This window comes from Pseudomonas sp. AC083, assembly GCF_979253165.1.
Window position 1 is genome coordinate 54,789 of record NZ_CEEDDH010000014.1, and the last position, 56,406, is coordinate 111,194.

Genomic DNA, 56,406 nt, shown 5'->3' on the forward strand with positions numbered 1-56,406 from the left:
GCAGAATGAAACGCCGGTTCAGTGCGGTGAAGCCCTTGTGGGTGTTGACGGTCAGTACGGTGAAGGTGCGCACCGAGGGCGCAACCACGGAGCCTTCGTCGGTAAAACCGACCGGTTCGGGAATGCTCATGACAGAACTCCTTCTGCGGCAACTTGCCCGGGAGTCGTGGCGAGGTCTTTATCGAGGTCGAAGCGCTGCAACAGGTTGCGTGCGTCGTAGGGCGCGCGGACTTTGATGTCGTTGTCGAAGTAGCAGAACACTTCGCGGGATTTGCGCGCGCGGGGCTTCAGGCGTGGCGCTATCAGGTGGGCGTTCTCTGGCTGTTTACCGTGGTGCCAGGCGTCGATGCGCTCGGCCCAGCGCTTGAGCGCTTGTTCGGAATAACCGCTGGCGTAGAGTTCTTCGGCGCCGTGCAGGCGCAGATAGACGAAGTCGCTGGTGAGGTCTTCGCGGTACGGCCATTTGCCGGCGGTATCGGCGACGACAAGTGCGGTGTTGTGGCGCTTGAGCAGGCGCACGAACTCAGGGTCGATAAAGCTCTCGTGACGGATTTCCACAGCATGGCGCAGCGGCTTTTTGCGCCAGGCTTTGACGCTGGCGTGGCCGGGCAGATGCGAATCGTGCTGGCGGGCGAGGGCGGCTGCGGCGTGGGTATCGTGGGGCAGTTGCGCGAGAAACTGGTCGAAGCGCTCGGCATCGAACTTGAAGTTCGGCGGAAACTGCCACAGGATCGGCCCGAGTTTTTCCTTCAGCTCCAGCACGCCCGAGGCAAAGAAATTCGCCAGCGGTTTTTCGATTTCGCGCAAGCGGCGCACGTGGGTGATGAAGCGCGGCGCCTTGACGCTGAAGACGAAGTCATCAGGGGTTTCGGCGTACCACTGGGCGTAACGTTCGGGGCGTTGCAGGGCGTAGAACGATCCGTTGATTTCAATGCTGTTGACCGCGCGGGAGGCGAACTGCAATTCGCGCTTCTGCGCCAGTCCCTTCGGGTAGAAATCCCCGCGCCACGGGGCGTAGCGCCAGCCTGAAATACCGATGTGAATCGTCGCCATCCCATCCTCCCGTAGAAAGTCCTCGTGTTGCCGATGTTCTGTGATGACTGCGGCGGGGGCGGGAAAGTTTCGGTGGTGTTACGGACGGTCGCGGGTGAAGCGAAGATCAAGAGCTTACCCCCTCACCCCAACCCTCTCCCCCAAGGGGGCGAGGGGGAAGGGAGCAGATCTTCATGCCTCCTGAAATCGCGTACGACTGTGAAGGGAGCAGATCTTCATGGTCTTCAGGACTTGAGTTCGACTCAAGACGTGCAGTTGGTGATTTTGCTCATGCAACTCGGTCGGCTCCCTCTCCTGGGGGAGAGGGCTGGGGTGAGGGGGCTCTTGAACTTGCCGCGCAATTACCGATCAGTTCCTTACCAGGGTCAGCCACGGGAGATCGGAGCTTTGCGCAATTTCAGGATCGCCATTCTGCTGGGAGCGCTGCTGTGCTTCGGCGTCAACGCATCGCAAGCCGCCGCGCTACCGGGCGTTCCGGCTGCCGCCGATACGGCGGAAAAACCTGCCGAACCGGAACCGCTGGTGCAGGGTGGTTTGCTCGGGGCGATCAGTACGAGCATCGACGATGTGCAGGAAAAACTCGATCTCAACGAACACCTGGTCGATGCCTGGCGGCTGCGCGCCGACCGCGCGGCGGATGAGGTCGACAGGCTGGTCAAGCAGCCGTCGAATCGCTCCGGCTGGAGCGTGGCCGGGGATTTCCTCACGTTGTCGGGAGTGTGGCTGGGCAGTTTCGCCCTGCTGACCGTGCTCGGCAGTCTGTTGGCCAAGCGTCTGCGTGAGGGCCGCTGGTTGCGCACCCGCCAGCGCAGTCAGGATCTGCTCGGCTACGTGCTGCCGTACACCGTGCCGGCGCTGATCTGCCTGCCGCTGACGCTGTATGTCAGCCACTTTCTGCAAGCTTCGGTGGGCCGCGCGCTGGCACTGTGTCTGGCCTACGCCACCAGCAGCGGCATTTTTTCCACGTCGATGTTGTTGTGCGTGGTGGTGATGTTCAACGTCGGCCACAAGCGCGCCGCCGCGCGAATCATCCGTGAATACTGCCCGCGCCCGCTGTTCCTGATCGGCTTTCTCGCCGCCCTCAGCGATGCCCTGACCAGCCCGCAGATCGCCCGACAATTGGGCGGCAATATCACCAGCAGCATCGCCGTGTTCACCGGGCTGATCGCCTCGGTCATCTTCGGTTTGCTGGTGATTCGCCTGCGCCGGCCCGTGGCGCATCTGATCCGCAATCGCCCGCTCGCTCAGCGTTTGAAACAACCGTCGCTGCAGGAGTCGCTGCGGATATTTTCCGGGCTGTGGTACTGGCCGATCGTGCTGATGGTGCTGGTCTCGGCAGTCAGCCTGATCGGCATCGGCGAGGACAATCAGAAAGCCCTGCGCTGCGCCTTGTTCACTACCGTGCTGCTGATCGCCACGGTGTTTCTCAGCACGGTGTTGCAGCACCTGTTCAAATCACGCAAGGCCGAGGCGATCCAGCGCAGCAGTGCCTACAAGGAACGTTTTCTCAGCCTGTTGCATGCGTTGCTGCGGATCGTCATGGCGATTGTGTTCATCGATATTCTCGGGCGGATCTGGGGCGTGTCGCTGCTCGATTTCGCCCAGAGCAGCACGGTCGGCCGGGCGATCAGCAATGCCTTGAGCAGCATCGGTCTGATCTTCCTGGTGACGTGGCTGCTGTGGGTGGTGCTCGACACGGCGATTCAGGAAGCGCTGAAACCGCCGCTGAGCAAACGCGCGGCACGCCAGCCGAGCACGCGGGTGAAAACCATCCTGCCGCTGCTGCGCAATGCGATCAAAATCATCCTCGTGGTGATCTGCGCGATTACCACCATGGCCAACCTCGGCATCAACGTCGCGCCGCTACTAGCCGGTGCGGGCGTGGTCGGTCTGGCGATCGGTTTCGGTTCGCAGCAACTGGTGCAGGACGTCATCACCGGGCTGTTCATCATCATCGAAGACACCTTGTCGATTGGCGACTGGGTGGTGCTCGATTCCGGCCACGCCGGCACCGTGGAAGGTTTGACCATCCGCACCCTGCGTCTGCGTGATGGCAAGGGTTTTGTGCACTCGGTGCCGTTCGGCCAGATCAAGGCTGTGACCAACCAATCCCGCCAGTTCGCCTTCGCATTTTTCTCGGTGCAGTTCACCTACGACACCGATGTCGACAAGGCCATCGAGCTGATCCGCGAGGCCGGCGATTCGATCCGCGAAGACCCGTTCCTCAAGTACAACCTGCAAGGGCCGCTGGATGTATTTGGCGTGGACAAAATGGACCTCAACGGCGTGGTGCTGACGGCACAATTCCGCACAGTGTCCGGCGGGCAATATGCGGTGAGCCGGGCGTTCAACCAGCGCTTGAAGAAGCTTGTGGATAACACACCGAATGTGCATTTTGCGCAGACTTATCCACAGCAGGTGTTGTTGCCTAAGCGGCAGGAGGAGGGGGCGGTGGTTGCGGATGAGTTACCGCAGGAGTCACGGACCTGAAGCATGATTTTGGGGTGCAGGGCCGGCCATTCGCGAGCAGGCTCGCTCCCACAGGGGAAACGGGATTGAACTGTGGGAGCGAGCCTGCTCGCGAAGACGCCGGTGCGAACACTCTCAATGCCGGATCAGCTTGGCATGCAGTTGTCCCATGGCTATCGGATCCAGCTCTACCCAAACCTGCTGCTTGCCGGCAATCACCGCGGCCACTGGAATCCCATCGCGATACACCAGCCGATTGCTCACCAGCGCCGGCACTTTCACCCCGGGCAACAACGTCCCGGCCAGATTCAGCGGATCAACCCCACACACCGCCACCAGGCTGCCGTCCTGCGGGCGTCGGCGTACTTCGCGCAGCAAGGGAATGGCTTCGGGCAAGGCAAATTGCTCGCCAGCCAGACCACTGACAAACCGCCCGCCACGAATCTCGCCCCGCGCCTCCAGACGATGAAAGGTGCGCAGCAATTCCCGCCAGCTCGGCAGCCAGTCGGCTTCGCGTTCCAGCAAGCGCCAGAACACCACGCCGTAGCGGCGCAGCAGGGTCATGGCGACATGTTCGAGCGTCTCGGCGGTATCGGCTGACGAACCACGGCGCAGCAAAGCCCAGCGCCCTGCATCGTCCATACCGCCGATAAACGCGCCGCGTCCGCGTCGACTGCTGCGCTGCTGGCGCTTGCTTGCAGGAGTGATTAGCGCACGCAAGCCGGCGAAGCTGTCGGCGTTCACCAAACCTGCGGCGACCAGTTCCTGCAAGGCGATTTCCAGTTCGCTGCGCAGCAGGCGCGCTTCATGAATCAACTCATCGAAAAACAGCGCACCATGCTGACTCAGCGCCTCGAAGACTTTCTGTGTTTTCGGCGATAACTCACTCACTGGCGTCTGTTCCGCCAACGCACTCCACAAACCCACCTGGCTACGCGGCAGCAGCACAATCGGTGTACTGCGCAATGCCGAGCCGCTGACCTTCTGCCGCGCATTGATGCGCGTCCACACCAGTTTGCCGTTGCGGCACAGGTCGTCCAGCCAGCTCGGCGAGTAGTCCTTGAGGCGCGCCGGCAGGATGTCGCTGTCCCACGCCGAAGCTGCCGCCGGGTAGCCTTCGAACTGGCCGACAATCGCCGACAGCACCGCACTGCCCTGACCTTGGGTGGCCGGCGTCAGATGCTGCCAGTCGAACAGAAAACGCATGAAGTCCTGCAATGCCACCGGTTCGATTTCCCGGCGCAGGCGCTTGACCGTGTAGCGATGGATGCGCGCGAGCAGATGGCGTTCGCACCATTCTTCAATCGCGCTGTTCGGCGTGAACTGGCCGCGCAACACATAACCTTCACGCTCCAGTTGCGCGAGGGCCTGATTGACTTGCGCAACTGGCAGGGCGAGCGGCTCGGCAATGGCGGGCAACGGGATTGGCCCAAAGGCGCCGAGGCGGGCGCGGATCACTTCGACCAGCGCCTCATCGAATGCCCACGTGTCGTCGAAGCCGGGCAGCATCACCGCCTCAGTCAGCAACGTGGCCTGTGGATAAAGTGCTTGCAGGCAACTCAAGCGTTCGCGGGCCAGCCATAACTGATGCTCGGCGTCGATCTGCAACAGGCAGGCGCGGCCGCTGGCAATCAGCGTTTGCAGCCAGTCCGGCCAACCCGCGTTGGCGCGGGCTTCGGCGTCGCTGATGCAGGCGAGGCTCATCAGCGCTTCATGCATCTCATCCAGGGAGTTGGGCGACGGCCAGGCTTCTTCGCGCACTGCGGTGATCGCATCTGCATCGAGTGCGCCGAGATCATCGGTCGACTGCGGATCGCTCCAGCGTCGATTGATCACCGCTTGCGTGCGGCGTTCCTCCAGCGGCGCGTCGTCGAGAAACGTGTACGGCCGGGCGCTGAGAATTTCTGCCGCCAGCGGCGACGGCGCAGGCAGATCACGGGCGATCAAGCGCACCTCGCCACGCTCCATGCGCCGCAGCAGGGTCAGCCAGCCTTCGCTGTCCATCGCTTCGTGCAGGCAATCGTCGAGGGTCTGTTCCACCAACGGATGCTCGGGGACTTCGCGCTCGCCGGCGAGGTTTTCCAGGCAGGCGATCTGGTCGGGGAAGACGCTGGCGATGAGGTCTTCGCTCTTCATCCGTTGCAGTTGCGGAGCGACTTTGCGCCCGCCGGTGAAGCGCGGCAACGCCAGCGCCACCCCGGCATTCCAGCGCCAGCGCACGCCGAACAACGGCGCATCAAGCACCGCTTGAATGAGCGTGTGTTCAGCGCTGTTGCTGTGCAGGTAACGCCAGACCTCGTCGAGCTCAAAACTGTGACTGGTGGACAGCGACAGCACGATCGCGTCTTCGCTGGCGGCGGCCTGCAACTCGAAGTTGAAGGTGCGGCAGAAACGCTTGCGCAAGGCCAGGCCCCAGGCGCGGTTGATGCGGCTGCCGAACGGCGTGTGAATGATCAGTTGGGTGCCGCCGGACTCGTCGAAAAAACGCTCCATCAACAGCGTGTCCTGCGAGGGCAGGGCGCCGAGGGTTTGCCGTGCGCGCGCCAGATATTCGACCAATTGCTCGGCGCTGGCGAAGTTGAGGCCGAGTATGGTGGTCAGCCAGTCGAGCGCCGGTTGCAGATTCCCGGGGCTGGCGCTGAGCAATTCATCCAACTGCGCTTGCAGGCGCGCGACGGCCGCCGACAGTTCATCACTGCGCCCCGGCGCTTCGCCGAGCCAGAACGGAATGGTCGGCGGCATCCCCTGCGCATCCTCGACGCGCACTTTGCCGCTTTCCACCCGCAGGATGCGGTACGAGGTATTGCCGAGCTGGAACACGTCGCCGGCGATACTTTCCACGGCGAAGTCTTCGTTGACGCTGCCGATGTTCAAGCCCTGGGGTTCGAGCAGCACGCTGTAGTCGGCGTTGTCCGGAATCGTGCCGCCGCTGGTCACGGCGGTCAGTTGCGCGCCCCGCCGGCCACGCAAGGTGCGACTGACGGCGTCGCGGTGCAGGTAGGCGCTGCGGATGCCTTGGCGGCCGTTGTAACCCTCGGCGAGCATGCTCAGCAGGGCCTGATAGTGTTTTTCATCGAGGTCGCGATACGGCCAGGCTCGGCGGAACATCGCCAGCAATGCGTCCTCCGACCATTCCTGGCAACTGACCTCGGCAATGATCTGCTGCGCCAGCACGTCCAGCGGCTTTTCCGGAATGTGCAGCGTATCCAGCTCGCCCCGGCGCACGCAGTCGAGCAGGGCGGCGCACTCGATCAGGTCGTCGCGGGTGGTGGCGAACAAACGACCCTTGGGCGTGCCGCCGACCTGATGTCCGGAGCGACCGACCCGTTGCAGAAACGCAGCAATCGAACGCGGCGAACTGATCTGGCAGACCAGGTCGACTTCACCGATATCGATGCCCAGTTCCAGCGACGCGGTGGCGATCAGCACTTGCAGCTCGCCGCGCTTGAGCCGTTGTTCCGCATCGAGGCGAAACTCCTTGGCGAGACTGCCGTGGTGCGCCGCCACCGCCTGCTTGCCGAGGCGCTCGCTCAAATGGCGGCTGAGGCGCTCGGCAAGGCGTCGGGTGTTGACGAAAATCAGCGTGGTGCGGTGCTCGCGGGCGAGTTCGGCGAGGCGCTCATACACCAGTTCCCAGACATCATTGGCCATCACCGCCGACAGCGGCACCGGCGGCACTTCGATGCCCAAGTCTCGCGGTCGGGCGTGGCCTATGTCGACGATTTCGCAGGGGCGATCGTGACCGACCAGGAATTGCGCCACGGCTTCTACCGGCTTCTGCGTGGCGGACAGGCCGATGCGGGTCAGCGGTTCGGCGCAGAGTGCTTGCAAACGCTCGAGGCTCAAGGACAGATGACTGCCGCGCTTGCCAGCGGCCATCGCGTGGATCTCGTCAATGATCACCGTGCGCGTGGTGCCGAGCATCTTGCGTCCGGATTCCGAGCCAAGCAGCACGTACAGCGATTCCGGGGTGGTCACCAGAATATGCGGCGCGCTCTTGCGCATCGCGGCGCGGTCTTTTTGCGGCGTGTCGCCGGTGCGTACGGCGGTGGTGATGGTCAGCTCCGGCAGGCCCATTTCGCGCAATTGCGCAGTGATGCCGGCGAGCGGATTCTGCAGATTGATCTGAATGTCGTTGGACAGTGCCTTCAGCGGCGAGACATAGACCACCAGGGTTTCGGCGGGCAAACCATCGGGGTGTTCCAGACCTCGATGGACAAGCTCATCGAGCACGGCGAGGAACGCGGTCAGGGTTTTGCCCGAGCCAGTGGGCGCGGCGATCAGCGTCGAGCGGCGCTGGCGGATCAACGGCCACGCACGGGCCTGAGCGGTGGTGACCGCCGGGAAAGTCTTGTTGAACCAGGCGCTGACGGCGGGGTGAAAACCGGCCAGCGCACTGTTGGCGGGGAGGGGCAGATTCATGACTTAAGTTATGCGGGCGGGGGCGGGAAGATGCAAGTACCGTTCGGACGCCTTCGCGAGCAGGCTCGCTCCCACCTTGGAACCCGGTCCCCTGTGGGAGCGAGCCTGCTCGCGAAGGGGCCGGTCAGGACGCCGCAAATTCGCGGATCTACACTTTACGGATGACGGTTGCGCACTAAACCCGCAAAATGCAACGATTCCGGCAATTATCGACGACGGTTCCACGAGAACCGTCGCCAAAGCCATCGTTCCAATCAGACTGGGCCTGCTGACTCTATGCGAATGCGCCTTATGTTACTGGGCGGCGGAAATGCCCTTGGGCAGGCGCTGATTCGCCTCGGTGCGGAAGAAGACATCGGTTTCCTCGCCCCCCGCCCGCCCGAAAACGGCTGGGATGCCGCGAGCCTCACCCAACTGCTCGACGACACCCGTCCCGATGCGTTGATCAACCTCGCCTACTATTTCGACTGGTTCCAGGCCGAGAGCGTCAGCGAAAGCCGCATGAGCGGCCAGGAACGCGCCATCGAGCGTCTGGCCGAACTGTGCCAGCACCACAACATTGTCCTCGTGCAGCCGTCGAGCTATCGCGTGTTCGACGGCTCGCGGGCCACGGCCTACAGCGAGAAAGACGAACCGGTGCCGCTGGGCCTGCGCGGTCAGGCCTTGTGGCGCATCGAGCAAAGTGTGCGCGCGACCTGCCCGCAACATGTGCTGCTGCGTTTCGGCTGGCTGCTCGACGACAGTCCGGACGGCACCCTCGGACGCTTCCTCGCCCGTGCGGAACAACCCGAAGAGTTGTTGCTGGCCGATGATCGTCGCGGCAATCCGACTCCGGTCGATGACGCCGCGCGAGTGATCATCTCCGTGCTCAAGCAACTCGACTGCGCCGCGCCGCTGTGGGGCACTTACCATTACGCCGGCCACGAAGCGACCACACCGCTGGCGCTGGGCCAGGCGATTCTCACCGAAGCACGCAGCCTGCATCCGCTGGCGATCGAAGCACCGACCGCGCAGGCCCACGCCGCGCGCCCGGACGCCGCCGAAGAACCGCAACACGCGGTGCTGGCCTGCAAGAAAATTCTCCACACTTTCGGGATCAAGCCGCGCGCCTGGCGTGCCGCGCTCCCGGGTCTACTGGACAGGTTCTATCGACATGGCTGAAGGAACGGTTCTAATCACTGGCGGAGCGGGATTCATCGGCTCGCACCTGACCGACGCCTTGCTCGCCAAGGGCTATGCGGTACGCGTGCTCGACGACCTGTCGACCGGCAAGCGCAGCAACCTGCCGCTGGACAATCCCAAGGTTGAACTGGTGGTCGGCGATGTCGCTGATGCCGCTTTGGTCGCCCGCACCATGCAAGGTTGCAACGCTGTCGCGCATCTGGCAGCCGTGGCCTCGGTGCAGGCCTCGGTGGACGATCCGGTGAAAACTCACCAGAGCAATTTCATCGGTACCCTGAATGTCTGCGAAGCCATGCGCCTGGCCGGGGTCAAGCGTGTGGTGTATGCCTCCAGCGCGGCGGTGTACGGCAACAATGGCGAGGGCGAGTCGATTGATGAAGACACGCCAAAAGCACCGCTGACACCCTATGCCTCGGACAAACTGGCCGGTGAGCAGTACTTCGATTTCTACCGTCGCCAGCATGGCCTGGAACCGGCGATTTTCCGCTTCTTCAACATCTTCGGCCCTCGCCAGGATCCGTCCTCGCCGTATTCCGGGGTGATCAGCATCTTCAGCGAACGCGCGCAGAAAGGTTTACCGATCACCGTGTTTGGCGATGGCGAGCAGACTCGCGATTTCCTCTATGTCGGTGATCTGGTCGACTTGCTGGTGCAGGCGCTGGAAATGCCTGAAGTGCAGGAAGGCGCGGTCAATGTTGGCTGGAATCAGGCGATGAGCCTGAAGCAGATGCTCGAAGCGTTGAAATCGGTAATCGGTGAGTTGCCGCCCGTGAGTTACGGGCCGGCGCGTTCGGGTGATATCCGCCATTCGCGAGCGGATAACCGACGCTTGCTGCAGCGCTTCGAAATGCCGCCGCAGACGCCGATGAATGTGGGCTTGGCGCGCTTGCTCGGGCGCGGATGAAACAAGCTTCGGACATGAAAAAGGCGCCCTTCATAAGGCGCCTTTTTCACGGCCGGAATATCGCTATCCCTGTGGCGAGGGAACGTTGTCCCCCGATCGACTGCGTACGGTCTTCGTCAGGTCTGTGCCTGCCCGCCACCAAGCCTCATTCACCACCACGTGAACGTTCAGTAAAAAATCGACTTAGAACTTATAGCCCAAACCGACCATGTAGATGAACGGATCGACATCCACATTCACCCGTGCACGGGTGCCCGGCGCGACGGCGTTGTTCTCGACGGTCGCGCGGGTGTCGATATCGATGTAGCGCACCTGGGCGTTGAGCATGATGTTGTCGGTGATCATGTAGTCGGCGCCGACCTGCCAGGCCAGGCCCCAGGAGTTTTTCGCCTTGAAGTTGCTGAAACCGTTGGCGCTGGCTTCGCTGCCGACGTGTTCGTCGTAGATCCAGGTGTAGTTGATGCCACCACCCACATACGGCTGGAAGGCCGATTTCGAATCCAGCGGGTAGTAGACCACGCTGAGGGTCGGCGGCAGGTGTTTCAAGGTGCCGAGCTTGCCGTTGGCGGCGGGCAGGGCGGTGCCCTTGAGCTTGACGTCATGCTCGAACGGCGTGGCTGCCAGCAGCTCGATACCGATGTTGTTGGTGAGCATGTAGGCGAAGTTCAGACCCAGTTGGGTGTCGCTGCTCATGGTCGCCTTGCCGCCCAGATTGGTGCCGCTCAGCGGACCCTGATCGACCTTGACGCTGGAGCTGTCGGCCTTCGGGTTGACGGTGATCGCACCGGCGCGCACGAGGATGTCACCGGCTTCGTGGGCGTGGGCGAGCGGGGCTGCGAGCGCGAGGGCAAACAGCGGGGCGCTGAGCAAGGACTTGTTCATGGGGGCTCCGAAAGGACATAAAAATTCGATGTCCTAGGGTACGAAGCCGTCTGATACGGTGTTTTGACTCAGCTCAATGAAACAGTGAAGGGGCGGGGTTTTGTGGAACCTTTGAGGGCCTATTCGCGAGCAGGCTCGCTCCCACCTTGGAATGTGATCACCTGTGGGAGCGAGCCTGCTAGCGAAGACGATAGACCAGCCAATACAAAACTACCGGGAATTACTCCGGCAGCTCATACGCATAAATCTTCTCCGCCTCCATCTGATACCCGGCATCGGCCAGTTCACTGCTCGAGGCTTTCACCTGCAAAGGTCCTTCAACCCAATACGGCTGATACAGCTCATCGAGCTTCACGCCCAGTTCGCTTTTCACATGGACGATCTGGTTCGACGGCGGTGGCGGTACGTGGATGCAGGCGCCGAAATACGGCACCAGCAAAAAGTCGGTGGTGCGCCCCTCTTCGCTGACTTCCAGCGGCACGATGTAACCGGGCAGGCGAATGTTCTGCCCGTCGAGGCTCTTCACGACCGGCGCATTCGGCATATCCTGCTTGGCCGCTGGTGCGGACTCGGCAGAGAGTGCGTCGCCCATTTTCGACAGGTCGTGCAGCGGGGTCATGTTGGGTACTTCCGGCGCGGCGTCCGGCGGGATCATTTCCGACCAGGTCAGGTCTTTCGGCGCCGCCGCCCACACGGGCAGGGCGACCAGCATCAGCAGCGCAAGCAGGGCGCGGGGCATGGTGAACATCCTCATAAACGGATCGACAGGCCATCGGCCAATGATTGGCGATACGCGCGCCAGGCCGGCACGCTGCCCATCAGCAGCGCGGCCGCCAGAATGCCACCGAGCAGCGTCCATTCATACTCGCTCGGCCATGCCAGTGGCAGGTACAAACCGTAATTGGCCTGCACGTAGCCTTGCGCAGCAGCGATGCCGATGTACAGCAACGCGAGCCCGGCAATCACCCCGGTCAGCGCCAACGCAAAGGCTTCCAGCACCAGCAGACTCGCGATGTGCCAAGGGCGCGCGCCCACCGAACGCAGAATCGCCATCTCGCGGCGGCGCTCGTTGAGGCTTGTGAGAATCGCCGTGAGCATGCCGATCAGCCCGGTCAGCACAACGAACAGCGAGACCACGAACAAGGCTTTCTCGGCCGTGCTCATCAGGCTCCACAATTCCTGCAAGGCCACGCCCGGCAGGATCGCCAGCATCGGTTCGCCACGGTACTCGTTGATCTCGCGCTGCAAGGCGAAGGTGGAAATCTTGCTGTTGAGGCCGAGCATGAACGCGGTGATCGCTTGCGGGGTCAGGTCCATGTTGCGCGCCTGATCAGCGCTGATCCGCCCGTTGCCGCGCGCCGGCACACCGTTGTGCCAGTCAATGTGAATTGCCTCCATGCCGCCGAGGCTGATGTGCAGCGTGCGGTCTACCGGCGTGCCGGTACGCTGGAGGATGCCGACCACGGTGAAGGGTTTGTCGTCATGCTTGACCAGGCTGATCGCCGCCACGCCGTGGGCCAGTACCAGTTTGTCGCCGAGCTTGTAGTGCAGCGCTTCGGCGACTTCGGCACCGAGCACCACTTCGAAAGGATCGGTGGCAAACGCGCGACCGTCGGCCAGCGCCAGGTGTTGCTGGCGCCCGTACTGGTAGTGCTCGAAGTAGGCTTCGGTGGTGCCCATCACGCGATAGCCGCGATGGGAATCGCCGAGGGACATGGGGATTGCCCACTTCACTTTCGGATTGTTGGCGAAGTGTTCGAAGCTGTCCCAACGAATGTTGTTGGTAGCGTTGCCGATGCGGAACACCGAATACAACAGCAGGTTTACCGACCCCGAACGAGCACCGACGATCAGGTCAGTGCCGCTGATGGTGCTGGCGAAACTGGCCTTGGCTTCGGTGCGCACGCGCTCGACGGCGAGCAGCAGGCACACCGACAGGGCAATGGCGAAGGCGGTGAGCAATGCGGTGAAACGGCGGTTGGCCAGGCTGGCCATGGCCAGACGAAACAGATACATCTCAGACCTCGGCGGACGTGGCGGCGCGATTGAGTTGGGCCAGGGACAGATGACGGTCGAACAGCGGCGCCAGGCTCTGGTCGTGGCTGACGAACAACAGACTCGATCCGGCCTCGCGGCACTCGGCAAACAACAGACGAATGAAGCTCTCGCGGGCGTCGTAATCCAGCGCCGAGGTCGGTTCGTCGGCGATCACCAGCTCCGGTTGGCCGATCAACGCGCGGGCGGCAGCGACCCGTTGTTGCTGGCCGATGGACAGCGAGTCGGCGCGGCGGCTGAGGATGCTTTCGTCTTTCAGACCCAAGTGCGCGAGCAACGTGGCGGCGGCTTGATCGACGCTGCCGTGGCGCTGTTTCGCCCGTTGCGCACGCAGTTTCGAGAAATGGCACGGCAACTCAACGTTCTCGCGCACCGAGAGAAACGGCAGCAGGTTGAATTGCTGGAAAATGTAGCCGGTGTGATCGACACGAAACGTATCGCGCTTGCCGGCAGACAGTTCGGTCAGCTCCTGGCCGAGCAGGCGAATGCTGCCGCGACCGGGCTTCTGCACTCCGCCGAGCAGGCCGAGCAGAGTGGTCTTGCCGCTGCCGCTGGGGCCTTTGAGAAACAGGGTTTCGCCGGCTTCCAGACGAAACGCCGGGATGTCCAGCAGCGGCGGGTGACCGGGCCAGTTGAAGCCAAGGTCGGAAAGTTCGATGAGTGCTTGGGTCATGGCACCGATTTCATGGTTGGAGACGGACCCCTGTAGGAGCTGCCGAAGGCTGCGATCTTTTGATCTTGATCTGCACAATCAAAAGATCGCAGCCTTCGGCAGCTCCTACAGGGGATCTTCATTCGCTTCAGAATTTCAGCGCAGCCGATTTTGCCGTCACTTCGGTACCTTGCTGGCCGGTCGCGCTGATCAGTTGTACCTGAATCTTCTGCGTCGCCGGGAAGGTCTTGAAGATGTTCGTCAGGTTCAGCGTGTTCAGTGCCCCCGGTGTGGCGCAGCTGAATTGGTAATGCGCATGGATTTCGCTGTGGTCGTGGTGATGCTCGTGACCGTCCTTGTCCGCTTCATCTTCGTCGTGATCGTCGGCGTCCGGTTTGTCGCCGAACAGCGGGCTTTCCAGTTCCTGACTGACCACCTTGCAGCCGGCCGCAGCGGGCAGGCTGAACAGAGCCAATGGTTTTTCCAGTTGCGCCCGAGCGGCAGCGACTTTGGCCTTGTCGGCATCCGACGTGGCGGCGTGTTCAAAACCGACCAGATTCATCGCCGGGCTTTCCAGCTCCAGCTCCAGGGTCTGACCATCGAGCGCGGCGTTCAGGCGACCCACACCATGTTCGTGAGCGCCGAGGCTGCCGTGCTCATGATCATGATCGTGCTCATCAACCGCATGGGCAGCGGCCAGCGGCAACAGGGCAAACGGCAAAGCGAGCAACAGACGACGCATGACGGACTCCGAGAAAAATGAAAAGTTTGTTATGTAATCTTATAACGAAAGTCCGCAGAGTGTGCCCGTGCGCTTGAGATTGCGCAAGACATGGCTAAGCACCGCCCGGGATGAGTTCGCGGGCGGTGCTGGGATTGGATGTCATGCTTGCAGAATCAGAAGCCTGCGCCGGGATAGTCGAACCAATAGTGTCCCGAAAGAACATCGTTGATCAGATTTGCGTCGAGCACGCTCGGCGCATCGCGACTGAAACGCTGTCGCCAAGCCGGAAGCCACCAGTAGTTGATGGCTGTTCCGCGCGGAAATACCACCAGAGTCAGCACCTCCTTATCCATTTTGCCCTGCGTGTAGAGTTGATGACTGCGATCCATCAGGGCCATGTACTGGTCGATTGGCAGTCTGAACATAAGTGCCATGGTGAAGATTTTTTCACTCTGACTGAACGCCGGACTCTGCAGTACCCGCAATGCTTCGCAAGTGTGTGAATTCGGTTGACTCGCTATGCTCTGGCCTTCGGGGGTTGAAAGTATGTCGAAACGATCATCCATGTCTCGCCAGTCGGTCCGGTTATTGCGCTCAAAGTAATCACGAATAACAAGGGTCAGTGGACCTGCAGTTTCCCCGTCAGCGGGACAAGCCGAAAGATCGGCAGGCAACCAGATGCGCCATGCCACGATGAGCAAAAACGGAATTATGAGGAGGAGCGAATAAGGGCGTTTCATTGTGGCGTGCTGTGTTTATAGCGTCGGAAAATAGTGAAGTCATGGTCGCTGGGATTTGCATTACCGGTCGCATGGCGAAAACCTGCGTCGTTAACTTCAACTTTTTCCCACCCTGCAGAAATGCATACGCCCTTCGTTAGAACGAAGCCGACATGGCCGCTGGCGTCGGAATAATTCATTGCGTAAGCGCCGACGTCCCCGGGCAACGGCGTGCGCTCGACTTTCCAGCTATTGAGCAATCGTTGTCCATTCGCCCATTCACCCGCAAGCGGAGGACTAACCTTGGAGAAATATGGCAGGTATTTCGATTTGCCATGTTCAATCAACGCCACGTTGACCCCAATTGCGGTCAGCACGTCGTAGACGAACAGATTGCATTTATTTGTGTTTGGTGGAAATTCCACGCTCTGCCTGAGAGTAGGGTGTGGCAGCGACTTTTTGCTTTTATTCCCTGCCCACTGTGTTGATCCCCGGTGTGACAGCGCCTCCATCAGTATCCTGCGCGGCATGTCCTGAATGACGACTTTCACCGTTCGGGTTTCATTTGTACGTTTCACACCATATTCGACTTCGTAGAACGCGTCGTTCGAGACAGCGCCGCTGGTCGTTAGCGGGACTTTTACCCACGGTGATATCGCTACGATCGAAAGAGACTTCCCTGGATTCAACGTAGCAGTGTGCATACCTTTTTTTGTACCGGAGTTCCCCACAATCTGAACCGTCACTTCGTGGGTGTCTCGGGTTTTGATCGACGGTAGTTCCTTGCCCGCGAGCGTTATAGCGATCTGGCCGTTTTTGGATATCAATGAATAAATGCGAGGCCTGTCATCGTTTTGAACGATGTTGTCATCTACGACCTGACCGTCGATAAGCAGCTGAAATTTTACGCCTGGCGGTGGCTGCATCAGAAAGTCTTTAAAGATGAGTTTGATTTCCGATTTCATGACAAATCCTGTGTCAGGGGCTCTTCATAGGCATAGAAAGTCCATTCGGAATCTTCCCCTACCAACAGGGTGTCGTAATCCGAAGCGTTTTTTACCGGGTGTTCGCAGCCTTCGCCTGTGAGGTTGCAAGTGCTGTCTTGTAAAACGGCAACCTTCGCCTTGTCCTTGATTTTGTAAGCCCAACCTGGCTTTTCCGTGTCATCAAGGCGTTCGATGATGACCTGCAAGTAGCGATAAGAGGTCAGGGCAGCAATCGGTGGCCCCATGTCAATTGGAGCGGGCCGGCCAATTCCTGCGAAACCACTGTGTTGCTGAGTGAGCAGCTTATTGGTCATGGGCGGACAACCGCAGGCGACGTAGTCACCCTCTAGCGCAGCTGGTCCGGCAGGTAAAATCAGCGTTCTTTCACCCACTGCTACGATGGGGCCTTTGCCAGGCCCACAGACCGGACAACTGGCGAGTTGTCCAATGGAAGCGATTATTCTTCCTTCGATATTGAGGTTCTCATTTCCTTCAAGTATCACGCCACCTGTAGAGGTCGGGCCTCCTTTAGAGGCCAGTTTTCGTCCTGAAGACATTGGGAATCCTTCCCGCAAAAAGAGATTAATTTAGCCGATTAACCGGGAATTACCAGATGTGTTTGGCGCCCTTTACTTGGCGTTGCACAAGTCCCGTGGGAGCATGCAGGTCAGAAAAGTGCAGGAGCGAACTTGATGTTGCGGATACGCGGAACGGTCGGCGAGGTGCCGGTGGATTTGACGGTGGAGCTGGATGACAGCGATTGGGCGAGGCTCGGTTCGGCGCTAAGCGGGCAGGCGCCGATTGCGCAGTCTGAGGCAGTGGCGTCGGCCCCGGCGGCGAAGCCGGTGAATCAGGATGATGCGCTGTGGCAGGTGGCCAAAGACGTGTTGCGCAACGCCGGGCAACTTAGCGGGCCGGATCTGCTCGATCAGTTGGAGGCGCTCACCGGCAGTGCGGCAGCGGGCAAGCGTTTGCTCGTGCGTTTGCGCCACAGTGCCGATGTGAAAGTGGCGAGCGGCGGGGATACGCCGCTCTATAGCTGGATCGGGTGAGGCCTTAATACAGCGCCGCAAACACTTTGCGACGGTAAGCCGTCACCAACGGATGATCATTGCCCAGCAGCTCGAACACCTGCAGCAAGGTCTTGTGCGGCAAGCCTTCGCCGTAGCTGCGGTTGCGGATGAACAATTTGAGCAAGGCGTCCAGCGCCGCTTCGTATTGCTGGCGCGCCAGTTGCTGGATCGCCAGTTGGTACACCGCTTCATCGTCCTGTGGATTTTGCGCCAGGCGGCTTTTCAGATCGGCGGCGTCCGGCAGGTCGCGGGCGAGGCCGAGGAACTGGATCTGCGCCTTGGCCCCGGCGAGTGCGGCTTTGTGCTCATCGCTCTTGACCGCGTCGAGCACGGTTTGCGCTTCGCCCAGCTCACCGCGCTCGGTCAGGCAGCGTGCGTAAAGGATCAGCGCTTTGGCGTTGGTATTGTCTTCATTGAGAATGGTCACCAGCACCGCTTCCGCCTCGGCGAAGTGGCCTTCGTCGAACATCGCCTGAGCCTGTTCGAACGGGTCGGCAGCGGCCGGTGGCGGCATCTGCACATGCGGTTCCAGCAGCGCGCGCACGGCGGATTCCGGTTGTGCCCCGGCAAAGCCGTCGACCGGCTGACCGTCCTTGAACAGCACCACGGTCGGCAGGCTGCGAATGCCGAAGCGGGCGACGATGTCCTGCTCGATGTCGCAGTTGACCTTGGCCAGCAGCAACTCGCCCTGATAGCTCTCGGCAATGCCCTGCAGCATCGGCATCAACGCCTTGCACGGCGCACACCATTCGGCCCAGAAATCCACCAGCACCGGTTTGTTGAAGGAGGCTTCGATCACCGACTGGTCGAAATCGGCAGTCGTGGCGTCGAAGATGTACGGCGTTTGCTGACTCATGGGGGATCTCGTCGAAGAAGCTTGGAATGGGGCAACTATACGGCTTGGTGGGGGGGGCCGGAAGCGGGGCGGGTTTTGAGATATGTGTCGCCTGGAAGGACGCTATCGCGGGCAAGCCCGCTCCCACAGTGTTTTGGGTATTACACAAAATCTGCGGACGACTTCAGACCCTGTGGGAGCGGGCTTGCCCGCGATGCTTTTAGCTAGCGCCGCGCATGGTAGAGGCTGACATGTCTGAATTCCTCAGGCTCGGCCAGATCCGGCAAGGTCATCGCCTCGAGCACTTCAATTCGCTCATACAACGGATGACGAAAATCCCGCACCCGTGAATCCGCCACCAGCGCTTCGCGTCCGCGACTGAGAAACGCGTCGAGCAACGGCAGATTGGCGCGGTCATACAACACGTCGGCGACCAGAATCAGATCGAAGCGATCGGCCTCGGCAAAGAAATCCGTCGAGTAGCTCATCTGCACATCGTTGAGCTCGGCGTTCGCCTTGCACGCGGCGATCGCCAACGGATCGAGATCGCAGGCCACCACTTCCAGCGCCCCGGCCTTCACCGCCGCGATGCCGGCGATCCCGGAACCGGCGCCGAAATCCAGCACGCGCTTGCCGCGCACCCAGTCGGGAAACTGTGCCAGATAACGCGCCACAGCCAAGCCGCTGGCCCAGCAAAAACTCCAATAGGGCGGTTCATGCAGGATGCGCTGGGTTTCTTCCTGGCTGAATTCGCGGGCCATGTTGTCGCCATCGATCAACCACAGCTGCAAATCAGTGCCCGGCAACGCACAGGCTTTCAGTCTGGCGTCGCCGAGCAATTCCCCCAAGGCCTGTTGCAGGTCGAGCGGTGCTGTCATGGCGCTTTGACGAATTGCAGCTGGCCCAAAGCCTGAGTGGTCGGTTGAGTGATGGTCTGCGACGGCAGGTGCAGGATCAGTTGTCCGGACTGGCTGGCGCGACCGCGCAGCTCAACCCGTGCGCCGGCCGGAAATGCCTCGGGGTTGAAGCGCAGATGAAACGGCAGGATCTGGTTGTTGCCGATCAGGCTGGAACTGGCGAGCAATTGTTGCGGGCGATCCTTTTCATCAATCACCAGCAGCGCCAATTCGACTTCGGCGCCGGTTGGCACGCCTTGCAGGGTGCCGCTCAATTCGCGCTGATGCGCTGGCAGCGGGCCGAGTTCGGCGGCCTCTTTGGCTTTTTTCTGCGCCTGTTGCGGCGCGGGGCCCGGCGTCGGCGGTTGCGGCTTGGGTGCGTCGCTGCCACAGGCCACCAGCAGGCTGAAAAGACTGAGCAGAACAAGCGGACGTAACGGCATTGGAGGCTCCGGCAGAATGAATTCCATGGATCAGACGATCATGCCGTTCTGTATACCGCAAAGCCTATGGCTTGTCTTGCCACGGGGATGCGCTACCATGGCCCTCCCATTTTTTGTTGCCAGCCACCATGCACTGTCCCTTCTGCGGTGCCAACGACACCAAGGTCATCGACTCGCGTCTGGTCGCCGAGGGCGAACAGGTGCGCCGCCGGCGTGAATGCCTGGCCTGCGGCGAACGTTTCACGACGTTCGAGACGGCCGAACTGGTGTTGCCGCGCCTGATCAAAACCGACGGCAGCCGCCAACCGTTCGACGAAGAAAAACTCCGCGCCGGCATGCAGCGCGCGCTGGAGAAACGTCCGGTCAGCGTCGAGCGCCTCGAATCCTCTCTGGTCCATATCAAGCACAAGCTGCGCGCCACCGGCGAACGCGAGGTCAAATCCCTCGTGGTCGGCGAACTGGTGATGGCCGAGCTGCAAAAGCTTGATGAAGTCGCTTATATCCGTTTTGCCTCGGTGTACAAGCGCTTCCAAGACCTCAATGAATTCCGCGAAGAGATCGACCGCCTCGCCCGCGAACCGGTGAAAGAATGACCACCGCCGCCGAGCAGGCGATCCTCGACGCCCATTTCATGGCCCGCGCGCTGGAACTGGCGCGCAAAGGCCACTACACCACCCATCCCAATCCGCGAGTCGGTTGCGTGGTGGTGCGTGACGGCCAGATTGTCGGCGAAGGCTGGCATGAGCGCGCTGGCGAACCCCATGCCGAAGTCCACGCCCTGCGCGCCGCCGGCGAGCAGGCCCGGGGCGCGACGGCGTATGTGACCCTCGAACCTTGCAGCCATCACGGACGCACGCCGCCGTGCGCCGACGCCTTGGTGACCGCTGGCGTTGCCCGGGTCGTAGCGGCGATGCGTGATCCCAATCCGCAAGTCGCCGGGCGCGGTTTGCAGCGCTTGGCTGATGCCGGTATCGCCACTGAAAGCGGGGTGCTGGAAGCAGAGGCACGCAAGCTCAATCAAGGTTTTCTGAAACGCATGGAACATGGCTTGCCATTCGTGCGGGTCAAGCTGGCCATGAGTCTCGACGGTCGCACAGCGATGGAAAGCGGCGAGAGCCAGTGGATCACCGGCCCGGCGGCGCGTTCTGCGGTACAGCGTTTGCGCGCTGAGGCGGCGGTGGTGCTGACCGGCGCCGACACGGTGCTGGCCGATGGCGCACGCTTGACCGTGCGCGCGGACGAACTCGGTCTGGACAGTGAGCAAACCGCGCTGGCCATGAGTCGCCCGCCATTGCGCGTGTTGATCGATGGCCGCCTGCGGGTGCCGCTGGATGCGCCGTTCTTCAAGGCCGGGCCGGCGCTGGTCGCCACCTGTGTCGCGGTCGAGGAGCAATACGCCAATGGCCCGGAATGCCTGATCGTGCCGGGTGCCGACGGCCAGGTCGATCTGCATCAATTGCTCATCGAACTGGCTCATCGTGGCACCAACGAGGTGCTGGTCGAGGCCGGTCCGCGTCTGGCCGGCGCCTTTGCGCAACTGGGGCTGGTCGACGAATTCGTGATCTTCATTGCCGGCAAGTTCCTCGGCTCCACGGCGCGTCCGCTGCTCGACTGGCCGCTGGCGCAGATGAAAGATGCACCGGAACTGAAAATCACTGAAATCCGCGCGGTGGGCGATGACTGGCGAGTCACTGCGATCCCTGTCCCTTCGGCCCGCGTATAATTCTCGGCCATCGCGTTAGCGCTGGCCTCGTTCTCAAGGAGAACCCCATGTTCACCGGCATCATCGAATCCATCGGCAGTATCCGCGCACTGACCCCAAAGGGCGGTGATGTGCGGGTGCACGTCGCAACCGGCAAGCTCGATCTGAGCGACGTCAAACTCGGCGACAGCATCGCGGTCAACGGCGTTTGCCTGACCGCCGTCGAGTTGCCGGGCGACGGCTTTGCCGCCGACGTCAGCCGCGAAACCCTCGATTGCACCGCCATGAATGACCTGAAAAGCGGCAGCCCAGTCAATCTGGAAAAAGCCCTGACCCCGACCACTCGCCTCGGCGGGCATCTGGTCAGCGGTCATGTCGATGGTGTTGGCGAAGTGGTATCGCGTAGCGACAATGCCCGCGCCGTGGAATTTCGCATCCGCGCGCCGAAGGAACTGGCCAAGTACATCGCCCACAAAGGCTCGATCACCGTCGACGGCACCAGCCTGACCGTGAACGAAGTCGATGGCGCCGAATTCATGCTGACGATCATTCCGCACACCCTCAGCGAAACCATCATGGCTTCATACAAGCCGGGCCGCCGGGTGAATCTGGAAGTCGACCTGCTGGCGCGTTATCTGGAGCGTCTGCTGCTGGGCGACAAGGCCGCCGAGAAGACCGCCGGCAGCACCATCACCGAAAGCTTTCTGGCCCAAAACGGCTACCTCAAATAATTCAAAAGAAGGGGGTGCCTTGTGGCGCTCAATAGCATCGAAGAACTGGTTGAAGACATCCGCCAAGGCAAGATGGTCATCCTCATGGATGACGAAGACCGCGAGAACGAAGGCGACCTGATCATGGCCGCCGAATGCTGCCAGGCCGAACACATCAACTTCATGGCCAAGCACGCCCGTGGCCTGATCTGCATGCCGATGAGTCGCGAGCGCTGCGAACTGTTGAAGCTGCCGCTGATGGCGCCGCGCAACGGTTCCGGTTTCGGCACCAAGTTCACCGTTTCGATCGAAGCTGCCGAAGGCGTGACCACCGGCATCTCCGCCGCTGACCGCGCGCGCACCGTGCAAGCGGCTGCCGCCAAAGACGCCAAGGCTGAAGATATCGTCAGTCCGGGCCACATCTTCCCGCTGATGGCGCAGGCTGGCGGCACCCTCGCTCGCGCCGGCCACACCGAAGCCGCTTGCGACCTCGCGCGCATGGCCGGTTTCGAGCCGAGCGGGGTGATCTGCGAAGTGATGAACGACGACGGCACCATGTCCCGTCGTGCTGAACTCGAAGCATTCGCCGCTGAACACAACATCAAGATCGGCACCATCGCCGACCTGATCCACTACCGGATGATCCACGAACGTACCGTTCAGCGGATTGCCGAGCAGCCGCTGGACAGCGAACTGGGCCAATTCAACCTGGTGACCTATCGTGATTCGGTGGAAGGCGACGTGCACATGGCCCTGACGCTGGGCACTGTCTGCGCTGAAGAACCGACGCTGGTTCGCGTGCACAACATGGACCCGCTGCGCGATCTGCTGATGGTCAAGCAACCGGGCCGCTGGAGCCTGCGCGCCGCCATGGCTGCGGTCGCCGAGGCCGGCAGCGGTGTGGTGCTGCTGCTCGGTCACCCGCTCGATGGCGACGTGCTGCTGGCGCATATCCGTGAAACCGGTGAGCAGGCAACGCCGAAAAAACCGACCACCTACAGCATTGTCGGGGCCGGTTCGCAGATCCTGCGTGACCTCGGCGTGCGCAAAATGCGCTTGATGTCGGCACCAATGAAGTTCAATGCGATATCCGGTTTCGATCTGGAAGTTGTAGAATACGTGCCCTCCGAATAATGACCGGCTGTTTCCGGACTCTGATTCGCGGCAAATAATCACTGAGGGGCGCGTAGCAGACGCGTCCCGGCTCTTTAAGAGAACTGACGAATGACCCTGAAGACCATCGAAGGTACCTTCATCGCCCCCAAAGGCCGCTACGCTCTGGTAGTGGGCCGCTTCAACAGCTTCGTGGTTGAAAGCCTGGTCAGCGGTGCCGTTGATGCCCTGGTTCGCCACGGCGTGAGCGAAAGCGACATCACCATCATCCGCGCACCGGGCGCCTTCGAAATCCCGCTGGTTGCGCAGAAAGTCGCCCAGAAAGGCGAGTTCGCAGCGATCATCGCCCTTGGCGCGGTCATTCGTGGCGGTACTCCGCACTTCGAATACGTGGCTGGCGAGTGCACCAAAGGCCTGGCCCAGGTCTCCATGGAATTCGGCGTACCGGTTGCGTTCGGCGTGCTGACCGTCGATTCCATCGAGCAAGCCATCGAACGTTCCGGCACCAAGGCCGGTAACAAAGGTGCCGAAGCTGCCTTGTCCGCTCTGGAAATGGTCAGCCTGCTGGCGCAGTTGGAGGCCAAGTGATTAGCGACGAAAGCGATCGTTTCAACCCGCGCGATCCGAAACCTGCGGATGCCGGCAAGCCGTCGAAGAGCGCCAAGCGTCGCGAAGCCCGTCAGCTCGCGACTCAAGCGCTGTACCAGTGGCACATGGCCCGGCAATCGTTGAACGAGATCGAAGCGCAGTTTCGCGTTGATAACGATTTCACCGATGTCGACGGTGCCTACTTCCGGGAGATCCTTCACGGGGTTCCGCAGTTCAAGACCGAAATCGACACTGCCCTGACGCCTTGCCTGGATCTGGCGATCGAAGAGCTGGACCCGGTTGAACTGGCGGTTCTGCGCCTGTCGACCTGGGAACTGCTCAAGCGCGTCGACGTGCCATACCGCGTTGTGATCAACGAAGGTATCGAGCTGGCCAAAGTGTTTGGTTCGACCGACGGCCACAAGTTCGTCAACGGCGTGCTCGACAAGCTGGCCCCGCGCCTGCGTGAAGCTGAAGTGAAGGCGTTCAAGCGCTGATCGGCGCTTGAATACTTTTTCTCGGCCATGGGCGAGTTTGAGCTGATCCGCAATTTCTTCGCCGCCGCGCCTTGTGCGCAGGGCGGCGAAGGCGTTGCTCTGGGGATCGGCGACGACTGCGCCTTGCTGGCGGTTCCCGCTGGGGAACAGCTGGCGGTTTCTACCGATACGCTGGTGGCCGGTGTGCATTTCGCCGACCCCTGCGATCCGTTTCTGCTCGGTCAGCGCTCGCTGGCCGTCGCGGTCAGTGACCTGGCCGCCATGGGCGCTGCGCCCGTTGCCTTCACCCTTGCCCTGACCTTACCGACGGTAACTGCCGATTGGCTGCAAGCCTATGCCCGGGGTTTGAACCGCATGGCGCAAAGCTGCGGCGTCGCCCTGGTCGGCGGCGACACCACGCGCGGGCCGTTGAGCCTGACGGTCACCGTGTTCGGCCGCGTACCCGCTGGCCAGGCCTTGACCCGCAGCGGTGCGCAGGCCGGTGATCTGCTCTGCGTCGGCGGCGAACTGGGCAATGCGGCCGGCGCCTTGCCGCTGGTATTGGCTCAACGTGATGCCGAAGCGCATACCGCCCAGCCGCTGCTCGAGCATTACTGGTCGCCACAGCCGCAACTGGCCCTCGGTCAGGCGCTGCGCGGCAAGGCTACGGCGGCGCTGGACATCTCCGATGGCCTGCTCGCCGATTGCGGGCATATCGCGCTGGCGTCGAAGGTGCGACTTGAGATTGAACGCGAGCGTGTACCGTTGTCGGATGCTTTAGTCGCGTTTCTCGGTCAGCGCGGTGCCGAGCGCGCGGCATTGAGCGGTGGTGATGATTACGTACTGGCCTTCACCTTGCCGTCCGCCGAGCTGCCGGCACTGTTGGCCGACGGCTGGCCGATCCATGTGATCGGGCGAGTGCTGCCGGGCCAAGGCGTGCTGCTGCTGGACCGCGACGGGCACGACATCACTCCGCAGATTCGCGGCTACCAACATTTTCAGGAGACACCGTGACAGATCACCCGAAACAGGTCCCTGCCGAATTCGTGCCTCCTTCGGTCTGGCGCAATCCGTGGCATTTCCTCGCGTTCGGCTTCGGCTCCGGCACCTTGCCAAAAGCGCCGGGCACGTGGGGCTCGCTGGTGGCGCTGCCGTTCATTCCGCTGTGGCAGATGCTGCCCGACTGGGGCTACTGGCTGATGCTTGGCATCACCATGCTGTTCGGCTTCTGGCTGTGCGGCAAAGTCGCTGACGATTTGCGCGTGCACGACCACGAAGGCATTGTCTGGGACGAAATGGTCGGCATGTGGATCACCCTGTGGCTGGTGCCGGAAGGCTGGTACTGGTTGCTCGCAGGTTTTCTGGTGTTCCGCTTCTTCGATATTCTCAAGCCGTGGCCGATCCGCTGGATCGACAAGCATGTGCATGGCGGCGTCGGCATCATGCTCGACGACGTGCTGGCCGGTGTGTTCGCCTGGCTGGCGATGCAAGGGCTGGTCTGGGTATTCGCCTGATTCGACTCACGTGAGGAAACACGCAATGCTGCGACGCGGGTTGGCGCTGCTGCTTCTGGCTCTGCTGGGCACGTTCGCCCATGCGCAGGCCGCCGCGCCTGTGCCTGGGGTGATCCATCTGGCCAGCGAAGACTGGGAGGATTACACCGCCGCCGATGGTCACGGTCTGGCCTGGGACGTGTTGCGCAAAGTGTTCGAGCCGGCCGGGGTCAAGCTGGACATCCGCACGGTGCCGTATACCCGTTCGATCGGGCTGGTGCAGTTGAAGGAAGTCGACGCGCTGGTCGGCTCCTACCGCGACGAAGCCGAGCACGTGCTGTACCCGCAATCGAAGTTCGATTCTGATCACATCTACGCGCTGGGCCTGGCGAGCAGCCCGCCGCCGACCCAGGCGACCTTGGGCAAATATCGTCTGGCCTGGGTGCGCGGCTACCGCTACGAGAACTACTTGCCGAACATCCAGCGTTTCAACCAGATCGAACGACGTACCGGCATTCTGCTGATGCTCAAGCAGGGCCGGGCGGATTACTACATCGATGCGCTGACCGAGATTGAAGCGGTCGTGCGCGATGCTGCGGATCCAGCGCAGTATCGCTATTCGCATCTGGCTGAGTTGCCGCTGTTTCTCGGTTTCGCCGATACCCCACAGGCTCGCGCGTTGATGGCGCTGTATGACCGGCGCATGGCGGAGCTGGTCAAGAGCGGAGAGTTGAAGCCGGTCTTCGAGAAGTGGCAGCAGCCGTATCCGTTTGATCCAAAATGATCACAATGTCCTGTGGGAGAGCATGGCAGCTGTCATCAAACTTTTTGATGGTTATGCCCGATAATTCAGCCTAAGCGTCCACAGGAACCTGCTGTTACAATGCCCGCCTGCGAATTTTCAGTCTTCTAGATCAGGAGCACATCGGTGCCTGTCGTCTTCGTCGCCGCTTCCAAGCTGCCCACGCCTTTTGCGCAATTCACCATGCACGGCTTTCTCGATGAGAGCACCGGGCGTGAGCACGTCGTGCTGAGCCTCGGTGAAATTGCCGATGGCGCCCCGGTACTCGGTCGCCTGCATTCCGAATGCCTGACCGGCGATGCCTTGTTCAGCCAGCGTTGCGACTGCGGCTCGCAACTGGAAGCCGCGTTGCAGGCGATTGCCCGCGAAGGCCGTGGCGTGCTGCTGTATCTGCGTCAGGAAGGGCGCGGCATCGGTCTGCTGAACAAGATCCGCGCCTATGAATTGCAAGACGGCGGCGCCGACACCGTGGAAGCCAACGAGCGTCTGGGCTTTGCCGCCGATCAGCGCGACTACGCCATGTGCCTGCCAATGCTTGAGCATCTGGGCGTGAAATCCCTGCGCTTGATGACCAACAACCCGCGCAAGGTCAAAGCGCTGACCGACATGGGCATCGTCGTCGCCGAGCGCGTGCCGCTGCACACCGGGCACAATCCGCACAACAAACTCTACCTGGCGACCAAGGCCAGCAAGCTCGACCACATGATGGGCAACGAACATCAGGGCGAGGTCGACCGCGCGTGACCCGTGGCCAGGTGCGGCGGCGGTTGGCGGTGGCCTGGTGGCAATACCTGGCGCTGGCGCTGTTGCCGCTGTTCGTGCTTAACGCGCTGTTCGGTAAAGGCCAGGGCCTGTTGCCAGTGCTGGCAATGCCTTTGTTCATCGCCGGCGTCGCCTCGATGTTTGTCAGCCTCAAGTATTTCGCCCGCTACAAACACGCGTTGATCGCCACGCAAAAAGCCCTCGATACCGCCGAAGAACCCGCCGCCTGGATTGCCCTTGCGGCGCGTCGGCGTACGGCGTTGCTGGTGGCGTCTTTGCCGGCCTGGATCGGCGCACTGGCGGTGTTCGTCGGCCTCGAAGCCGTGCCGTTGATGCTGCTGGCGCTGTCCACCGCCGTGCTGTTCTACCTCTATCGTATTCCGCGTCAACTCGGTTGATGCCTCGCCTGTGGCTGGCGGTTGTGCTGCTCGTTGTGAGCAGCCCGGTGCTGGCTGCATTGCGGGTGGTCAGCCTCGCCCCCTCGCTGTCTGAAATCGTCGTTGAACTGGACTCTGCCGACCTGTTGGTCGGCGTACTGGATGCGGGCGAGCGGCCGGCGGCGATAGCGGATGTTCCATCAGTGGGCCGCTACGGCCAGCTCGACATGGAGCGCTTGCTCAGCCTGAAACCGGATTTGCTGCTGCTCTGGCCCGGCAGTGTTGGCGCGGGGCAGCGTGATCAGCTCAAGCACCTGAACATTCCGACCTTCGTCGCCGAACCGCACACGTTGGCGCAACTGGCGACGCAAATTGAAGCGATCAGCAAACAGCTCGGGCGTCCTGAACGCGGGGCGAAACGGGCGGCCGAATTGCGCAAACAACTGGATGACCTTCGTCAGCGTTATCGTCGTGATGTGCCGCTGCGGGTGTTTTATCAAGTCTGGGACAAACCGCTATACACCGTGGGTGGCGGGCAGATCATCAGCGATGCGCTTGAGGTGTGCGGCGCGCGCAATGTCTTCGCCGAGCTGAATCTGCCGGCACCGCAGGTGAGTATCGAGGCGGTATTGCAGCGTGATCCGGAAGTGATTGTCGCCGGTGATCAGGCGCAGCTAGGGGCGTGGAAAACCTGGCCGCAGGTGGCGGCGGTCAGGCAGGGGAGACTGCTATTGGTCACTGACAAAGGCCTTGAGCGACCGAGCGGGCAGATGATCAGCGCCACCGCCAAGCTTTGCCAATCGATCGCGCCCGACCGTTGAAACCGTGGTGCTTGTATTGGCGAGCAAGCTCGCTCCCACATTTGATCGGGTTTTAACCAAGAATCTGGGTGCAAGAGAGATCAACTGTGGGAGCGAGCTTGCTCGCGAAGAGGTCGGATGATACAGCGCTGATCTCAGCTCAGAGTTCAGGGGTCCACGTCACCCCGAACATCCACGCCCGACCTTCCTCACGATAGCCATACTGCGCACCGTCATAGCTGTAATTCGCCCGGCTGTAACCCTTGTCCAGCAGGTTATCCACCTTCAGATCCAGCTTGATCTCACGGTTCAGCGCCCAACTGCTGCGCAGCCCGAGCGTGCCGTAGCCACCCAGCGACTGGGTGTTGTTCAAGTCGTCGTAACTGCCGCTGACCAATTGCCAACTGGCGCCGAGTCCCAAGCGATCAAACTGCCGATCCACATCCCAACTGGCCGTGCGCCGCGCCCGTCGCGCCAGCGTATGCCCGGTATCGCGATCACGTGGATCAATGATCGCTACGCCAAGATTGCTCTGCCAGCCAAACAGCTCGTGCTTCAGTGCCGCTTCAAAGCCATTGATCCGCGCTGACGCAACGTTCTGTGGGCGTGAGTTGCTGCCGAAGATGATCGCGTCTTCCAGGTCGGTGCGGTAAATCGAGGCTTCCAGCCGCGCGCTGTCGCTCAATTGGCTGCGCCATTGCAGTTCGTAGCTTTTCGAGGTTTCCGGTTTCAGGTCGGGATTGCTGAAATCCGGGTAGTACAGGTCGTTGAAGGTCGGCGCACGGAACCCTTCGCTGTAGCTCAGCAGCACGTCGTTGTCCGGGTTCAGCGGCAGGGTGAAAGTGCCGCTCCAGGTGTTCTGGTTGCCGAACTGCTGGTTGTCGTCGTGGCGCAGGCCGATCTCGGTGGAAAAACTGTCGGCCTGATAGCGATGCTGGATGAACGCGGCGCGATTCCAGCGGCTGTCCTCGTCAAACGCAGTGCTGCTGTTGACCCGGTCTTCGTACCAGTCGCCGCCCAGAATCAGGCTGTTGCGCGCGTCCAGCGTCAGGTCGTTCTGCCAGTTCACCGAGTCGCGATAGGTGTTGAACACCGTGCGCTCGTCACTGAGCTTGTCGAAGGTCTTTTCGCGGTTTTCGCTGTGGCCGAGTTCGATGCGGGTTTTCCAGGTTTCGTTGACCCGCGCATCGACATAACTGCTGATGCTGCTGACATTGAAATCACTGTATGGCTGCTGTTGCACCGACTCGAAAGTGTCCATGTCGAAGCGGCCGAACGGGTTGTCGAATTCGCTCCTGCCACGGTTATCCAGCAGATTGGCGCCGACTTCGACGTCATCGGTCAGCGCGTGGCTGAGGCTCAGGCTCAGGGATTTGTTGCGGTAGGCGTCATGGTCGCTGTCGCTTGGATACGACTCGTGGGTACGGTCGATCCCGGCCGTTTCGTCGAGGCTGGCGCCGAGGTTGAAGCGGGTTTTCTCGTCGCCGCCGGACAAGCCGAGGCTGCGTTCCCATGTCTGCTGACTGCCAAAGCCCAGATGCAGGCGTGGCTGCAAGCCTTGCTCGGTGCCGCGCCGGGTGAAGATCTGGATCACCCCGCCAATCGCGTCGCTGCCGTAAATCACCGAGCGCGAACCGCGCAGCACTTCGACGCGCTCGATCTGCTCGATGTTCAGATGCTGCAGGTTGCTGTCGCCGGAAGTCGAGTTACCGATGCGCTGGCCATCGACCAGCACCAGGCTCTGCGCCGATTGCGTGCCGCGAATGTAGATCCCCGGGAGACTGCCGCGCCCGCCGGTCTGCGCCACCTGCACGCCAGGCACGTGCCGCAGCAGATCGGGCACGTCGCTTGGTTGCAGGCGATGAATGTCTTCGCGGGTAAACACGGTGTTGGCGGCGCTGCTGTCGTTGCGCGCCTCGACCTGACGATTGGCGCTGATCAACGTGTCCGGCAGCTTCAGCGCCTGATCGCGTTCGAATGTATCGGCAAGGGCGCTGGCGGTTGGCAGCAGGAGGAAGGGCAGGGCGAGGCGCGAGAGGTTCATGGACAGTCCAACGGGAGTTTCAGGTGTACACAAATCAAATGTGGGAGCGAGCCTGCTCGCGAAGGCGGTGTATCAGTCAGTTCGTCTTTGACTGACAGTCCGCTTTCGCGAGCAGGCTCGCTCCCACAAGGGTATTGCGTTTATTGGGCGAGCAATGCCAGGCGCTGGCGAATCGACGCTTCGATCCCGGCCTCATCCAGCCCGCACTCGGCAAGCATCTGCGCCGGTTTTGCATGCTCGACGTAAATGTCCGGCAAGCCCAGATGCAGCATCGACTTGAGGATGTTCTCGCGGGCGAGGAATTCGCTGACCGCGCCGCCGGCGCCGCCCATGATCGCGTTCTCTTCGATGGTCACCAGTAACTCGTGGTTGCCGGCGATCTCGCGCACCAGCGCTTCATCCAGCGGTTTGACGAAACGCATGTCGACCACGGTGGCGTCGAGTTTCTCGGCGACTTTCAAGGCTTCGCTCAGTTGCACGCCGAACACCAGCATGGCGACCTTGCTGCCCTGACGACGCACGATGCCCTTGCCGATTTCGATCGCTTCGAGATCTTTTTCGATGACTGCGTTCGGGCCGCTGCCGCGTGGGTAACGCACCGCCGCCGGGCCGTTGTAGAGGTGGCCGGTGGTGAGCATCTTGCGCAGTTCGTTTTCATCGCTCGGGGTCATGATGACCATGCCCGGGATGCAGCGCAGGTACGACAGGTCGTAGCTGCCAGCGTGGGTCGGGCCGTCTTCGCCGACCAGGCCGGCACGGTCGATGGCGAACAGCACGTCGAGGTTCTGCACGGCGACGTCGTGTACCAGTTGGTCGTAACCGCGTTGCAGGAACGTCGAGTAGATCGCCACCACCGGTTTCGCGCCTTCGCAGGCCATGCCGGCAGCGAAAGTGACCGCGTGCTGCTCGGCAATCGCCACGTCGAAATAACGCTCGGGGAAGCGCTCGCTGAACGCCACCAGATCCGAGCCTTCCTTCATCGCCGGGGTAATTCCGACCAGACGAGCGTCAGCCGCCGCCATGTCACACAGCCACTCGCCAAACACCGCCGAATACTTCGGCCCGCTGACGGCTTTCGGCGCAGCGGCGGGGGCGTCCAGTGGTTCGAGTTTGGTGATGGCGTGGTAACCGATCGGGTCGACTTCCGCCGGTGCGAAGCCCTTGCCTTTCTTGGTGACAATGTGCAGAAACTGCGGACCTTTGAGATCGCGCATGTTGCGCAGCGTGGCGATCAGGGTTGGCAGATCGTGGCCATCGATCGGGCCGATGTAGTTCCATCCCAGTTCTTCGAACAGGGTGCCTGGGACCAGCATGCCTTTGGCATATTCTTCGGTGCGACGGGCGATTTCCCAGGCGCCGGGCAGGCGCGACAGAACTTTTTTGCTGCCCTCGCGCATGCTCGCGTAGGTGCGGCTGGAAAGGATCTTTGCCAGATAATTCGAGAGCCCGCCGACGTTGCGCGAGATCGACATGTCGTTGTCGTTGAGGATCACCAGCATGTTGGCGTTGACTTCAGGCGCATGGTTAAGCGCCTCGAAAGCCATGCCGGCGGTCAGCGCGCCGTCGCCGATCACGGCGATGGCCTTGCGATCGCTGTCCTGCAGGCGGGCAGCAATGGCCATGCCCAGCGCAGCGCTGATCGAGGTGCTGGAGTGGCCGACGCCGAAGGTGTCGTACTCGCTCTCGGAGCGGCGCGGGAATGCGGCAATGCCGTCCTTCTGACGCAGGCTGGCCATGCGCTCGCGGCGACCGGTGAGGATCTTGTGCGGATACGCCTGATGCCCGACGTCCCACAGCAGACGGTCGTCCGGGGTGTCGAAGACGTAATGCAGCGCGATGGTCAGCTCGATCACGCCCAGGCCGGCACCGAAATGCCCACCGGTCTGGCCGACCGTGTAGAGCAATTCCAGGCGCAACTCATCGGCCAGGGTTTCCAGCTCGGCTTCGCCTAACCGGCGCAGGCCGTCCGGCGTGTTCGCGCGGTCGAGCAGGGGCGTGGTCGGGCGCTTGCGGGGAATCTCATGAAACGTCGTGGGCATCAGGCGAATCGTTATAGGTATAAAAGATGCGGCAGTTTACCTGATGCATCGCCCCCTGCCCACGCGTTGGTCTTTTTTGGCCGATACGCCGTCAGTTGCGCCGCTCGACGATATACCGGGCCAGCTCGCGCAACGGCTCGGCGGCCGCGTCAAACGGTCGCAGCGTCTGCAAGGCCTGATCGCGCAGTTCCAGAGCATAGGCCTTGGCGGCGTCGAGGCCGAGCAGGGCCGGGTAGGTCGGCTTGTCCCGGGCAATGTCGGCGCCCTGGCGTTTGCCGAGGGTCGCGGTATCGCTTTCCACGTCGAGGATGTCGTCCTGCACCTGAAAGGCCAGACCGATGGCCTGTGCATAAGTCTGCAGGGCCTGTAGCTGATCGGGTTGGGCGCGGCCGCTGGCCAAGGCGCCTAGCCTGACGCTGACTTCAATCAGCGCGCCGGTCTTGTGCCGGTGCATTTGTTCGAGGGCTGTTTGATCGAGCTTGAGACCGACCGAACCCAGATCGATGGCCTGACCACCGACCATGCCCGCCGGACCGGCTGCATGGGCCAGCGCTGTGACCATCTGCAGACGGATTTCGCTGCTGCAATCGCTCAGGCGCGGGTCGAGCAGGGCGCTGAAGGCCAGGCTCTGCAAGCCGTCACCGGCGAGGATCGCGCAGGCTTCGTCGAATTTCTTGTGGGTCGTCGGCTGGCCGCGACGCAGATCGTCATCGTCCATCGCCGGCAAATCGTCATGCACCAGCGAGTAGGCGTGGATCAGTTCGACCGCACAGGCCGCGCCGCTGGCCTGTTCAGCCTTTGCGCCGAGGGCTTCGCATGCGGCGTAAGCCAGCAACGGGCGCACGCGCTTGCCGCCGTTCATCACGCTGTAGCGCATCGCTTCGTAGAGCCGCGCCAGTTCCGGCAGCGGCGCGTTGAACAGCGTCTCCAGCGCCGCGTTGACCCGGGCCTGACTGCTCGCCGAATACGCCGCGATCATTCTGGCTCATCCGCGTCGAAGGGTTCCTCGGCGAGCTCGCCATCGCGCTCCAGCAGTACCTGCACTTTCTGCTCGGCCTGGGCCAGCGCCGCCTGGCAGTCACGGGTCAGGCCGATGCCCTGCTCGAAAGCGGTCAGCGAGTCTTCCAGCGACAATTCACCGTTCTCCAGACGCTCGACCAGTGTTTGCAGGTCGGCGAGGGATTGTTCGAAATCCAGTGCAGCTTTTTTGCGGGCCATGGCGGCAATTTCCGGTAGACGTTAAACCGGCGCGACACTAGCAGATAGGGGGGGTATGGGCAAATGAGGCGCCCCACCCAAAGCCGCGCACATGACCCCGTGGCGAGGGGATTTATCCCCGCTGGGTTGCGTAGCAACCCTAAAACCAGACAACCGATACTCCCAGGAAAATCGAAGTCGCCGGTTTTACGACTGCTGCGCAGCCGAGCGGGGATAAACCCCCTCGTCACAAAGTTAATGTGAAGTTTCGGGGCTGAGGCTTATTCGGCTCATTTTATGAGCCGAATAACTTCGCTATTCGGCTCACACCCTCTCGAAAGCGAGATTCCTACAGCAATCACACATGTATCCGATTGTTAAAAAACTGCCGAATCGCTAATCTTCGCCGCTTCTACGGCCCCGACAATTGCGGGGCATTCAGACGAAACGCAGTTCACCGCTGTGAAGTACCGAGGATCGGGTGCAAGGTTTCGTTCAAGGCATGGCAGGAGGCGTCACATGCGTTCATTTCTTTTGCTGCTGATCGGCCTCGCCTGCGCGCCTGCGCTGTGGGCCGCGCCGACTGCGCAATTGTCCGAGCCAGTCGGCGGCTGGCGTTATCACGGCTTGCTCGATCGTTCGGAAAATCCGCAGGTCGCCTACCCGACGCCGCCGATCGATCGCGGCATTCAGCGCAATCGCACGATGATCCAGGGCCAGCTCAAAGCCCTCGGGCACATGCGTCCGCCGCACAGCCTCGCCGTCAACGGCAATCCATTGAATCTGTACACCGATGATCAGGGGCGTTTTGCCCGGCCTTACGCCTTCGGCGCCGGCTCCAACAGCGTTGAAGTGATCAGCGCCGAGGGCCAGTCGCTCAAGCGCGTGCAATTTTATGAAGCAAATAATCTGCGCACGCCGGCGAAGATTCGTCTTGTCTTGGGATGGGACGACCCGAAAGCCGAGCTGGATCTGCATATTGTCACCCCCGACGGTCAGCATGCCTTTTGGGCACGGCCGGCGCTGAGCAATGGCGGCGGCCTCGACCCGGATGGTGTCGACGGCCCCGGCCCGGAAATGTTCACCATGACCGCGCCGCTGCACGGCACGTATCTGGTCTACGTCAACTATTGGGGCAACTACGGCGATGGTGGCTATAACTTCGAGGAAACCAGTAATCAGAACGAGGTGATCACCTCGCAGATCACCCTGGTGCTCAACGAAAACACCGTCGACGAAAAACGCGAAACCTTCATCGTGCCCCTGCGGGCGATCGGTGATCTGTTGCTGGTCAAGACTTTCAACTATTAAGCATCCCGCCACGGATGAACTCGGATGTTGTGAACATGAGCGATAACACTGTGACTCCAGCTGCCGCGACACCGGCGGCCAAACCTTCGCGGCGCTGGCCGCTGGTCGTGCTCGGCCTGTGCCTGGTGGCCGGTGTGGCGGGCGGTTTCGGCTGGCTGTTGCTCAAGCCCAAAGCGCCGCCGGCGACACTTGCCAGTGACAAGCTCGGCCTCGGTCGTCCGGACGCCTTGCTCGAAACCCGTTCACTGAGCCAGTTGCCCAAGGACCTGCTGACGGTGCCGTTCCTCAAGGCCACGCTCACCGAGGATTTCGTCTTCTATTACGAAACTCACGCCGACCGCCTCGGCCTGATTGGCAGCCTGCGGCGGATCATCTACGAGCATGACCTGAAGTTGCAGGACAGCCTGATCGAGCAGCTTTTCGATCAACCGGCGGATGTGGCGCTGTGGCGTGGCGCCGATGGCCGCTTGAAGGATTTCCTGCTGGTGATGGATCGCGGCGGGTTGGCCAAGCTGCTCGAGCCATTGGCGAAAGTGGCGCTGGACGACACCCAGCTCAGCATCTTCGGCACTCTCAAAGTCGACGGCGATGACGTGCCGCTGTATCAACTCAGCTACAACGCCAGCAAATCACTGTTGTTCGCGTCGCGCGGCGACAAACTGGTGGTGTTGTCCAATCCAGCCAAGTACTACGACCCCGAGAGCGGCGTCTCGGAAGAGTCGGGCCGCGTTTCCGCGCAAGCGCTGGCGGCGTTGCTCAACGGTGAAAAACTCTTCCCCGAAGCGTTCGGCTTGCCAGCGAAAAGTCCGGAAACCAAGCAGCGCCTGTCGGTCAATTCCAGCGTGCTCGCCATGGGCTATCAGCGCTTCATCCCGAATTTCGCCGGGCTGCGTTTCGACATGGACGACAAGGGCTGGCACAGCTATCTGGCCATGGATGAACTGGAAAACCAGCCGGACTTCGATTTCAAACCGGTCTGGCAGGCGATGCCGTTGGGGGCGAGCGCTTGCGTGACCCTGCCGGTGGCGGCCGAGCCGCAGAAACCGATCCTGATCAAACTCGGCGCTGAAGAAGCGGTGGCGCAGACCCTCACCGAACACGTCGCTGGCGCGGCTGGCCTGTGCTGGTACGCCGATTCGCGGCTGTACACGCCATTGCTGGTCGCCAGCCTCAAAGACGAAGACAGCAGCAAGCTTGACGGTGATCTGGGCAAATTGTTCGGCTCGATGGTCGGCGCGTTCGAAGCCAATGTCGCCGAAAGCGTATTCCCGGTGATCGACAAGCAGGAAGGCCAGAGCCACGTCTGGCAGCGTCAGGTCAGTTCCAGTTTCGGTCCGTACGCGGCGAAGACCGCTGAAAACCCGGAGGCGATTTCCGGCAAGGCGTTCATGAAAGTCAGCCTCGCCCGTCACGGCTCGACGCTGCTGTTCTCCCTCGACGACAAACTCGTCGACAAAGCCCTCGGCACCCTCGACAAGCGCTTCCCGCCGATGGCCGACGTTTTGCCAAAAGACGTACTGATGCCGATCTACTTCGGCCCGGACGCGATGGCGCAACTGATGCAGCGCGAAACCCTCGACAGCCTGCCGCAGGACATGGAACCGGTGTTTTATAACGCTGCGCAAACCTACCTGATGCCGAAACTGCGCACCCTTGGCGGTTACGGCAAATATGCCCTGACCCTGCCCGAAGGCAGCGAGCCTGACGGCCACTGGCAATGGCTGCCGCTGGAATGGAAAGCGCTGTGAGCGCACTGATCCGCAGCCTCGGCTTGCTTGCGTTGCTGCTGAGCGCAGGCGCCCGTGCGGTTGAAGCGCCAGCGCTCGACCCGGCGCAATCCCAAGTGTTTCGCGCCTGGTTTGTGCGTATTGCTCAAGAGCAATTAAGCCAAGGTCCGAGCCCGCGCTGGTATCAGCAGGACTGCGCCGGCCTGGTGCGCTTTGCCGCCAACGAAGCGCTGAAAGTCCACGACGACAAATGGCTGCGCAGCAATGGCCTGTCCAATCGCTATCTGCCGCCGGAACTGGCGCTGAGCGACGAGCAACGCAAGCTCGCGCAACAGTGGCAGCAGGGCGGCGGCAAGGTCGGGCCGTACGTCAACGCGATCAAACTGATTCAGTTCAACAGCCATCTGGTCGGCCGCGATGTGTCGCAGGCGCGGCCCGGTGACCTGATGTTTTTCGATCAGGGCGACGACCAGCACCTGATGATCTGGATGGGCCGCTACATCGCCTATCACACCGGCACCACCACCCCCACTGACAACGGCATGCGTTCGGCAAGCCTGCAGCAACTCATGACATGGAAGGACACCCGATGGATACCCGACGCAGCCAACCCCAACTTCATCGGCGTCTATCGACTGAACTTTCTTTCCCAATGACCGGTGCCCGCATGTTGCGTATCTGTTCGCGAATTTCCTTGCTGTTGGCGTTGCTGCTGCCGTTTTCCTGCGTCAATGCCGAAGACTCGGTGGAGCCGAGCAATTACACGCCGGTGGCCGGGGAGAGTTTCTTCCTGCTCGCCGACAGCAGTTTTGCCAGCGACGAGCCGGCGATGGTCCGCCTCGAAGCCCCGGGTCGTGACTACCGGCGCTTTCGCATGGAGCCGTACGGCGGCGCCGACATTCGCGTATACCGCATCGACAAGCCGCTGGATTTCCTCAAGCGCCAGAAGAACCTGCATCGCGTCGTCAGCGACGGCCAGTTCAAGGGCGAAGGTCTGTCCAACACCCTCGCGTATCTGTGGGACAACTGGTATCGCAAATCCCGCCGGGTGATGCAGCGTGCGTTCTCCTACGAGTCGCGCAAGCAGGTCACCGAAGAAGTGCCGGAGCTGAAAATGGGCGAGGCCATGGCCGCGCCGACGCCGTACGACGCGCAGCCGCAATTCGCGCTGATCCCGGGTCTGCCGGTGGTCAGCCAGTTCCGTTATCCGCTGTGGCAGGCCAAGCCTATCCAACCGCCGGCCGGGGTCAATCTGGCCGGCTCGTCCAGTGACTTCGTCAGCGTCGCGCCGGGCAACGTTTACATCCCGTTGGGTAACCTGAAACCGGGGCTGTATCTGGTCGAAGCGCTGATCGGCAAGTACCGCGCGACCACCATGGTGTTCGTCTCCAACACCGTCGCGGTGACCAAGATTGCCGGTGATGAACTGCTGGTCTGGGCCGCGCGCAAGCACGAAGGCAGTTCGGTGCCAAAGGTCAACGTGCTGTGGACCGATGGCCTCGGCGTGATGAGCAGCGGTGCTACCGATGCCGACGGTCTGCTGCGCCTGAAACACGTCAGCCCGGAGCGCTCGTTCGTCATCGGCGAGGACGAAGAGGGCGGCGTGTTCGTCTCGGAAAACTTCTACTACGACAGCGAAATCTACGACACCAAACTGTATGCCTTCACCGATCGGCCGCTGTATCGCCCGGGCGATTGGGTGTCGTTGAAAATCGTCGGTCGCGAGTTCAAGAATGCCCGGGATTCGGTTCTGCCGGGCGCGGCGGATGTCAGTGTCAGCGTGCTTGATGCCACGGGGACCGAACTGCAGACCCTCGATCTGAAGCTTGATTCGAAAGCAGGTACCCAGGGCCGTTTCCAGTTGCCGGATAACGCCGTGGCCGGTGGTTACGAGATCCGTTTCAACTACAAGGAGCAGGCTTACAGCAGTGCTTTCCGTGTGGCTGAATACATCAAGCCGCACTTCGAAATCTCGCTCAATCTGGCCAAGCAGGATTACCGTACCGGTGAGCCGGTGAAAGGCAGTCTGGTGCTGCTCTACCCGGACGGCAAACCGGTGGCCAATGCCAAATTGAGCCTGAGCCTGCGCGCCCAGCAACTGTCGATGGTCGACAACGAGCTGCAATACCTCGGGCAATTCCCGGTAGAGCTGACCAGCACCGAACTGACCACCGACAGCAAGGGCAACGCGACCCTCGACCTACCAGCCGCCGACAAGCCAAGCCGCTACATGCTCACCGTGTTTGCCAGCGACGGCGCGGCTTATCGGGTCAAGACCACCAAGGAAATCCTCATCGACCGTGGCGCGGCGAGCTTCCGCCTGAGCGCGCCGCAACGCTTCAGTGCAGTCGGTGACAAGGTTGCGTTCAGCTACGCCAACGAGGGCGGCACCGAACAAAGCAAAGCCGTAACGCCGAGCAGCTACGCTTGGGTGCGCCTGGAAGATCAGAGCACCGGCGAAGGCAAACTCGCCACAACGAATAAAGGCTTCAGCCTCGCCTTCGAACGTCCGGGCACCTACAACCTGACGCTGAAGGATCAACACGGTCGCGTCCTCGGCGCCACCGGCCATTCGGTCACCGGCGACGGTGTGAAAGCGGTGCCGGGCACAGTGGAAATCGTCCTCGACAAACCCGAGTACAAGGCGGGCGAAGAAGCGCTGGCGCTGATCACCTTCCCTGAGCCGGTCAGCGATGCATTGCTGTCGCTGGAGCGCGACAAGGTCGAGGCCACTGCGCTGCTGGCCAAGGGCGCTGACTGGTTGAAGCTGGAAAAACTCAGCGACACCCAATACCGCGCGCGCATTGCGGTGAAGGACAACTTCGCGCCGAACCTGACCTTCTCCGTGCTCTACACCAAGGGCGGTCAGTACAGTTTCCAGAACGCCGGGATCAAAGTGGTCGCGCCGCAAATCGACGTGGCGATCAGCACCGACAAAGCGGTGTATCTGCCGGGCGATACGGTCACGGTCGACCTGACCACGCAGTTCGCCGGCAAAGCGGTTCCGGCGCATCTGACGGTCAGCGTGGTCGACGAAATGGTCTACGCGCTGCAGCCGGAAGTCGCGCCGACCATCGACCAGTTCTTCTACCACCCACGGCGCAACAACGTACGCACCAGTGCCAGCCTGTCGTTCATCAGCTATGACGTGGCATTGCCGGGTAGCCCCGGCGCTCCCGGCAAGGCCAATCGCAGCGAACGCGGCGTGAAAGTGCTTGAGCGTCCGCGCCGTGAAGACGTCGACACCGCTGCATGGCAGCCGGAGTTGTTGACCGGCGCCGACGGCAAAACCCGCTTCACCTTCAAGATGCCGGACTCGCTGACCCGCTGGCGCATCACCGCGCGGGCGATTGCCGATGACGGTCAGGTCGGGCAGAAGAAGCAGTTTGTCCGTTCGGAAAAACCGCTGTACCTGAAGTGGAGCGGGCCGAGCAGATTCCGCAAGGGCGATCAGCCGCAACTGGGCGTGTTCGCTTTCAGTCAGGCAGAGAAACCGGTCAAGGCTGAACTGGTGACTCACTATGCCGGTACCGAACAACGTCTGCCGGTGACTTTGAACAGCGGCATCAATTACCTGGCACTGCCGGCGTTCGCTTTGGCCTCTGGCGAGTGGACGGCGGAGCTGGTGCAGGATGGCAAAGTCGCCGATGCCCTGGCTGTGCGCTTGAGTGCCACCGGTGAAGGCTGGCAGGTCACCCAGACACAAAGCCTCGAAGTGGTCAGCGGCGATACACCCTTGAGTTTGCCGGCGGATGCCACGGATATCCGCCTGCGTTTGGATGACAGTCCGCAAGCGCTGTTCCGTTCCGCTCTCGATGATCTGCTGAGCTACCCGTACGGCGGCGTCGAGCAGACCGCCAGTCGCTTGCTGCCGTTGAGCATCGCCTATCCATCGCTGGCGTCGAACCCGCAGATTCGCGATCGCTTGCGCCTGATCATGCAGAACAGTCGTCTGCGCCTGGTGCAAATGGCCGGGCCGTCGGCGAGCTTCACCTGGTGGGGCTACGACGGCGAGCCGGATGCATTTCTCACCGCCTATGCCTACTACGCCGACTGGAACGCCAGCCGCGTACTCGACCTGACCCTGCCGCCGGAGCACTGGCAGCGCGTACTCGAGGTGTACGCCAAGCAAGCGCCGAATACGCCATTGCTGCAACGGGCGCTGATTCTGTCGTTCGCCAAACAGATGCAGCTGCCAGTGAACACGCTGCTCAGCGGTTTGATAGACGATCTGGCCAAGGCCGGTGAAGGCGCTGCCGAAACCTTGCTCGACGACGGCCAGGACAGTCTGGTGATGAACGACCCGGATTCGGCGCTCGGTCTGGCGGCGGCGCGGGTACTCACTGCATCGTTGGCCTCGCAGGCGAAAGTTGCTTTGCCGGAGGCGTTCAATCGGCAACTGGGCGCAGCGCAACAACGTCTGGCGGTCAGCTCGCAGCCCTTCGTTGAAGCACTGAACCTGTCGCTGCAACCGTTTGATCAGGCTCGTGCGACAGCGCTGCTGCAACGTCTGTTGCCGCAGCAATCGACACTGGAACGTGCACTGGCGCTGACCTGGCTGCAACGCAGCATCGCTCAGGCTTCGCCGACCATCGCGCTGATGCCGGGTGAAGGCTGGAAGAAAAACTACGGCGCCAGCGGCGAAATGTACTGGACATGGCAAGGTGCGACGCCGCTGCCGAATGTGCTGAGCGTGTCCGGCACGCAAGAGCGGCCGCTGCGTGCAGCGCTGAGCTTCCAGACGCAACAGCCGCAGGTCGATCCGATCGCCGTGAGCGTCACTCGGCGTCTGTCGCGGCTGGTGCCGGGCGACGAAGCGTTTACCTTCAAACTCGAGCCGGTCGGTACAAAACCGTTGTCCAGCGACAGCCTGTACCTGGACGAGGTGATCCTCACCAGCAAAGCGCCGAAACCGCTGCGCTACGGCATGCTTGAAGTGCCGCTGCCACCGGGTGCGGATGTCGAGCGCACGACGTGGGGCATCAGGTTGCAGGGCAAGGACGGCACCGAACCGACCGCGCTGGAGAAGGCGCGTTTCGAACCGGGTCAGTTGGCTTACGCGGTGCCGGTCGATGCATTGAGCGGTGAGTTGCGCCTGCGTCATCTGGTGCGCTTCTCGCAGAAGGGCCAGTTCAACCTGCCACCGGTACGCTTCAAGCAGGTGTATGCGTCGCAGCATCAGGCCCAGGAGGCGAAAGCCGCCCTCGGTCAGGTCACGGTCAACTGACATGCCCCGGCCGCTGTTGTGGCTGCTGATGTGTGTCATGCCTGCGCTGGCGACAGCGCAGGACGAACCGTTGCGCGTGGCCTATAAGGGCGAGTTGTTGTCGTTGAGTCAGACGCAACTGATCAAGCGCGAACCGTTGCCAGCGTCGCTGGATGCGCCGCTGGGCAGTCTGTGGAAGTTGTTCGTCTACGCGTGGCTGGTGGATACCGGTGCACGGGAACCGGCGTATGAATGTCGCGGGCAGTCCAAAGAAGAAGTTTATTGCTGCTCGGCGGGCGGCAGGATCGAGCGGGATCAGGCACTGGTGAAGTCTTGCGGTCTGTATTTCGAACCGGCGCGGTTGGGCATTGCAGCGACGGATTGGCGAGCATATTGGCAGGCGCGGCAGGCGCCGTCGTGGTTGCTGGATTTGCCAGCCGTGCAACCGGCAACAAGGGTTTCGGTTGCCGAGTTATTGAGCGTTCTGGCGTTGCTGCCAGCGCAGGATCAGATGCGTCGCGTGTTGCTCGATGTCGTGCTGAACGCGGCGGACGGCAATGTCGTCGGCGAGTTGGGCGGGCGTTTGCGGGTGAAAACCTGGAGCTGGCTCGGCGACCAGGATGCGCAATCGCGACAAGGCGGATTCGCTGGCTGGACCACCGATGGCGCGCCGATCTGGGCGGGCGGGCGCGGCACCAGTCAGATGGTCCTGCGTCATTACGGCCAAGCGCTGGCCAGCGTGTTGCCGACGACGTGGCCAGCGGACGCGGGGCGTTGTGTGGAAGTCGGACTGTTCTCGAAATACCCGGTTTCGAAAGTTCTGGGCGGGGATCGTGTTGCCAAGTCCGGGCCATTGCGCGGCGACTACCGCGTCGAATTCGCCAACGGCAACGCGCTGGACATCCACAGCGATGGCGAGCTTTTTCTGCTCAACGACAAACTCGTCGCAAGACTTGATCGCGAAGAATATGTCGCTCGCGTTCTCGAACGCGAAGCCAAACCGCAACCCGCCGAAGCCGCCAAGGCGCTGGCCGTAGCGATCCGCACTTATCTGCTGCAAAACGCCACGCGCAACGGCGATTGCCTGAGCATCGACGACAGCAGCAATCGCCAGCGCGTCGCCCCGCGTCCAGCCTCGGCCGAGTCACGCAACATCGCGGCGTGGACGGCGGACCTGGTAATGGCTGGCAGCACCGTCACCTATCACTCCGACCAGCCCGGCCCGGACAAACTCGCCTGGCAGCAAGCCGTCGAGCAAGCGAACGCCGGCCAGCGCTACGACGCGATTCTGCTGCACGCCTATCCACGCGCCAGCCTCAGCCGCTGGGACAACCCGGTCGCCTCCTGCGAAGCATTGCCCGCCGCGCAAGACTGGCTGCAGAAGCAGCGGCGCGGCTGGCGTCCGAGGCTTGAAAGCGAAACCGGCTACAACGAAGTCAGCACTTTCGCCGTATGCAAACTCGCCTTCGGCCGGCCCTTCGTCGACCGTGAGCGTCAGCGCATTTATGTGCGCGGCGTGCTGACCCTGCAGGATCGCCTCGATCTGACCCACGAATATCTGCACCTGGCCTTCGAAGCACACCCCAACGGCCAGGATGAAACCTACATCGAAGGGCTCGCCCGTCACCTTTTGCTGGAATAGACCATGACACTCCGTTATCCACAGGTCTTGCTGCTGCTCTGTGCCCTCAACGTACTGCCGCAAGCGTTCGCTGCCGATGGCGTCAAACTCGACACCCCGGTCGGCGGCTGGCGCAGCGGCGCACCGCAAGGCGAGGGCGAGAGCTTTCGCCAGACCGTCAACTACCCGGCCTCGTCGGTCAACACACCGCTTGGCCAGGCCAATACCGCCAGAATCAGCGGCCAGATCAAAGCCGTGCCGAAGAACAACGAACCCGGCCGCCTGATCGTCAACGGCGTCAGCATGCCGCTGAAAATCGACCCCGCCGGCGGCTTCGATCGCCCGTTCTCCTTCCCCAACGGCAGCAACAGCGTCGAAGTGCGCAGCGCCGACGGCCAGCGACGCCACCGCACGCAATTCCTCAACGCCCGCGGCGGCGCCACCCCGGCCAAACTGCGCGTCCTGCTGGCCTGGGACAGTGACGGCACCGACCTCGACCTGCACCTCGTCACCCCCGACGGCGCCCACATCTGGTACGGCAACCGCGTCGCACCCAACGGCGCCGCCCTCGACGTCGACGTCACCACTGGCTACGGCCCGGAAATCGCCGCCATGCCCGCGCCGATCAAAGGGCAGTATCTGGTCTATGTGAATTATTACGGCGGCGGATATCGCGGAGATGACGAAGGTGGGGATGAAGCGGTGCAGGCGCTGACCACGGCGCAGGTGACGGTCATCACAGAAGAAGGCACGCCGAGCGAGAAGATGGAGACGTTTGTAGTGCCGATGCGGACGGCGGGGGAGTTAACGTTGGTGAAGTCGTTCAGTTATCCGTGAGGGGCATTTGTCCAACAGGTTGTTGGACAAATTCAGCAACTGTAGCTGGGCGCTCGAACAGCCTACAGATCAGCCAGACTGACCTGCATTCGCTGAGGAGCGGCGAGGCGCTCGTGAACGATGGCGGCAAGTTCGTCATCTTCTTCACTGGCCAACTTATCTTCGGCAGGCGGCTCGCCTCGTTCGGCGGCGCGCTCCAGCGCTTCCTCAATGGGGCATGAGATTCTGGGCATTATGTTCCCTGCGATATTTGGCGGGACGGTAACCAGTGCATTGGGCGCTATACAAGCGGGAAATGCGGTTTCAGCAATGGATATGGTTTGTTGCAGGCATTAAAAAGCCGGCTTGTGGCCGGCTTCTCGGGGACTGGCTTGGTTTATTTTTGGTAAACCGCGCCAGCCTTCAAAACGTACATCCGGATCTGCGTCCGGCTGTGGGACTTGGTCAGACGTTGGTCTGCCTCGTCGGGCGTCATCCGAGCCGCAGGGCGGGTCGATGCGCGAATGTGGGGCGCAGGATACTGAGTTTTGCTTTGGATTCCCAGCCTCAAGTGCGGTTTAGAGCGACTGAAGCAGTACAAATCCTGGATTTGTACCGGTTATCAGGGCCTCTTCGCGGGCAAGCTCGCTCCCACAGATTCGAGTGAAATGTCATAGAAACGGCACCACCGGCCGGCGCTTGCCCAGTGTCGACCACCAGAATACCCAGCCAAGAATGTGAATCCGCTGCTCTTCGATCTGCGCCGGCCGGAAAACCTCGTCGGGGTATTCGGCGCTGTTGTGGCTGCGCATGCGCAAGCCGTTGCCGGGCATGCGGTGCAGGTATTTGATGCGCAGCATGCCGTCGTGCTCTACGGCGTAGATTTCGCCGTCGACGACCTGGGTCAGGCCGCGGTCGATGGCGACGATGGAACCGTCTTCGATGCGATCGGCCATGCTGTTGCCGATCATGTGCGCGCAGATGGCGTTGGCGTGCTGGATGTCGAGTTGATCGAGGTGGGCGCGGGGCAGGCGCAGGGATTGGTCGGGGTCGAGGATGACGTGGGTTTTACCGTCGCCGTTGGCGATCGGGGTTTCCTTGAAAAATGCCAGGTCAATGTCGCTGGGATTGATGACGGTGTAGACGCCGCAGATGGACTGGGCATCGAACGTGTCGCCGTTGCTGGCGGGTGGGTGCAGGCGCGCGACCTCCTTGACGCCTTCCCCGGTTTTCAGCCATTCACTATTGACCGACAACAGGCGTGAGACTTCTTCCATGCGATACGCCGGGACGCCCCGGGTGTACCAGTTATGAACGTTTTGGGCTTCCGTGCCCCAGAACCTTGCGAAATCCGTGGTGCTGATGTTCGCTGCTTCCAGGAGTGCCTTGAATCGTGGACCGCTAGTGTTCTTTCTCATAAACACGGAGTCTACGGCCGGACTAGAGCGGTTTGAATAAACCGGGCGTTCAAAAAAAGCCTGTATTTTGCGACGGGATGTAAGGCGTACTTGTGGGAAATTAAACAGATTAAAACTGCATGTAGGAATTTAAACGCGCTGTTTAGCTGAAGCGTGCAGACACAAAAAACCCCGGATGTCCGGGGTTTTTTTCAAGCGTCACGCAAAGCGCAATGGCTTAGCCCTTGTAGGCGGCAACCGACTTGGTGATCGCTTCGCGGGCGGCGTCTGCGCCGGCCCAGCCTTCGATCTTGACCCACTTGCCCTTCTCGAGATCCTTGTAGTTCGCGAAGAAGTGCTCGATCTGCTGGATCAGCAGGGGTGGCAGATCGGTGTATTCCTTCACGTCGACGTACAGCTGCGACAGCTTGTCGTGTGGCACGGCGATGACTTTGGCATCGCCGCCGCCGTCGTCGGTCATGTTCAGGATGCCGACCGGACGCGCGCGGATTACCGAGCCTGGCGCTACCGGGTAAGGGGTCACGACCAGCACGTCGAGGGGATCACCGTCGTCAGCCAGGGTGTTCGGGATGTAACCGTAGTTGGCCGGGTAGAACATTGGGGTGGCCATGAAACGGTCAACGAACAGGCAATCACTGTCTTTGTCGATTTCGTATTTGATCGGCGCGTGGTTGGCCGGGATCTCGATCGCGACGTAGATGTCGTTCGGCAGGTCTTTGCCAGCCGGAATCTTGCTGTAGCTCATTGGGCGTTGCCCCCGTAGTTGACCAAAAACACTTGGCCGGATTGACCAAAAAGTGGCGGCGATTATAGGCACATTCCTACGCCGACGCCACGTACCAGAAGTCGTGCAGAGCTTAGTCGTGCGCCTGATAGACCGGGTCTGTGGCCTGAAGTTGCCGCAGTCTGCCCAACGGATCCTGCCGGTAGAAAAGCTGCAGTTGCAAGTAGACCTGTGGATAAGCCTCGTGGAGCAGATCCGGGGCGCTGAAGAAGTATTCGCTGGTGACGGCGAAGAACTCCGCCGGGTTCTCGGCGGCGTAGGGATCAATGGCGGTTTCGGCGTCGGGATCGTGGTCGAGCTGGCGGTTGAGGTCGTCGTAGGCGGCCTGCATCACTTCGGCCCAGTCGCTGACGCGCATGTCGGCGTGCAGTGGCGGCAGGCCGTTGGCGTCGCCGTTGAGCATATCCAGCTTGTGCGCCAGTTCGTGGATCACCAGGTTGTAGCCTTCCCAGCCACCGCTGGCCTGTACGCCGGGCCAGGCGAGAATCACCGGCCCCTGCTGCCAGGCTTCACCGCTGTGTTCGCCGTCCCACTCATGCTCGACGCCGCTGGCATCGCGATGACGTTGCGGGCTGAGGAAGTCATCCGGGTACAGCACGATCTCGTGGAAACCCTGGTACCAATTCAGATCACCGAGATGCAGCAACGGCAACTGCGCTTGGGCGGCGAGCAGCAAGCGCTGTTCCTGATGCAGTTCGACGCCGGGCAGGGCGGTCAGGTGTTTGTCGTCGAGAAACAGCACGCAGGCTTCGCGCAGCCACTGGTCTTCAGTCGCGCTGATGCCATCGAGGAAGGAGAGTTGATGGCGCACCCGTTGCCACAGGTCGTCGGCAATCGGGTGCCTGGCCAGGAGGCGCCGGCGTCGCCAGGCGCTCAGTGACCACATCGGATCAGTGGGATTGCACTTTGGTGCCGCCGAACCGGCTGCGCACCACGCCGATGATCATCGGCACCAGCGACAGCAGGATGATTGCCACCACCAGCAGCGAGAGGTTTTTCTTGATGAACGGCACGTTGCCGAAGAAGTAACCCAGAGTGACCAGACCGCCGACCCAGAGGATGGTGCCGAGCACGCTGAAGCCGAAGAAACGCGGGTACGGCATCCGCGCCACGCCCGCGACGAACGGCGCGAAGGTGCGGATGATCGGCAGGAAACGCGCCATGGTCACGGTCTTGCCGCCGTGCTTGTCGTAGAAGTCGTGGGTTTTCTGCAGGTAGTCGCGACGGAAGATTTTCGAGTTCGGGTTGCTGAACAGCTTCTCCCCGGCCGTGCGTCCGATCACGTAGTTGGTACTGTCGCCCATGATCGCCGCCAGCATCAGCAGGCCTCCGAGCAGCACCGGATCCATGCCGCCGCCGGCCGCCACTGCGCCAGCGATGAACAGCAGCGAGTCACCCGGCAGGAACGGCATCACCACCAGCCCGGTTTCACAGAAGATCACCAGAAACAGGATGGCGTAGATCCATGGCCCATAGTTGTTCACCAGCAAATCGAGATACACATCGAGATGCAGGATAAGGTCGAGCGGGTTGAAATCCATGGGGGCACCTGTATGACGGCCCGACTCGGCAGGCCTGTGCGGATGACTTCGTGTAAGCCTACAGCGGGGTGTAGTTTTTCTTACAAGCCGGAAAGATCGGGATTATACGGTCTGACCGCTGAAAAGCGCGTCGGTTTTGTAGCGGGGAGTGTCGCGAAGTGAGCAATTGTCAGGGAAGGGGCGGCCGTGGCGAGGGAGCGAACTCCCTCATCACCGAAGCCGCTGGAGTCAGAGCTCGTCGCTGATTGGCAGTACGTAGTTCTTGAACTCGGTGTCTTCCTTGAAGCCGATTGATTCGTAGGTTTTCTGCGCCACTTCGTTGTTTGCGCTGGTCGATACGCGCATGCGCACGGCCTGGGTTTCCTTGGCCATTTTCTTCGCAGTGCGGATCAGGTTGTCGGCGACCAGTTGCCGGCGCGCATCTTCGGCAACGTAGATATCGTTGAGAATCCACACGCGTTTGAGCGACAGCGACGAAAAGCTCGGATAGAGCTGGCAGAAGCCCATGAGTTTCTTGTCGTCATCGTCGGCCAGGGCCAGATAGATCACCGACTCTTTGCGGCGCAGGCGTTTTTCGAGGAACGCGCGGGAGGAATCCGGGTAAGGCAGGGAGCCGTAGAACTCGCGATATTTGACGAACAAAGGAGTCAGCAAATCCAGATGTTCGAGGGTCGCTTGAATAATCCGCATGATAGGTCTCGTCTTCAAGTGGCTGTCTTCAACTGCTCTGACGGCGATGGGAAACCCGGGCGGCCGTGCGTCGATCCTGCCTGAAAGCAGCGCAGAAAGGCAATGCGGAAACGGTTCAGGCTGGCGGTGGATCGAGCAGGAAGTTGCCTTTCATGTCGACAGCGTCGTCCGTCTCCAATGTGTGCAGCTGAGCTTCATCCTTCAGATTGACCCCCGACAGCTGCCGCCGACAGGCCTCGCGCATCAGATACAGCAAGCGATGCGCCGCCATGCCGTAGCTCAGGCCTTCAAGCCGAACATTGGAAATGCAGTTGCGATACGCGTCGGTCAGGCCGACCTTTGGCGCGTAGGTGAAATACAGCCCGAGGCTGTCCGGCGAACTCAGGCCCGGGCGCTCGCCGATCAGCATTACCACCATTTTCGCCCCGAGCAACTGGCCGATCTCGTCACCGATGGCGACGCGACCCTGCTCGACCAGCACCACCGGCGCCACGGACCAGCCGTCGCCGCTCATCTGCTCTTCCAGGCGCGTCAGGAACGGCAGGGTGTGGCGATGCACCGCCAGTGCCGACAGGCCATCAGCGACGACCATCACCAGATCGACCCCGCCCGGGTGTTGGCTGGCGTAGTCGCGCAAGGTCTGCGCCGATTCATCGCTGAGCTTGCGCCCCAGGTCCGGGCGTTGCAGATAGGTGTGTCGGTCCGGCGCGGCGCTTTGCAGTGCCAGGGTTTCCCGCCCGCGCTCGCTCAGTTGTGCGCTGATTTCGCTGTGATCGAAGGCCAGGTGCACGGCATCGCGGGCCTGGGCGTGGGCAAACTGAAAATCCAGCTGCGCCCGCGTCGGCAGACTGGTGCCGGTGCGGCCCAGGGCAATGCGTGCCGGGGTCAGGCGGCGCAGTTCCAGCCATGGGTTTTGCGGATCGACCGGTGGTTTTTCCATAAGACTCATCCCAAGTGCGCCAAGGCCTGGCGGAAGGCCGGCGGCAGGTTGTTGCCGAAGCGAACCTTGCCGTCCGCCTGGGTGAAGATGCCCATGTTGGCCAGCCACTGCTCGAACTCTGGCGCCGGTTTCAGGCCCAGGGTCTGGCGGGCGTACAAGGCGTCGTGAAACGAAGTGGTCTGGTAATTGAGCATGATGTCGTCCGAGCCGGGGATGCCCATGATGAAGTTGATCCCGGCGACGCCGAGCAACGTCAGCAGGGTGTCCATATCGTCCTGATCGGCTTCGGCGTGGTTGGTGTAGCAGATGTCGCAGCCCATCGGCACACCGAGCAGCTTGCCGCAGAAGTGGTCTTCGAGGCCGGCGCGGATGATCTGCTTGCCGTTGTAGAGGTACTCCGGGCCGATAAATCCTACGACGGTGTTCACCAGGAACGGCTTGAAATGTCGCGCCACGGCGTAGGCCCTTGTCTCGCAAGTCTGTTGATCGACGCCGTGGTGGGCGTTGGCCGACAGCGCGCTGCCCTGACCGGTTTCGAAATACATCAGGTTCTGCCCGAGGGTGCCGCGCTTGAGGCTGAGCCCGGCGTCGTAACCTTCCTGCAGCACGTTGAGGTTGATGCCGAAACTGGCATTGGCAGCCTCAGTGCCGGCAATCGACTGGAACACCAGATCCAGCGGCACGCCACGGTTGATCGCCTCGATCGAAGTGGTGACGTGGGTCAGCACGCAGGCCTGGGTAGGGATGTCATAGCGCTGGATGATCGCGTCGAGCATTTCCAGCATCGCGCAGATCGAAGCGATGCTGTCGGTGGCCGGGTTGACCCCGATCATTGCGTCGCCGTTGCCGTAGAGCAGGCCGTCGAGAATGCTCGCGGCAATGCCGGACGGCTCGTCGGTCGGGTGGTTGGGTTGCAGGCGGGTCGACAGGCGCCCGCGTAAACCGAGGGTGCCGCGAAATTGGGTGACCACGCGGATTTTCTGCGCGACCAGCACCAGATCCTGCACGCGCATGATCTTCGACACGGCGGCGACCATTTCCGGGGTCAAACCGGGGGCGAGGGCGCGCAGGCTGGTTTCGTCCGCCGCATCACTGAGCAGCCAGTCACGAAAGCCGCCAACGGTGAGGTGGCTGACCACGGCGAAGGCTTGCTTGTCGTGGGTGTCGATGATCAGCCGGGTGACTTCATCGGCTTCGTAGGGAATCAGCGCTTCTTGCAGGAAGTGGGTGAGCGAGATGTCCGCCAGGGCCATTTGCGCGGCCACCCGTTCGCCGTCGTTGAGCGCGGCGATCTCGGCCAGAAAATCCCCCGAGCGGGCGGGGCTGGCCTTGGCCATGACGTCTTTGAGGCTGTCGAAGCGGTAAGTCTGCGCGCCGACCGTGTGAGCAAAACTGGCCATTCAGCGTTCTCCGTGACGGCGCAGAATGCCTCTGCGCCGTGGTTTTCGACAATCAGTGCAAGGCTTGTTCAGCTTTTTGAATCGCCGCGAATTCTTCTTCCGGCGTGCCCGCTACCAAGTGATGCCGACTGTAGAAAGCAAAGTAAGCAATTAACACTCCATAGATGATCGCGGCGCCGATCACCACCCGTGGATCGACGAGGAAGCCCGCCACCACGGCGATGCACGCCAATACCAGCGCCACACCCGAGGTGAAAATGCCACCCGGCGTGCGGTACGGCCGGTCCATTTTGGGGCGCCGGATGCGCAGGGTGATGTGCGCGGCCATCATCAGCACATAGGAAATGGTAGCGCCGAACACCGCGACCAGAATCAGCAAGTCGCCCTGACCGGTCAGCGACAGCCCGAAACCGATGATGCCGGGGATCACCAAGGCCAGCACCGGCGCCTTGCTCTTGTTGGTCTGCGACAGTTTGCGCGGCAGGTAACCGGCCCGCGACAGCGCGAAGATCTGCCGCGAGTAGGCGTAGATGATCGAGAAGAAACTGGCAATCAGTCCAGCCAGACCGACAAGGTTGACGAAGCTGCCCATCCACGTCGAGCCGCCGTAGGCTTTGCTCAGTGCTTCAACCAGTGGATTACCCGAGGTCAGCAGCGAATTCGCTCCAGCGCCGCCGGGGCCGACGATCAGAATCAGCAGGGCGAACATCAGCAGCACCAGCATCGCCCCGATCAGCCCGCGCGGCAGGTCGCGCTTGGGGTTTTTGGTTTCTTCAGCGGCCAGCGGCACGCCTTCGACGGCAAGGAAAAACCAGATCGCATAGGGAATCGCCGCCCACACGCCGACGTAGCCGAACGGCAGAAACGGACTGGCGCCGACCGCAGTGGTCACCGGGATGTCGAGCAGATTGGCGACGTCGAAGTGCGGCACCATCGCCACCAAAAACACCCCCAGCGCCAGCGCGGCGACGGCGGTAATGATGAACATCAGCTTGAGCGCTTCGCCGACCCCGAAAATGTGGATGGCGATGAAGATGATGTAGAACGCCAGGTAGATCATCCAGCCGCCAATACCGAACAGCGACTCGCAGTAGGCGCCGATGAACACCGCGATGGCAGCGGGGGCGATGGCGTACTCGATGAGGATCGCGGTGCCGGTGAGAAACCCGCCCCACGGTCCGAAAGCACTGCGGGCGAAACCGTAGCCGCCGCCAGCGGTGGGAATCATCGAGGACAATTCGGCTAGGGAAAAGCACATGCACAGGTACATGGTCGCCATCAGCAGCGTGGCGAGAAACATGCCGCCCCAGCCACCCTGGGCGAGGCCGAAATTCCAGCCGGCGTAGTCGCCGGAAATCACATAAGCGACGCCGAGGCCGACCAGCAAGACCCAGCCGGCGGCGCCTTTTTTCAGTTCGCGTTGTTGGAAATAATCGGTGCCGACTTTTTCGAAGTCGACGGAGGAGCCGGTCGCCGGAGCGCCGGCCGGGGATTCGCTTGGCATAGGGTTCACCATTTTTATTGTTTTATTGGCCCGGCTACAGCCAGGAACCTGATCGTTCCCACGCTCTGCGTGGGAATGCAGCCCGGGACGCTCCGCGTTCCTTCGAAACCGAACGCGGAGCGTCCGTTGAGGCATTCCTTTGCTGCGCGTGGGAACGATCAGCATCGCAGGATCAGAAGAATCCCAACGGATTGATGTCGTAGCTCACCAGCAGGTTCTTGGTCTGCTGGTAATGGTCGAGCATCATTTTGTGGGTTTCACGCCCGACGCCGGACTTTTTGTAACCGCCGAACGCGGCGTGCGCCGGGTACAGGTGATAGCAGTTGGTCCACACGCGACCGGCCTTGATCGCCCGGCCCATGCGGTAGGCGCGGTTGATGTCGCGGGTCCACAGGCCGGCGCCGAGGCCGAACTCGGTGTCGTTGGCAATCGCCAGGGCTTCGGCTTCGTCCTTGAAAGTGGTGATGCTCACCACCGGGCCGAAGATTTCTTCCTGGAACACGCGCATCTTGTTGGTGCCCTTGAGCAGGGTCGGCTGGATGTAATAACCGGTGGCCAGGCTGCCCTCGAGTTTTTCCACCTTGCCGCCGGTCAGCAGTTCCGCGCCTTCGCCCTTGGCGATTTCCAGGTACGAGAGGATCTTGTCGAATTGCTGTTCCGATGCCTGGGCGCCGACCATGGTGTCGGTGTCCAGCGGGTCGCCGCGTTTGATCTGGCTGACTTTCTTCATCACGGCCTGCATGAATTCGTCATAGATCGATTCCTGCACCAGTGCGCGGGAAGGGCAGGTGCACACTTCGCCCTGGTTGAAGAACGCCAGCACCAGACCTTCAGCGGCTTTCTCGATGAAGCTCGGCTCAGCCTGCATGATGTCTTCGAAGAAGATGTTCGGCGACTTGCCGCCCAGTTCCACGGTCGATGGAATGATGTTTTCCGCTGCGCATTTCATGATGTGCGAGCCGACCGGGGTCGAGCCGGTGAAGGCAATTTTGGCGATGCGCTTGCTGGTTGCCAGTGCTTCGCCTGCCTCTTTACCGAAGCCTTGCACGACGTTGAGCACGCCCGGCGGCAGCAGGTCGCCGATCAGCTCCATCAGCACGCAGATGCCCAGCGGGGTTTGCTCGGCAGGCTTGAGCACCACGCAGTTACCGGCGGCCAGCGCTGGCGCGAGTTTCCACGCGGCCATCAGCAGCGGGAAGTTCCACGGAATGATCTGGCCGACCACGCCCAGCGGTTCATGAATGTGGTAGGCCACGGTGTTGCCGTCGATTTCCGCAGCGCTGCCTTCCTGAGCGCGCAGGCAACCGGCGAAATAACGGAAATGGTCAGCGGCGAGCGGGATGTCGGCGTTGAGGGTTTCACGGATGGCTTTGCCGTTGTCCCAGGTTTCGGTGATCGCCAGCAGTTCGAGGTTTTCTTCGATGCGGTCGGCGATTTTCAGCAGGATCAGTGAGCGCGCCTGCACCGAAGTGGCGCCCCACGCATCGGCGGCGGCGTGGGCAGCATCCAGCGCCTTGTCGATGTCTTCGGCGGTGGAGCGGGGGAATTCGGCAATTGGCTGGCCATTGACTGGCGAGGTATTGGTGAAGTACTGACCTTTGACCGGCGCGACGAACTCGCCGCCGATGTAGTTGCCGTACTTGCTCTTGAACGAGACTTTAGCGCCTTCAGTACCGGGGTGGGCGTAACGCATGATGATGTTCTCCTTGGCTTTGTACTTATTAGAGAAACGCGCAAGTGCGCTTGCTATAAGCGTAGAGCAAGGCTCGGGCCACTGCCGTGCAGGTCAGGCAAATCAAGGGCTTGGCCGGTTTGTCTCGGACGAATGGAGTGGCGCCGTGACGGTTTCGATACAGCACGGGTGACAGTTTGTACCGCTTGCGGCACAGCCCGTGACCGGGCGGTCTTGCCAGCATTGCAATGCGCGGGTGGCTGAGGGATCCTCAGCCAACAGCAATCCGTGTAGGAGCTGCCGCAGGCTGCGATCCTTTGATTTTGTTTTTCAAGATCAAGATCAAAAGATCGCAGCCTGCGGCAGCTCCTACACGGGATTGCGTAGACCTCTCGGGGAGAACAATAAGAAATGCACGACAACCATTTGAGTCGCCATGCCCGTCAGGTTCTCACCGTCACCCAGGGCAAACCGCACCTGCACGGCCCCGGCGCCGATCCATCGATCGCCCGTTCGTGGCTGCGTTGCCTTGAGGACTATCACCTCGATCCTTCTGTGACCATGGCGCCGACCGTGCTCGAGCATGGCCGAGTACTGGAAAGTCGCGAACGTCTGCAACAAGTGCTGCAAATCGCCGGCACCGAGATGAGCAGCCTGCATCAGCAACTGTCCGGTGCCGGCCATGCGGTGCTGCTGACTGACGCGCGCGGTGTGATCCTCAATTGCGTCACCGCGCCGGCCGAACGGAAGATTTTCGAGCGCGCCGGGCTCTGGCTCGGCGCCGACTGGAGCGAAGCCTGCGAAGGCACCAACGGCATCGGCACCTGCCTGGTGGAGCGTCAGGCGCTGACCATTCACCAGGACGAACACTTTCGCGGCCGCCACACCGGGCTGACCTGCTCGGCGAGCCCGGTGTTCGACCCCCATGGTGAGTTGTTGGCGGTACTCGATGTGTCTTCGGCGCGGCCTGACGTCTCGCGGCAGAGCCAGTTCCACACCATGGCGCTGGTCAATCTGTCGGCGAAGATGATCGAGAGCTGCTACTTCCTGCGCTGTTTCGACAACCAATGGTTGCTGCGTTTTCATCTGCAAGCCGAGTCTGTAGGCCTGTTCAGCGAAGGGCTGCTGGCGTTTGACGGCGAGGGGCGGATCAGCGCAGTCAACCAGAGCGCGCTGAACCTGCTCGGGCATATTCGCGGCGGTTTGCTCGGTAAACCGGTGGAGGCGTTTTTCGATTGTTCGCTGGATGACCTGCTCGGGCGGGCTAGCGCCAACGCCAGTGCCAGTTGGCCGCTGCGCACCCGCGATGGTCGACATCTGTTCGCGGTATTGCGCGGCGAATCGCGCAAGCCGACGCCGATCATGCCAGCGCCAATCGCCGCGCCCGCACCACGCCTGTCCGGCATCTGTCTCGGCGACGAAGCCTTGCAGGTCGAATTCCGCAAAGCCCTGCGCGTGTTCGAGCGCGACGTGCCGCTCTTGATCAACGGCGAAACCGGCTCGGGCAAGGAGGCGTTCGCCAAGGCTGTGCACCAGGCCAGCCAGCGCTGCGGCAATGCCTTCGTCGCTCTCAATTGCGCGGCCATTCCGGAAAGCCTGATCGAGAGCGAACTGTTCGGCTATCGCGGCGGCAGCTTCACCGGCGCGCGCAAGGACGGCATGCGCGGCAAGCTGCAACAGGCCGATGGCGGCACCTTGTTCCTCGACGAAATCGGCGATATGCCACTGGCGTTGCAGACGCGCTTGCTGCGTGTGCTGGAAGATCGGCAAGTGGTGCCGATTGGCGGCGAGCCGCAAGCGGTAGACGTGCGCATCATCAGTGCGACGCACCGCAATTTGCTCGAACGAGTCGAGGACGGCAGTTTCCGTGAAGACCTGTATTACCGCTTGAACGGGCTGGACGTGGCGTTGCCGGCGTTGCGTGAGCGCAGTGATAAATCGCAGTTGCTGGACTTTCTCCTGGCCGAGGAGGCAGGGGACGAAACAATTCTGATCGACGAACCGGCGCGGCAAGCGTTGTTGGCATTCAACTGGCCGGGCAATGTGCGGCAGTTGCGCAATGTCCTGCGCACGCTGGCGGCGTTGTGTGATGGCGGGCGGGTCGGCGTTGAGGATTTGCCGGTGATGATTCGGCAGGCGCGGCCGGCGGTGGTGGCGGCGCAGATTGTCGCGCAGCCATTGGACGACGCCGAGCGTGTCGCATTGCTCAATGCGCTTGAGCAGACGCGCTGGCATATGACCCATACCGCTGAACAGTTGGGCGTCAGCCGCAATACGCTGTACAGAAAGCTTCGCAAGCACGGCATCGCCCGCTCTGCCTGACCGACCTGATCGTTCCCACGCTCCGCGTGGTAACGCCTGCCCGGACGCTCCGCGTC

51 protein-coding genes (1 of these 51 cut by a window edge) are annotated in these 56,406 nt (G+C 61.7%); 23 read left to right on the forward strand and 28 right to left on the reverse strand.

The genetic code is table 11. From position 1 onward, the window contains the following. Together AC0IXA_RS19505 and AC0IXA_RS19510 are read right to left on the reverse strand one after the other, a co-directional pair. A protein-coding gene (locus tag AC0IXA_RS19505) for an endonuclease/exonuclease/phosphatase family protein (protein WP_341639282.1) crosses the window boundary here: on the reverse strand, window positions 1-130 show its 5' portion. The gene continues 668 nt to the left of window position 1, outside the view; only the first 130 of its 798 coding nucleotides appear in the window; it begins with the start codon at window positions 128-130; its stop codon lies off the left edge, out of view. Beyond that, window positions 127-1,053: a DUF72 domain-containing protein gene (locus AC0IXA_RS19510; protein WP_471814350.1), complete on the reverse strand. Its 927-nt coding sequence runs from the start codon at window positions 1,051-1,053 to the stop codon at window positions 127-129. The genes AC0IXA_RS19505 and AC0IXA_RS19510 overlap by 4 nt, the downstream gene beginning before the upstream one ends. A gap of 387 nt (window positions 1,054-1,440) precedes the next feature. Between AC0IXA_RS19510 and AC0IXA_RS19515 the strand changes: the two genes are divergently transcribed. Continuing rightward, complete coding sequence (locus AC0IXA_RS19515; RefSeq protein WP_471814351.1) at window positions 1,441-3,543, forward strand: mechanosensitive ion channel domain-containing protein; 2,103 nt, start codon at window positions 1,441-1,443, stop codon at window positions 3,541-3,543. 114 nt (window positions 3,544-3,657) lie between these two features. Here AC0IXA_RS19515 and AC0IXA_RS19520 read toward each other — a convergent pair whose 3' ends face one another. Then, a complete protein-coding gene (locus tag AC0IXA_RS19520; RefSeq protein ID WP_471814352.1) occupies window positions 3,658-7,944 on the reverse strand; it encodes a DEAD/DEAH box helicase in 4,287 nt (1,428 codons plus the stop codon). A 276-nt stretch (window positions 7,945-8,220) separates the two neighbouring features. Here AC0IXA_RS19520 and AC0IXA_RS19525 point away from each other — a divergent pair, with 276 nt between their 5' ends. Both AC0IXA_RS19525 and AC0IXA_RS19530 read left to right on the forward strand, forming a co-directional pair. Beyond that, the gene (locus tag AC0IXA_RS19525) at window positions 8,221-9,105 is read left to right on the forward strand and encodes a sugar nucleotide-binding protein (RefSeq protein WP_038860943.1); all 885 of its coding nucleotides are present in this window, start codon (window positions 8,221-8,223) and stop codon (window positions 9,103-9,105) included. Beyond that, window positions 9,098-10,030 carry an NAD-dependent epimerase/dehydratase family protein gene (locus AC0IXA_RS19530; RefSeq protein WP_341639278.1) on the forward strand — a complete coding sequence of 311 codons (933 nt, stop codon included), beginning with the start codon at window positions 9,098-9,100 and terminating at the stop codon, window positions 10,028-10,030. The genes AC0IXA_RS19525 and AC0IXA_RS19530 overlap by 8 nt, the downstream gene beginning before the upstream one ends. A gap of 183 nt (window positions 10,031-10,213) precedes the next feature. On the opposite strand, the gene AC0IXA_RS19535 is transcribed toward AC0IXA_RS19530, so the two are convergent. The 8 genes from AC0IXA_RS19535 to AC0IXA_RS19570 form a co-directional block, all read right to left on the reverse strand. Further along, window positions 10,214-10,912 carry an OmpW/AlkL family protein gene (locus AC0IXA_RS19535; protein WP_024014503.1) on the reverse strand — a complete coding sequence of 233 codons (699 nt, stop codon included), beginning with the start codon at window positions 10,910-10,912 and terminating at the stop codon, window positions 10,214-10,216. 220 nt (window positions 10,913-11,132) lie between these two features. Further along, entirely contained in the window at window positions 11,133-11,651 is a 519-nt protein-coding gene (locus AC0IXA_RS19540; RefSeq protein WP_024014502.1) for a DUF3299 domain-containing protein, read from the reverse strand. 11 nt (window positions 11,652-11,662) lie between these two features. Beyond that, window positions 11,663-12,928 (reverse strand): ABC transporter permease, encoded by a 1,266-nt coding sequence (locus AC0IXA_RS19545; protein WP_071173729.1) that lies wholly within the window; start codon window positions 12,926-12,928, stop codon window positions 11,663-11,665. A gap of 1 nt (window position 12,929) precedes the next feature. After that, on the reverse strand, window positions 12,930-13,640 hold the full coding sequence (locus AC0IXA_RS19550; protein WP_471814353.1) for an ABC transporter ATP-binding protein: 711 nt from the start codon (window positions 13,638-13,640) through the stop codon (window positions 12,930-12,932). 127 nt (window positions 13,641-13,767) lie between these two features. Next, window positions 13,768-14,361 carry a DUF2796 domain-containing protein gene (locus AC0IXA_RS19555; protein ID WP_133339259.1) on the reverse strand — a complete coding sequence of 198 codons (594 nt, stop codon included), beginning with the start codon at window positions 14,359-14,361 and terminating at the stop codon, window positions 13,768-13,770. 155 nt (window positions 14,362-14,516) lie between these two features. Continuing rightward, complete coding sequence (locus AC0IXA_RS19560) at window positions 14,517-15,083, reverse strand: hypothetical protein (protein WP_038860944.1); 567 nt, start codon at window positions 15,081-15,083, stop codon at window positions 14,517-14,519. Beyond that, window positions 15,080-16,027, reverse strand: coding sequence for a CHAP domain-containing protein (locus AC0IXA_RS19565; RefSeq protein ID WP_056790741.1), 948 nt, complete (start codon window positions 16,025-16,027; stop codon window positions 15,080-15,082). Before AC0IXA_RS19565 ends, AC0IXA_RS19560 begins: the two co-directional genes overlap by 4 nt. Then, complete coding sequence (locus tag AC0IXA_RS19570) at window positions 16,024-16,605, reverse strand: PAAR domain-containing protein (protein WP_225914395.1); 582 nt, start codon at window positions 16,603-16,605, stop codon at window positions 16,024-16,026. Before AC0IXA_RS19570 ends, AC0IXA_RS19565 begins: the two co-directional genes overlap by 4 nt. Window positions 16,606-16,740: 135 nt before the next feature. On the opposite strand from AC0IXA_RS19570, the gene AC0IXA_RS19575 reads away from it, so the two are divergent. Next, complete coding sequence (locus AC0IXA_RS19575; RefSeq protein ID WP_130902600.1) at window positions 16,741-17,100, forward strand: hypothetical protein; 360 nt, start codon at window positions 16,741-16,743, stop codon at window positions 17,098-17,100. Between the two features lie 4 nt (window positions 17,101-17,104). Here the strand turns inward: AC0IXA_RS19575 and trxA are convergent, their stop codons facing one another. From trxA to AC0IXA_RS19590, 3 genes are all read right to left on the reverse strand, one after another. After that, complete coding sequence (trxA, locus tag AC0IXA_RS19580) at window positions 17,105-17,977, reverse strand: thioredoxin (protein ID WP_016772977.1); 873 nt, start codon at window positions 17,975-17,977, stop codon at window positions 17,105-17,107. A 203-nt stretch (window positions 17,978-18,180) separates the two neighbouring features. Further along, window positions 18,181-18,834, reverse strand: coding sequence for a class I SAM-dependent methyltransferase (locus AC0IXA_RS19585; RefSeq protein ID WP_471814354.1), 654 nt, complete (start codon window positions 18,832-18,834; stop codon window positions 18,181-18,183). Beyond that, window positions 18,831-19,295, reverse strand: a complete 465-nt coding sequence (locus AC0IXA_RS19590) for a YbaY family lipoprotein (RefSeq protein WP_071173724.1) — start codon at window positions 19,293-19,295, stop codon at window positions 18,831-18,833. Before AC0IXA_RS19590 ends, AC0IXA_RS19585 begins: the two co-directional genes overlap by 4 nt. A gap of 128 nt (window positions 19,296-19,423) precedes the next feature. On the opposite strand from AC0IXA_RS19590, the gene nrdR reads away from it, so the two are divergent. The 12 genes from nrdR (at window position 19,424) to AC0IXA_RS19650 (ending at window position 28,139) form a co-directional block, all read left to right on the forward strand. Further along, complete coding sequence (gene nrdR / locus AC0IXA_RS19595; protein WP_007910946.1) at window positions 19,424-19,888, forward strand: transcriptional regulator NrdR; 465 nt, start codon at window positions 19,424-19,426, stop codon at window positions 19,886-19,888. Further along, window positions 19,885-21,018 carry a bifunctional diaminohydroxyphosphoribosylaminopyrimidine deaminase/5-amino-6-(5-phosphoribosylamino)uracil reductase RibD gene (gene ribD / locus AC0IXA_RS19600; protein WP_341639274.1) on the forward strand — a complete coding sequence of 378 codons (1,134 nt, stop codon included), beginning with the start codon at window positions 19,885-19,887 and terminating at the stop codon, window positions 21,016-21,018. The genes nrdR and ribD overlap by 4 nt, the downstream gene beginning before the upstream one ends. A 47-nt stretch (window positions 21,019-21,065) precedes the next feature. Further along, complete coding sequence (locus AC0IXA_RS19605; protein ID WP_016772981.1) at window positions 21,066-21,728, forward strand: riboflavin synthase; 663 nt, start codon at window positions 21,066-21,068, stop codon at window positions 21,726-21,728. Window positions 21,729-21,749: 21 nt separating this feature from the next. Continuing rightward, a complete protein-coding gene (gene ribBA / locus AC0IXA_RS19610) occupies window positions 21,750-22,841 on the forward strand; it encodes a bifunctional 3,4-dihydroxy-2-butanone-4-phosphate synthase/GTP cyclohydrolase II (RefSeq protein ID WP_024014490.1) in 1,092 nt (363 codons plus the stop codon). 90 nt (window positions 22,842-22,931) lie between these two features. Beyond that, window positions 22,932-23,408: a 6,7-dimethyl-8-ribityllumazine synthase gene (gene ribH, locus AC0IXA_RS19615; protein ID WP_003228649.1), complete on the forward strand. Its 477-nt coding sequence runs from the start codon at window positions 22,932-22,934 to the stop codon at window positions 23,406-23,408. Further along, window positions 23,405-23,905 (forward strand): transcription antitermination factor NusB, encoded by a 501-nt coding sequence (nusB, locus tag AC0IXA_RS19620; protein WP_024014489.1) that lies wholly within the window; start codon window positions 23,405-23,407, stop codon window positions 23,903-23,905. Before ribH ends, nusB begins: the two co-directional genes overlap by 4 nt. A 27-nt stretch (window positions 23,906-23,932) precedes the next feature. Beyond that, a complete protein-coding gene (thiL, locus tag AC0IXA_RS19625; protein ID WP_471814355.1) occupies window positions 23,933-24,898 on the forward strand; it encodes a thiamine-phosphate kinase in 966 nt (321 codons plus the stop codon). Continuing rightward, on the forward strand, window positions 24,895-25,398 hold the full coding sequence (locus tag AC0IXA_RS19630) for a phosphatidylglycerophosphatase A family protein (RefSeq protein ID WP_039761886.1): 504 nt from the start codon (window positions 24,895-24,897) through the stop codon (window positions 25,396-25,398). Before thiL ends, AC0IXA_RS19630 begins: the two co-directional genes overlap by 4 nt. Before the next feature lie 25 nt (window positions 25,399-25,423). Further along, a complete protein-coding gene (locus tag AC0IXA_RS19635) occupies window positions 25,424-26,161 on the forward strand; it encodes a substrate-binding periplasmic protein (RefSeq protein ID WP_024014486.1) in 738 nt (245 codons plus the stop codon). Between the two features lie 144 nt (window positions 26,162-26,305). Next, window positions 26,306-26,923 (forward strand): GTP cyclohydrolase II, encoded by a 618-nt coding sequence (gene ribA, locus AC0IXA_RS19640; RefSeq protein ID WP_024014485.1) that lies wholly within the window; start codon window positions 26,306-26,308, stop codon window positions 26,921-26,923. Next, window positions 26,920-27,339: an MFS transporter gene (locus AC0IXA_RS19645; protein WP_281875857.1), complete on the forward strand. Its 420-nt coding sequence runs from the start codon at window positions 26,920-26,922 to the stop codon at window positions 27,337-27,339. Before ribA ends, AC0IXA_RS19645 begins: the two co-directional genes overlap by 4 nt. Continuing rightward, window positions 27,339-28,139 carry a cobalamin-binding protein gene (locus AC0IXA_RS19650; RefSeq protein ID WP_471814356.1) on the forward strand — a complete coding sequence of 267 codons (801 nt, stop codon included), beginning with the start codon at window positions 27,339-27,341 and terminating at the stop codon, window positions 28,137-28,139. Before AC0IXA_RS19645 ends, AC0IXA_RS19650 begins: the two co-directional genes overlap by 1 nt. A gap of 139 nt (window positions 28,140-28,278) precedes the next feature. Here the strand turns inward: AC0IXA_RS19650 and AC0IXA_RS19655 are convergent, their stop codons facing one another. From AC0IXA_RS19655 to AC0IXA_RS19670, 4 genes are all read right to left on the reverse strand, one after another. After that, complete coding sequence (locus AC0IXA_RS19655) at window positions 28,279-30,162, reverse strand: TonB-dependent receptor domain-containing protein (protein WP_471814357.1); 1,884 nt, start codon at window positions 30,160-30,162, stop codon at window positions 28,279-28,281. 140 nt (window positions 30,163-30,302) lie between these two features. Beyond that, window positions 30,303-32,201 (reverse strand): 1-deoxy-D-xylulose-5-phosphate synthase, encoded by a 1,899-nt coding sequence (dxs, locus tag AC0IXA_RS19660; RefSeq protein WP_073475710.1) that lies wholly within the window; start codon window positions 32,199-32,201, stop codon window positions 30,303-30,305. A 91-nt stretch (window positions 32,202-32,292) separates the two neighbouring features. After that, window positions 32,293-33,180 carry a (2E,6E)-farnesyl diphosphate synthase gene (ispA, locus tag AC0IXA_RS19665; protein ID WP_110602938.1) on the reverse strand — a complete coding sequence of 296 codons (888 nt, stop codon included), beginning with the start codon at window positions 33,178-33,180 and terminating at the stop codon, window positions 32,293-32,295. Beyond that, window positions 33,177-33,419, reverse strand: coding sequence for an exodeoxyribonuclease VII small subunit (locus AC0IXA_RS19670; RefSeq protein ID WP_016772991.1), 243 nt, complete (start codon window positions 33,417-33,419; stop codon window positions 33,177-33,179). Before AC0IXA_RS19670 ends, ispA begins: the two co-directional genes overlap by 4 nt. Before the next feature lie 498 nt (window positions 33,420-33,917). On the opposite strand from AC0IXA_RS19670, the gene AC0IXA_RS19675 reads away from it, so the two are divergent. Genes AC0IXA_RS19675 through AC0IXA_RS19700 form a run of 6 tightly spaced genes read left to right on the forward strand, consistent with a single transcriptional unit; the run spans window position 33,918 to window position 44,100 of the window. Then, window positions 33,918-34,709, forward strand: a complete 792-nt coding sequence (locus tag AC0IXA_RS19675; RefSeq protein WP_024014479.1) for a YfaP family protein — start codon at window positions 33,918-33,920, stop codon at window positions 34,707-34,709. Window positions 34,710-34,744: 35 nt separating this feature from the next. Then, a complete protein-coding gene (locus AC0IXA_RS19680; RefSeq protein WP_471814358.1) occupies window positions 34,745-36,457 on the forward strand; it encodes a DUF2138 domain-containing protein in 1,713 nt (570 codons plus the stop codon). Continuing rightward, on the forward strand, window positions 36,442-37,092 hold the full coding sequence (locus tag AC0IXA_RS19685; RefSeq protein WP_038860946.1) for a DUF1175 domain-containing protein: 651 nt from the start codon (window positions 36,442-36,444) through the stop codon (window positions 37,090-37,092). Before AC0IXA_RS19680 ends, AC0IXA_RS19685 begins: the two co-directional genes overlap by 16 nt. Beyond that, the gene (locus tag AC0IXA_RS19690; RefSeq protein ID WP_471814359.1) at window positions 37,089-41,663 is read left to right on the forward strand and encodes an alpha-2-macroglobulin family protein; all 4,575 of its coding nucleotides are present in this window, start codon (window positions 37,089-37,091) and stop codon (window positions 41,661-41,663) included. Before AC0IXA_RS19685 ends, AC0IXA_RS19690 begins: the two co-directional genes overlap by 4 nt. A gap of 1 nt (window position 41,664) precedes the next feature. Then, a complete protein-coding gene (locus tag AC0IXA_RS19695; protein ID WP_471814360.1) occupies window positions 41,665-43,284 on the forward strand; it encodes a DUF2300 domain-containing protein in 1,620 nt (539 codons plus the stop codon). A 3-nt stretch (window positions 43,285-43,287) separates the two neighbouring features. Beyond that, the gene (locus AC0IXA_RS19700) at window positions 43,288-44,100 is read left to right on the forward strand and encodes a YfaP family protein (protein ID WP_471814361.1); all 813 of its coding nucleotides are present in this window, start codon (window positions 43,288-43,290) and stop codon (window positions 44,098-44,100) included. A 62-nt stretch (window positions 44,101-44,162) separates the two neighbouring features. On the opposite strand, the gene AC0IXA_RS19705 is transcribed toward AC0IXA_RS19700, so the two are convergent. The 10 genes from AC0IXA_RS19705 to exaC form a co-directional block, all read right to left on the reverse strand. Continuing rightward, window positions 44,163-44,333, reverse strand: coding sequence for a hypothetical protein (locus AC0IXA_RS19705; RefSeq protein ID WP_212617228.1), 171 nt, complete (start codon window positions 44,331-44,333; stop codon window positions 44,163-44,165). A 417-nt stretch (window positions 44,334-44,750) separates the two neighbouring features. Further along, window positions 44,751-45,497 (reverse strand): S24 family peptidase, encoded by a 747-nt coding sequence (locus tag AC0IXA_RS19710; RefSeq protein ID WP_073475694.1) that lies wholly within the window; start codon window positions 45,495-45,497, stop codon window positions 44,751-44,753. Window positions 45,498-45,714: 217 nt separating this feature from the next. After that, window positions 45,715-46,242: an inorganic diphosphatase gene (ppa, locus tag AC0IXA_RS19715; RefSeq protein ID WP_003205933.1), complete on the reverse strand. Its 528-nt coding sequence runs from the start codon at window positions 46,240-46,242 to the stop codon at window positions 45,715-45,717. A gap of 112 nt (window positions 46,243-46,354) precedes the next feature. After that, the gene (locus tag AC0IXA_RS19720) at window positions 46,355-47,167 is read right to left on the reverse strand and encodes a M90 family metallopeptidase (protein ID WP_471814362.1); all 813 of its coding nucleotides are present in this window, start codon (window positions 47,165-47,167) and stop codon (window positions 46,355-46,357) included. 4 nt (window positions 47,168-47,171) lie between these two features. Continuing rightward, entirely contained in the window at window positions 47,172-47,822 is a 651-nt protein-coding gene (locus tag AC0IXA_RS19725; protein ID WP_016773001.1) for a DedA family protein, read from the reverse strand. A gap of 228 nt (window positions 47,823-48,050) precedes the next feature. Beyond that, complete coding sequence (locus AC0IXA_RS19730) at window positions 48,051-48,512, reverse strand: GNAT family N-acetyltransferase (RefSeq protein ID WP_016773002.1); 462 nt, start codon at window positions 48,510-48,512, stop codon at window positions 48,051-48,053. Window positions 48,513-48,627: 115 nt separating this feature from the next. Beyond that, window positions 48,628-49,452 carry an ethanolamine ammonia-lyase subunit EutC gene (gene eutC, locus AC0IXA_RS19735; protein ID WP_341639262.1) on the reverse strand — a complete coding sequence of 275 codons (825 nt, stop codon included), beginning with the start codon at window positions 49,450-49,452 and terminating at the stop codon, window positions 48,628-48,630. 5 nt (window positions 49,453-49,457) lie between these two features. Beyond that, a complete protein-coding gene (locus AC0IXA_RS19740) occupies window positions 49,458-50,852 on the reverse strand; it encodes an ethanolamine ammonia-lyase subunit EutB (RefSeq protein WP_217852841.1) in 1,395 nt (464 codons plus the stop codon). Window positions 50,853-50,904: 52 nt separating this feature from the next. Further along, window positions 50,905-52,356, reverse strand: a complete 1,452-nt coding sequence (gene eat / locus AC0IXA_RS19745) for an ethanolamine permease (protein WP_024014466.1) — start codon at window positions 52,354-52,356, stop codon at window positions 50,905-50,907. 172 nt (window positions 52,357-52,528) lie between these two features. Then, window positions 52,529-54,049, reverse strand: coding sequence for an acetaldehyde dehydrogenase ExaC (gene exaC / locus AC0IXA_RS19750; protein ID WP_123448265.1), 1,521 nt, complete (start codon window positions 54,047-54,049; stop codon window positions 52,529-52,531). Between the two features lie 390 nt (window positions 54,050-54,439). On the opposite strand from exaC, the gene AC0IXA_RS19755 reads away from it, so the two are divergent. Further along, complete coding sequence (locus tag AC0IXA_RS19755; protein ID WP_471814363.1) at window positions 54,440-56,350, forward strand: sigma-54-dependent Fis family transcriptional regulator; 1,911 nt, start codon at window positions 54,440-54,442, stop codon at window positions 56,348-56,350. The last annotated feature ends 56 nt before the right edge of the window (window positions 56,351-56,406 follow it).

What these genes read in the sequence shown, in the direction of transcription:
- AC0IXA_RS19510 (WP_471814350.1), bottom strand. Translation starts at nt 1,053, where the DNA reads ATGGCGACGATTCACATCGGTATTTCAGGCTGGCGCTACGCCCCGTGG.
- AC0IXA_RS19520 (WP_471814352.1), bottom strand. Translation starts at nt 7,944, where the DNA reads ATGAATCTGCCCCTCCCCGCCAACAGTGCGCTGGCCGGTTTTCACCCC.
- AC0IXA_RS19525 (WP_038860943.1), top strand. Translation starts at nt 8,221, where the DNA reads ATGCGAATGCGCCTTATGTTACTGGGCGGCGGAAATGCCCTTGGGCAG.
- AC0IXA_RS19530 (WP_341639278.1), top strand. Translation starts at nt 9,098, where the DNA reads ATGGCTGAAGGAACGGTTCTAATCACTGGCGGAGCGGGATTCATCGGC.
- AC0IXA_RS19535 (WP_024014503.1), bottom strand. Translation starts at nt 10,912, where the DNA reads ATGAACAAGTCCTTGCTCAGCGCCCCGCTGTTTGCCCTCGCGCTCGCA.
- AC0IXA_RS19540 (WP_024014502.1), bottom strand. Translation starts at nt 11,651, where the DNA reads ATGCCCCGCGCCCTGCTTGCGCTGCTGATGCTGGTCGCCCTGCCCGTG.
- AC0IXA_RS19545 (WP_071173729.1), bottom strand. Translation starts at nt 12,928, where the DNA reads ATGTATCTGTTTCGTCTGGCCATGGCCAGCCTGGCCAACCGCCGTTTC.
- AC0IXA_RS19550 (WP_471814353.1), bottom strand. Translation starts at nt 13,640, where the DNA reads ATGACCCAAGCACTCATCGAACTTTCCGACCTTGGCTTCAACTGGCCC.
- AC0IXA_RS19555 (WP_133339259.1), bottom strand. Translation starts at nt 14,361, where the DNA reads ATGCGTCGTCTGTTGCTCGCTTTGCCGTTTGCCCTGTTGCCGCTGGCC.
- AC0IXA_RS19560 (WP_038860944.1), bottom strand. Translation starts at nt 15,083, where the DNA reads ATGAAACGCCCTTATTCGCTCCTCCTCATAATTCCGTTTTTGCTCATC.
- AC0IXA_RS19565 (WP_056790741.1), bottom strand. Translation starts at nt 16,027, where the DNA reads ATGAAATCGGAAATCAAACTCATCTTTAAAGACTTTCTGATGCAGCCA.
- AC0IXA_RS19570 (WP_225914395.1), bottom strand. Translation starts at nt 16,605, where the DNA reads ATGTCTTCAGGACGAAAACTGGCCTCTAAAGGAGGCCCGACCTCTACA.
- AC0IXA_RS19575 (WP_130902600.1), top strand. Translation starts at nt 16,741, where the DNA reads ATGTTGCGGATACGCGGAACGGTCGGCGAGGTGCCGGTGGATTTGACG.
- trxA (WP_016772977.1), bottom strand. Translation starts at nt 17,977, where the DNA reads ATGAGTCAGCAAACGCCGTACATCTTCGACGCCACGACTGCCGATTTC.
- AC0IXA_RS19585 (WP_471814354.1), bottom strand. Translation starts at nt 18,834, where the DNA reads ATGACAGCACCGCTCGACCTGCAACAGGCCTTGGGGGAATTGCTCGGC.
- AC0IXA_RS19590 (WP_071173724.1), bottom strand. Translation starts at nt 19,295, where the DNA reads ATGCCGTTACGTCCGCTTGTTCTGCTCAGTCTTTTCAGCCTGCTGGTG.
- nrdR (WP_007910946.1), top strand. Translation starts at nt 19,424, where the DNA reads ATGCACTGTCCCTTCTGCGGTGCCAACGACACCAAGGTCATCGACTCG.
- ribD (WP_341639274.1), top strand. Translation starts at nt 19,885, where the DNA reads ATGACCACCGCCGCCGAGCAGGCGATCCTCGACGCCCATTTCATGGCC.
- AC0IXA_RS19605 (WP_016772981.1), top strand. Translation starts at nt 21,066, where the DNA reads ATGTTCACCGGCATCATCGAATCCATCGGCAGTATCCGCGCACTGACC.
- ribH (WP_003228649.1), top strand. Translation starts at nt 22,932, where the DNA reads ATGACCCTGAAGACCATCGAAGGTACCTTCATCGCCCCCAAAGGCCGC.
- thiL (WP_471814355.1), top strand. Translation starts at nt 23,933, where the DNA reads ATGGGCGAGTTTGAGCTGATCCGCAATTTCTTCGCCGCCGCGCCTTGT.
- AC0IXA_RS19635 (WP_024014486.1), top strand. Translation starts at nt 25,424, where the DNA reads ATGCTGCGACGCGGGTTGGCGCTGCTGCTTCTGGCTCTGCTGGGCACG.
- AC0IXA_RS19650 (WP_471814356.1), top strand. Translation starts at nt 27,339, where the DNA reads ATGCCTCGCCTGTGGCTGGCGGTTGTGCTGCTCGTTGTGAGCAGCCCG.
- AC0IXA_RS19655 (WP_471814357.1), bottom strand. Translation starts at nt 30,162, where the DNA reads ATGAACCTCTCGCGCCTCGCCCTGCCCTTCCTCCTGCTGCCAACCGCC.
- dxs (WP_073475710.1), bottom strand. Translation starts at nt 32,201, where the DNA reads ATGCCCACGACGTTTCATGAGATTCCCCGCAAGCGCCCGACCACGCCC.
- ispA (WP_110602938.1), bottom strand. Translation starts at nt 33,180, where the DNA reads ATGATCGCGGCGTATTCGGCGAGCAGTCAGGCCCGGGTCAACGCGGCG.
- AC0IXA_RS19670 (WP_016772991.1), bottom strand. Translation starts at nt 33,419, where the DNA reads ATGGCCCGCAAAAAAGCTGCACTGGATTTCGAACAATCCCTCGCCGAC.
- AC0IXA_RS19675 (WP_024014479.1), top strand. Translation starts at nt 33,918, where the DNA reads ATGCGTTCATTTCTTTTGCTGCTGATCGGCCTCGCCTGCGCGCCTGCG.
- AC0IXA_RS19680 (WP_471814358.1), top strand. Translation starts at nt 34,745, where the DNA reads ATGAGCGATAACACTGTGACTCCAGCTGCCGCGACACCGGCGGCCAAA.
- AC0IXA_RS19685 (WP_038860946.1), top strand. Translation starts at nt 36,442, where the DNA reads ATGGAAAGCGCTGTGAGCGCACTGATCCGCAGCCTCGGCTTGCTTGCG.
- AC0IXA_RS19690 (WP_471814359.1), top strand. Translation starts at nt 37,089, where the DNA reads ATGACCGGTGCCCGCATGTTGCGTATCTGTTCGCGAATTTCCTTGCTG.
- AC0IXA_RS19695 (WP_471814360.1), top strand. Translation starts at nt 41,665, where the DNA reads ATGCCCCGGCCGCTGTTGTGGCTGCTGATGTGTGTCATGCCTGCGCTG.
- AC0IXA_RS19700 (WP_471814361.1), top strand. Translation starts at nt 43,288, where the DNA reads ATGACACTCCGTTATCCACAGGTCTTGCTGCTGCTCTGTGCCCTCAAC.
- AC0IXA_RS19705 (WP_212617228.1), bottom strand. Translation starts at nt 44,333, where the DNA reads ATGCCCAGAATCTCATGCCCCATTGAGGAAGCGCTGGAGCGCGCCGCC.
- AC0IXA_RS19710 (WP_073475694.1), bottom strand. Translation starts at nt 45,497, where the DNA reads ATGAGAAAGAACACTAGCGGTCCACGATTCAAGGCACTCCTGGAAGCA.
- ppa (WP_003205933.1), bottom strand. Translation starts at nt 46,242, where the DNA reads ATGAGCTACAGCAAGATTCCGGCTGGCAAAGACCTGCCGAACGACATC.
- AC0IXA_RS19720 (WP_471814362.1), bottom strand. Translation starts at nt 47,167, where the DNA reads ATGTGGTCACTGAGCGCCTGGCGACGCCGGCGCCTCCTGGCCAGGCAC.
- AC0IXA_RS19725 (WP_016773001.1), bottom strand. Translation starts at nt 47,822, where the DNA reads ATGGATTTCAACCCGCTCGACCTTATCCTGCATCTCGATGTGTATCTC.
- AC0IXA_RS19730 (WP_016773002.1), bottom strand. Translation starts at nt 48,512, where the DNA reads ATGCGGATTATTCAAGCGACCCTCGAACATCTGGATTTGCTGACTCCT.
- eutC (WP_341639262.1), bottom strand. Translation starts at nt 49,452, where the DNA reads ATGGAAAAACCACCGGTCGATCCGCAAAACCCATGGCTGGAACTGCGC.
- AC0IXA_RS19740 (WP_217852841.1), bottom strand. Translation starts at nt 50,852, where the DNA reads ATGGCCAGTTTTGCTCACACGGTCGGCGCGCAGACTTACCGCTTCGAC.
- eat (WP_024014466.1), bottom strand. Translation starts at nt 52,356, where the DNA reads ATGCCAAGCGAATCCCCGGCCGGCGCTCCGGCGACCGGCTCCTCCGTC.
- exaC (WP_123448265.1), bottom strand. Translation starts at nt 54,049, where the DNA reads ATGCGTTACGCCCACCCCGGTACTGAAGGCGCTAAAGTCTCGTTCAAG.
- AC0IXA_RS19755 (WP_471814363.1), top strand. Translation starts at nt 54,440, where the DNA reads ATGCACGACAACCATTTGAGTCGCCATGCCCGTCAGGTTCTCACCGTC.